56 protein-coding genes (1 of these 56 running past the window's edge) are annotated in these 57,671 nt (G+C 75.6%); 37 read left to right on the top strand and 19 right to left on the bottom strand.

Features of this window, described 5'->3' with window-relative positions; translation table 11 throughout:
* From KDL28_RS00280 to pdxS, 10 genes are all read left to right on the top strand, one after another.
* Positions 1–655: the 3' portion of a hypothetical protein gene (locus KDL28_RS00280; RefSeq protein ID WP_252435068.1), read on the top strand. It extends 86 nt beyond the left edge of the window; 655 of the gene's 741 nt are visible here — the last part of the coding sequence; its start codon lies beyond the left edge, outside the window; it ends in the stop codon at positions 653–655.
* A gap of 176 nt (positions 656–831) precedes the next feature.
* Complete coding sequence (locus KDL28_RS00275; RefSeq protein ID WP_252435067.1) at positions 832–1,275, top strand: P-loop NTPase family protein; 444 nt, start codon at positions 832–834, stop codon at positions 1,273–1,275.
* Between the two features lie 64 nt (positions 1,276–1,339).
* Positions 1,340–2,338: a hypothetical protein gene (locus tag KDL28_RS00270; protein WP_252435066.1), complete on the top strand. Its 999-nt coding sequence runs from the start codon at positions 1,340–1,342 to the stop codon at positions 2,336–2,338.
* 142 nt (positions 2,339–2,480) lie between these two features.
* Entirely contained in the window at positions 2,481–4,556 is a 2,076-nt protein-coding gene (gene thrS, locus KDL28_RS00265; RefSeq protein ID WP_252435065.1) for a threonine--tRNA ligase, read from the top strand.
* Between the two features lie 92 nt (positions 4,557–4,648).
* A complete protein-coding gene (locus tag KDL28_RS00260) occupies positions 4,649–5,218 on the top strand; it encodes an HIT family protein (RefSeq protein WP_252435064.1) in 570 nt (189 codons plus the stop codon).
* 66 nt (positions 5,219–5,284) lie between these two features.
* Positions 5,285–5,938 (top strand): phosphatidylinositol phosphate synthase, encoded by a 654-nt coding sequence (gene pgsA / locus KDL28_RS00255; RefSeq protein ID WP_252435063.1) that lies wholly within the window; start codon positions 5,285–5,287, stop codon positions 5,936–5,938.
* Positions 5,935–6,888: a phosphatidylinositol mannoside acyltransferase gene (locus KDL28_RS00250; RefSeq protein WP_252435062.1), complete on the top strand. Its 954-nt coding sequence runs from the start codon at positions 5,935–5,937 to the stop codon at positions 6,886–6,888. The genes pgsA and KDL28_RS00250 overlap by 4 nt, the downstream gene beginning before the upstream one ends.
* An 8-nt stretch (positions 6,889–6,896) precedes the next feature.
* The gene (locus tag KDL28_RS00245; protein WP_252435089.1) at positions 6,897–8,021 is read left to right on the top strand and encodes a glycosyltransferase family 4 protein; all 1,125 of its coding nucleotides are present in this window, start codon (positions 6,897–6,899) and stop codon (positions 8,019–8,021) included.
* Positions 8,022–8,039: 18 nt separating this feature from the next.
* Positions 8,040–8,579: an NUDIX hydrolase gene (locus KDL28_RS00240; RefSeq protein WP_252435061.1), complete on the top strand. Its 540-nt coding sequence runs from the start codon at positions 8,040–8,042 to the stop codon at positions 8,577–8,579.
* Between the two features lie 106 nt (positions 8,580–8,685).
* Entirely contained in the window at positions 8,686–9,603 is a 918-nt protein-coding gene (pdxS, locus tag KDL28_RS00235) for a pyridoxal 5'-phosphate synthase lyase subunit PdxS (RefSeq protein ID WP_308215899.1), read from the top strand.
* 7 nt (positions 9,604–9,610) lie between these two features.
* Here pdxS and KDL28_RS00230 read toward each other — a convergent pair whose 3' ends face one another.
* On the bottom strand, positions 9,611–10,165 hold the full coding sequence (locus KDL28_RS00230) for a helix-turn-helix domain-containing protein (protein WP_252435060.1): 555 nt from the start codon (positions 10,163–10,165) through the stop codon (positions 9,611–9,613).
* Positions 10,166–10,219: 54 nt separating this feature from the next.
* Here KDL28_RS00230 and KDL28_RS00225 point away from each other — a divergent pair, with 54 nt between their 5' ends.
* The 3 genes from KDL28_RS00225 to KDL28_RS00215 are packed head-to-tail and all read left to right on the top strand — an operon-like array spanning position 10,220 to position 12,666.
* A complete protein-coding gene (locus KDL28_RS00225) occupies positions 10,220–10,900 on the top strand; it encodes an AzlC family ABC transporter permease (RefSeq protein ID WP_252435059.1) in 681 nt (226 codons plus the stop codon).
* Entirely contained in the window at positions 10,897–11,205 is a 309-nt protein-coding gene (locus KDL28_RS00220; RefSeq protein WP_252435058.1) for an AzlD domain-containing protein, read from the top strand. The genes KDL28_RS00225 and KDL28_RS00220 overlap by 4 nt, the downstream gene beginning before the upstream one ends.
* Positions 11,206–11,259: 54 nt before the next feature.
* Positions 11,260–12,666 carry an SDR family oxidoreductase gene (locus KDL28_RS00215; RefSeq protein WP_252435057.1) on the top strand — a complete coding sequence of 469 codons (1,407 nt, stop codon included), beginning with the start codon at positions 11,260–11,262 and terminating at the stop codon, positions 12,664–12,666.
* On the opposite strand, the gene KDL28_RS00210 is transcribed toward KDL28_RS00215, so the two are convergent.
* Positions 12,635–13,897: an MFS transporter gene (locus KDL28_RS00210; protein ID WP_252435056.1), complete on the bottom strand. Its 1,263-nt coding sequence runs from the start codon at positions 13,895–13,897 to the stop codon at positions 12,635–12,637. The two genes, KDL28_RS00215 and KDL28_RS00210, sit on opposite strands and share 32 nt — an antisense overlap.
* 46 nt (positions 13,898–13,943) lie before the next feature.
* The gene (locus KDL28_RS00205) at positions 13,944–16,082 is read right to left on the bottom strand and encodes an elongation factor G-like protein EF-G2 (protein ID WP_252435055.1); all 2,139 of its coding nucleotides are present in this window, start codon (positions 16,080–16,082) and stop codon (positions 13,944–13,946) included.
* Positions 16,083–16,354: 272 nt separating this feature from the next.
* Here KDL28_RS00205 and KDL28_RS00200 point away from each other — a divergent pair, with 272 nt between their 5' ends.
* From KDL28_RS00200 to KDL28_RS00190, 3 genes are read left to right on the top strand one after another with little or no spacing between them, the layout of a single operon-like run.
* Positions 16,355–17,749 carry an NAD-dependent malic enzyme gene (locus KDL28_RS00200; RefSeq protein WP_252435054.1) on the top strand — a complete coding sequence of 465 codons (1,395 nt, stop codon included), beginning with the start codon at positions 16,355–16,357 and terminating at the stop codon, positions 17,747–17,749.
* Between the two features lie 39 nt (positions 17,750–17,788).
* Complete coding sequence (gene pdxT, locus KDL28_RS00195; RefSeq protein WP_308215898.1) at positions 17,789–18,460, top strand: pyridoxal 5'-phosphate synthase glutaminase subunit PdxT; 672 nt, start codon at positions 17,789–17,791, stop codon at positions 18,458–18,460.
* A 35-nt stretch (positions 18,461–18,495) separates the two neighbouring features.
* Positions 18,496–19,251, top strand: a complete 756-nt coding sequence (locus KDL28_RS00190) for a YebC/PmpR family DNA-binding transcriptional regulator (protein ID WP_252435053.1) — start codon at positions 18,496–18,498, stop codon at positions 19,249–19,251.
* Positions 19,252–19,317: 66 nt separating this feature from the next.
* Here the strand turns inward: KDL28_RS00190 and KDL28_RS00185 are convergent, their stop codons facing one another.
* The gene (locus KDL28_RS00185; protein ID WP_443698365.1) at positions 19,318–19,941 is read right to left on the bottom strand and encodes an Rv1733c family protein; all 624 of its coding nucleotides are present in this window, start codon (positions 19,939–19,941) and stop codon (positions 19,318–19,320) included.
* Positions 19,942–20,061: 120 nt separating this feature from the next.
* A complete protein-coding gene (grpE, locus tag KDL28_RS00180; RefSeq protein WP_252435051.1) occupies positions 20,062–20,508 on the bottom strand; it encodes a nucleotide exchange factor GrpE in 447 nt (148 codons plus the stop codon).
* A gap of 241 nt (positions 20,509–20,749) precedes the next feature.
* Between grpE and KDL28_RS41215 the strand changes: the two genes are divergently transcribed.
* From KDL28_RS41215 to KDL28_RS00160, 4 genes are all read left to right on the top strand, one after another.
* The gene (locus KDL28_RS41215; protein WP_252435050.1) at positions 20,750–22,438 is read left to right on the top strand and encodes an Hsp70 family protein; all 1,689 of its coding nucleotides are present in this window, start codon (positions 20,750–20,752) and stop codon (positions 22,436–22,438) included.
* Complete coding sequence (locus KDL28_RS00170; RefSeq protein ID WP_252435049.1) at positions 22,431–24,584, top strand: hypothetical protein; 2,154 nt, start codon at positions 22,431–22,433, stop codon at positions 24,582–24,584. Before KDL28_RS41215 ends, KDL28_RS00170 begins: the two co-directional genes overlap by 8 nt.
* A 170-nt stretch (positions 24,585–24,754) precedes the next feature.
* Positions 24,755–25,963 (top strand): DUF475 domain-containing protein, encoded by a 1,209-nt coding sequence (locus KDL28_RS00165; RefSeq protein WP_252435048.1) that lies wholly within the window; start codon positions 24,755–24,757, stop codon positions 25,961–25,963.
* Positions 25,964–26,003: 40 nt separating this feature from the next.
* Complete coding sequence (locus KDL28_RS00160; RefSeq protein ID WP_252435047.1) at positions 26,004–26,582, top strand: TerD family protein; 579 nt, start codon at positions 26,004–26,006, stop codon at positions 26,580–26,582.
* Between the two features lie 92 nt (positions 26,583–26,674).
* Here the strand turns inward: KDL28_RS00160 and KDL28_RS00155 are convergent, their stop codons facing one another.
* The 7 genes from KDL28_RS00155 to KDL28_RS00125 form a co-directional block, all read right to left on the bottom strand.
* Complete coding sequence (locus tag KDL28_RS00155) at positions 26,675–27,091, bottom strand: tellurite resistance TerB family protein (RefSeq protein ID WP_252435046.1); 417 nt, start codon at positions 27,089–27,091, stop codon at positions 26,675–26,677.
* 64 nt (positions 27,092–27,155) lie between these two features.
* Positions 27,156–28,079: an HAD family hydrolase gene (locus KDL28_RS00150; protein ID WP_252435045.1), complete on the bottom strand. Its 924-nt coding sequence runs from the start codon at positions 28,077–28,079 to the stop codon at positions 27,156–27,158.
* Positions 28,076–29,242, bottom strand: coding sequence for a cysteine protease StiP family protein (locus tag KDL28_RS00145; protein ID WP_252435044.1), 1,167 nt, complete (start codon positions 29,240–29,242; stop codon positions 28,076–28,078). Before KDL28_RS00145 ends, KDL28_RS00150 begins: the two co-directional genes overlap by 4 nt.
* The gene (locus KDL28_RS00140) at positions 29,239–30,624 is read right to left on the bottom strand and encodes a phosphoribosyltransferase domain-containing protein (RefSeq protein WP_252435043.1); all 1,386 of its coding nucleotides are present in this window, start codon (positions 30,622–30,624) and stop codon (positions 29,239–29,241) included. Before KDL28_RS00140 ends, KDL28_RS00145 begins: the two co-directional genes overlap by 4 nt.
* Positions 30,621–31,784, bottom strand: coding sequence for an HpcH/HpaI aldolase/citrate lyase family protein (locus KDL28_RS00135; RefSeq protein ID WP_252435042.1), 1,164 nt, complete (start codon positions 31,782–31,784; stop codon positions 30,621–30,623). Before KDL28_RS00135 ends, KDL28_RS00140 begins: the two co-directional genes overlap by 4 nt.
* A 59-nt stretch (positions 31,785–31,843) precedes the next feature.
* Entirely contained in the window at positions 31,844–32,545 is a 702-nt protein-coding gene (locus tag KDL28_RS00130; protein ID WP_252435041.1) for a TerD family protein, read from the bottom strand.
* A 10-nt stretch (positions 32,546–32,555) separates the two neighbouring features.
* Positions 32,556–33,131, bottom strand: coding sequence for a TerD family protein (locus tag KDL28_RS00125; RefSeq protein WP_252435040.1), 576 nt, complete (start codon positions 33,129–33,131; stop codon positions 32,556–32,558).
* A 310-nt stretch (positions 33,132–33,441) separates the two neighbouring features.
* Between KDL28_RS00125 and polA the strand changes: the two genes are divergently transcribed.
* On the top strand, positions 33,442–36,183 hold the full coding sequence (gene polA, locus KDL28_RS00120) for a DNA polymerase I (protein ID WP_252435087.1): 2,742 nt from the start codon (positions 33,442–33,444) through the stop codon (positions 36,181–36,183).
* A 28-nt stretch (positions 36,184–36,211) separates the two neighbouring features.
* Here polA and KDL28_RS00115 read toward each other — a convergent pair whose 3' ends face one another.
* Positions 36,212–36,772 carry an MOSC domain-containing protein gene (locus KDL28_RS00115; protein ID WP_252435039.1) on the bottom strand — a complete coding sequence of 187 codons (561 nt, stop codon included), beginning with the start codon at positions 36,770–36,772 and terminating at the stop codon, positions 36,212–36,214.
* Positions 36,773–36,828: 56 nt separating this feature from the next.
* Between KDL28_RS00115 and KDL28_RS00110 the strand changes: the two genes are divergently transcribed.
* The 14 genes from KDL28_RS00110 to KDL28_RS00045 all read left to right on the top strand — a co-directional run bounded on the left by KDL28_RS00110 (position 36,829) and on the right by KDL28_RS00045 (position 49,455).
* Complete coding sequence (locus tag KDL28_RS00110; RefSeq protein WP_252435038.1) at positions 36,829–37,290, top strand: helix-turn-helix domain-containing protein; 462 nt, start codon at positions 36,829–36,831, stop codon at positions 37,288–37,290.
* A 21-nt stretch (positions 37,291–37,311) separates the two neighbouring features.
* Positions 37,312–37,965 carry an RNA polymerase sigma factor gene (locus tag KDL28_RS00105; RefSeq protein WP_252435037.1) on the top strand — a complete coding sequence of 218 codons (654 nt, stop codon included), beginning with the start codon at positions 37,312–37,314 and terminating at the stop codon, positions 37,963–37,965.
* Positions 37,958–38,743, top strand: a complete 786-nt coding sequence (locus tag KDL28_RS00100) for a hypothetical protein (RefSeq protein WP_252435036.1) — start codon at positions 37,958–37,960, stop codon at positions 38,741–38,743. Before KDL28_RS00105 ends, KDL28_RS00100 begins: the two co-directional genes overlap by 8 nt.
* Positions 38,744–38,810: 67 nt before the next feature.
* Positions 38,811–39,560 (top strand): hypothetical protein, encoded by a 750-nt coding sequence (locus KDL28_RS00095; protein WP_252435035.1) that lies wholly within the window; start codon positions 38,811–38,813, stop codon positions 39,558–39,560.
* An 87-nt stretch (positions 39,561–39,647) separates the two neighbouring features.
* Positions 39,648–40,076 (top strand): VOC family protein, encoded by a 429-nt coding sequence (locus KDL28_RS00090; RefSeq protein WP_308215897.1) that lies wholly within the window; start codon positions 39,648–39,650, stop codon positions 40,074–40,076.
* Positions 40,073–40,438, top strand: a complete 366-nt coding sequence (locus KDL28_RS00085; protein WP_252435033.1) for a VOC family protein — start codon at positions 40,073–40,075, stop codon at positions 40,436–40,438. Before KDL28_RS00090 ends, KDL28_RS00085 begins: the two co-directional genes overlap by 4 nt.
* An 89-nt stretch (positions 40,439–40,527) precedes the next feature.
* Positions 40,528–41,148, top strand: coding sequence for a crossover junction endodeoxyribonuclease RuvC (gene ruvC, locus KDL28_RS00080; protein ID WP_252435032.1), 621 nt, complete (start codon positions 40,528–40,530; stop codon positions 41,146–41,148).
* Positions 41,145–41,741: a Holliday junction branch migration protein RuvA gene (ruvA, locus tag KDL28_RS00075; RefSeq protein WP_252435031.1), complete on the top strand. Its 597-nt coding sequence runs from the start codon at positions 41,145–41,147 to the stop codon at positions 41,739–41,741. The genes ruvC and ruvA overlap by 4 nt, the downstream gene beginning before the upstream one ends.
* Positions 41,742–41,769: 28 nt before the next feature.
* Positions 41,770–42,798 carry a Holliday junction branch migration DNA helicase RuvB gene (gene ruvB, locus KDL28_RS00070; protein WP_252435030.1) on the top strand — a complete coding sequence of 343 codons (1,029 nt, stop codon included), beginning with the start codon at positions 41,770–41,772 and terminating at the stop codon, positions 42,796–42,798.
* A 51-nt stretch (positions 42,799–42,849) separates the two neighbouring features.
* Positions 42,850–43,284 (top strand): preprotein translocase subunit YajC, encoded by a 435-nt coding sequence (gene yajC / locus KDL28_RS00065; RefSeq protein WP_252435029.1) that lies wholly within the window; start codon positions 42,850–42,852, stop codon positions 43,282–43,284.
* Between the two features lie 99 nt (positions 43,285–43,383).
* Positions 43,384–45,219, top strand: a complete 1,836-nt coding sequence (secD, locus tag KDL28_RS00060; protein WP_252435028.1) for a protein translocase subunit SecD — start codon at positions 43,384–43,386, stop codon at positions 45,217–45,219.
* A gap of 1 nt (position 45,220) precedes the next feature.
* Positions 45,221–46,495, top strand: coding sequence for a protein translocase subunit SecF (gene secF / locus KDL28_RS00055; protein ID WP_252435027.1), 1,275 nt, complete (start codon positions 45,221–45,223; stop codon positions 46,493–46,495).
* The gene (locus KDL28_RS00050) at positions 46,492–47,049 is read left to right on the top strand and encodes an adenine phosphoribosyltransferase (protein WP_372496824.1); all 558 of its coding nucleotides are present in this window, start codon (positions 46,492–46,494) and stop codon (positions 47,047–47,049) included. Before secF ends, KDL28_RS00050 begins: the two co-directional genes overlap by 4 nt.
* Positions 47,050–47,136: 87 nt before the next feature.
* Entirely contained in the window at positions 47,137–49,455 is a 2,319-nt protein-coding gene (locus KDL28_RS00045; protein ID WP_252435026.1) for a RelA/SpoT family protein, read from the top strand.
* Positions 49,456–49,467: 12 nt separating this feature from the next.
* Here KDL28_RS00045 and KDL28_RS00040 read toward each other — a convergent pair whose 3' ends face one another.
* From KDL28_RS00040 to KDL28_RS00030, 3 genes are all read right to left on the bottom strand, one after another.
* Positions 49,468–50,415, bottom strand: coding sequence for a VWA domain-containing protein (locus tag KDL28_RS00040; protein WP_252435025.1), 948 nt, complete (start codon positions 50,413–50,415; stop codon positions 49,468–49,470).
* 174 nt (positions 50,416–50,589) lie between these two features.
* Positions 50,590–52,194 (bottom strand): carboxylesterase/lipase family protein, encoded by a 1,605-nt coding sequence (locus KDL28_RS00035; RefSeq protein ID WP_252435024.1) that lies wholly within the window; start codon positions 52,192–52,194, stop codon positions 50,590–50,592.
* Positions 52,195–52,204: 10 nt separating this feature from the next.
* Complete coding sequence (locus KDL28_RS00030; protein ID WP_252435023.1) at positions 52,205–53,047, bottom strand: peptidylprolyl isomerase; 843 nt, start codon at positions 53,045–53,047, stop codon at positions 52,205–52,207.
* Between the two features lie 152 nt (positions 53,048–53,199).
* On the opposite strand from KDL28_RS00030, the gene KDL28_RS00025 reads away from it, so the two are divergent.
* The gene (locus KDL28_RS00025; protein WP_252435022.1) at positions 53,200–53,907 is read left to right on the top strand and encodes an MBL fold metallo-hydrolase; all 708 of its coding nucleotides are present in this window, start codon (positions 53,200–53,202) and stop codon (positions 53,905–53,907) included.
* A gap of 44 nt (positions 53,908–53,951) precedes the next feature.
* Entirely contained in the window at positions 53,952–55,235 is a 1,284-nt protein-coding gene (gene hisS, locus KDL28_RS00020; RefSeq protein ID WP_372496830.1) for a histidine--tRNA ligase, read from the top strand.
* Positions 55,236–55,255: 20 nt separating this feature from the next.
* On the opposite strand, the gene KDL28_RS00015 is transcribed toward hisS, so the two are convergent.
* The 3 genes from KDL28_RS00015 to KDL28_RS00005 form a co-directional block, all read right to left on the bottom strand.
* Positions 55,256–56,602, bottom strand: coding sequence for an MFS transporter (locus KDL28_RS00015; protein WP_252435021.1), 1,347 nt, complete (start codon positions 56,600–56,602; stop codon positions 55,256–55,258).
* Positions 56,599–57,183, bottom strand: a complete 585-nt coding sequence (locus KDL28_RS00010) for an NADPH-dependent FMN reductase (protein ID WP_252435020.1) — start codon at positions 57,181–57,183, stop codon at positions 56,599–56,601. Before KDL28_RS00010 ends, KDL28_RS00015 begins: the two co-directional genes overlap by 4 nt.
* 85 nt (positions 57,184–57,268) lie before the next feature.
* The coding region (locus tag KDL28_RS00005; protein WP_252435019.1) for a helix-turn-helix domain-containing protein at positions 57,269–57,671 on the bottom strand (403 nt) is incomplete at its 5' end.

Below are 57,671 nucleotides of genomic sequence, written 5' to 3'. Positions count from 1 at the left end.
CACGAGTGCCGTGCCGCCCGGCGTCGTCATGGAATGGGGTGGTAACGCCGCGGGATTCCTCGCCGCCGCCGACGGCGACGGCCTGGACGACCTCATGATCAGTTCGCACCGCTTCTACCACGTGGTGCGACTGGTCGAGGTCGAGTCCGGCGAGCTGCTGATCTACCTGTGCCTCGACCGCGGCCGGTCCAACCTGGCGGTGGCCCGGCGCGAGCTGGGGGCCTCCTGGTTGCGCAACCGCCTCGCGGTGGCCTCGGTCGGGCCGCCGCCGCGACCGCCTGCCGGGCCACCGGAGGAAAGGGTCCGGCGGTCGGCCCCGGCCGCGCTGCCGACCCCCCGGAACGGCTCCTCACCAGCGGTAGCGTCGCTCGCGCCACGTCCGGTGGACCCCGGCCGCGGTGCGGTGCGGGGCCGGCCCACCGGGCCGGTCGCTCCGGCGGCCGGACCACCGGGCGGGATCGCCCGGGGCGCCCGCGAGGTGTCCCGGCCGGGTCCGACGCACGTGCCGCTGCCCCGCCGGTCGGGGCCGTCGCGGGTGCCGCCGCCGCTGCCGACCGACGGGGTCCCGGTCGTGCACCCGATCACCGGGCAGGCCTGGGCAACCGACGTCGGAACCATGCGCAGGCTGCTCGGAGCGTTACGCGCGCTGCGCTGATCAATACAATTCACTCGAACGGCCGCAGAGGCACTACCGACAGTGTCCACAATGGTCCAACCGGCCCTTGTTCATCCCCGTCGGGAACCATTGGGTTACGCTGCGGTCTCCCCGAACGAACGTCCTGACGAGCGCCCTCCCCGCGCTCGGGCGTAACTCCGCTGAAGGGCACGGAAATGACGAACATCGACAACTCGCTCGACATGGCGGCGAACATCAAGGGGGCATTCGCGGTCGCGCTGGTCGACTACGACAGCGGCATGACCCTCGGCTCCCGGGGCGGCAGCCCCGAGTTCGACCTCGAGGTCGCCGCCCCGGGCAACAGCGACGTCGTGCGCACCAAGCTCGACCTCATGCAGAAGCTGGGCCTGCGCGAGGCGATCGACGACATCCTGATCACCCTCGACACCCAGTACCACCTCATCCGGCCCATCCGCGGCCTCCCGGACGAGAAGCTCTTCTTCTACCTGGTGCTCAACCGCAGCCAGGCCAACCTGGCGATGGCCCGCCGCGACCTGCGCGTCATCGAGAAGGAGTTCTACCTGGCCAACCCCGGCCCCGGCCGGCCCGGCGGCATGCCCGACGGGCAGGCCTTCTTCCCGGCCAACGCCGGCCGCTGACCGAGCCGCCGACCGGAGCACGTAGCGGGTCCCTGGAGTGGGTCGACATCGCCATGCGGTCACCGTGCGCGCGGACGGGCTCGCGGCCGTCCTCGGTCCGCTGCTGAACGATCCGCGCGTCCTGGGCGCCGTGCTGGTGGACGTGGACAGCGGGATGGTGCTCGACGCGTGCGCGGCGCGGGCCGGTGGCGAGCAGCCGGTCGGTCCGGCCGGGGCCGGGATCGGCGGTGTCGACCCGGAAGTGGTCGGCGCCGGTCACGCCGAGCTCGGCCGGGTGGCCTTCGGGCTGCCCGGCCGAACCGGACCGGAGCCCTCGGGCGACGAACTCGTGGTCAGCTTCGGCCCCACCCGCCACCACCTGCTGCGCTCGGTGCCCGACCCGCACGGCGACCGGCTCGTCCTCTCGGTCGTCGTGGACGGCTCGCGCCGGTTCGCCGAGCGCGTGCGCCGCAAGTTGCGCGGCGTCCCCACCGACGCGCTCACCGCCGGACCGACCGTCGTCCGCCGCCCGGGCACCGGCGGATGGGCCGCTCCGCTGCTCGGGGGCACCCCGGCGGCGGTCCGCAGGTCCGGGGCGCGCGAGCCCGCCGTGCCGCCGATCGCGGGCGTCCGACCCGATCGCGCCGCCTTCCGCGGTCCGACCCCCGCCCGGTCGGCGCCGCCGCCCGGCGGCCTGTTCGACCCGCCCCCGCCCGGGCCGGTCGCCCCCGCCGGCCCGGGCGGTCGCACGCCGACCCCGTTGCCGTTCGCGGCCCCGGTCGTCGGCCCGCCCGCGGTACCGGGCCGGGTCCCCGCGCACCGGGGCACCCGGCCGTTCGGCGCCCCGGACGCCGTCCCGACGGAGCACGCGCCGGTCCCGGCGGGCGTGGCGACACCGGCGGTGCCCGCGGCGCACTCCGCGCCCTCGCTGTTCACGCCGGGAGCCGACCTGCGCACCGCCGCCCCGGAGCGCCCGCGCTCCGGGTCCACCCCTGGCGAGCGCCGAGCGCCCGACGACCTCCTACCGGGCGATCCGCGCCCGCCCGCGCCGCCGTCCGCCCTGCCGCCCGGCCGCTCCGGCTAGCCCGATCCCGCCGGTCGGTGCCGGGGCCGGAGGGGTCCGCGCCCGCAACCCGTTCGCGTCGCCCCTCTAGCATCGAAGGGATCGCCGTCGTGTGCGGCGACCGTCCCGACGACCACCGCGAGTCCCCCGCAGGAGGCCCTCCGTGTCCGCGCCCGCATCCCGTCCCGCGTCCGCTCCCGTCCGGGTGCCGGCCGGGACCACGGCGGGCGCCGCGGTCCGCGCGGCCGGCCTGCCGAGCGGCGGGCCGCAGGCGGTCGTCGTCGTCCGCGACGCCGACGGCCGGCTGCGCGACCTGGCCTGGGCGCCCGAGGTCGATGTCGAGGTGGAGCCGGTCGCCGCCGACACCGAGGACGGCCGCGCGGTGATCCGGCACTCCGCCGCGCACGTGCTGGCCCAGGCCGTGCAGCAGTTGCGGCCCGAGGCGAAGCTGGGCATCGGCCCGCCGGTCACCGACGGCTTCTACTACGACTTCGACGTCGACACCCCGTTCACCCCCGAGGACCTCAAGGCCCTCGAGTCGGCCATGCGGAAGATCGTCAAGGCCGGGCAGCGGTTCTCCCGGCGCCGCTACGACTCCCTCGACGCGGCCCGCAAGGAGCTCGCCGACGAGCCGTACAAGCTGGAGCTGATCGAGCTCAAGGGCGGTACCGGCGACGAGGGGGTGGACACCTCCGAGGTCATGGAGGTCGCCCCCGACGCCGAGCTGACCGCCTACGACAACGTGCACGCCCACACCGGCGAGGTCGTCTGGTCCGACCTGTGCCGGGGCCCGCACCTGCCGACCACCAAGCACATCCCGGCCTTCACCCTCACCCGCTCGGCGGCCGCCTACTGGCGGGGCAGTGAGAAGAACAAGCAGCTGCAGCGCATCTACGGCACCGCGTGGGAGAGCAACGACGCCCTGCAGGCGCACCTGGACCGGGTCGCCGAGGCCGAGCGGCGCGACCACCGCCGCCTGGGCGCGGAGCTGGACCTGTTCTCCTTCCCCGACGAGATCGGCTCGGGCCTGGCGGTGTTCCACCCCAAGGGCGGGATCATCCGCCGGGAGATGGAGGACTACGCCCGGCGCCGCCACGAGGCCGCGGGCTACGAGTTCGTCAACACCCCGCACATCACCAAGGGCCAGCTGTTCGTCACCTCCGGGCACCTGCAGTGGTACGCGGACGGGATGTACCCGCCCATGCAGCTCGACGAGGAGCGCAACGCCGACGGCACCGTGCGCAAGCCCGGCCAGGACTACTACCTCAAGCCGATGAACTGCCCCATGCACAACCTGATCTACCGCTCCCGCGGGCGCAGCTACCGGGAGCTGCCGCTGCGGCTGTTCGAGTTCGGCAGCGTCTACCGCTACGAGAAGTCCGGCGTGGTCCACGGGCTGACCCGGGCGAGGGGCTTCACCCAGGACGACGCGCACATCTACTGCACCCAGGACCAGATGCTGGGTGAGATCGAGTCGCTGCTGACCTTCGTGCTCGACCTGCTGCGCGACTACGGCCTCGACGAGTTCTACCTGGAGCTGTCCACCCGCGACCCGGAGAAGTCCATCGGCTCCGACGAGGACTGGGAGCGCGCCACCGATGCGCTGCGCCAGGCCGCCGAGGCCTCCGGGCTGGAGCTGGTGCTCGATCCGGGCGGCGCGGCGTTCTACGCCCCGAAGATCAGCGTGCAGGCCAAGGACGCCATCGGGCGCACCTGGCAGCTCTCGACCATCCAGGTCGACCTCATGGAGCCCGACCTGTTCGGCCTGGAGTACTCCGCGGCCGACGGGTCCCGGCCGCGGCCGGTGATGATCCACCGCGCGCTGTTCGGGTCGATCGAGCGCTTCTTCGGGGTGCTGCTGGAGCACTACGCCGGGGCGTTCCCGGCGTGGCTCTCGCCGGTGCAGGTGGTCGGCATCCCGGTCACCGAGGAGCAGGTCGGCCACGTCGAGTCGATCGCGGCCGCGCTGCGCGAGCACGGGGTCCGGATCGAGGTCGACTCCGGCGACGACCGGATGCAGAAGAAGATCCGCACCCACACGATGCAGAAGGTGCCGTTCCTGCTGCTCGCCGGGGCACGCGACGCCGAGTCGGGTGCGGTGAGCTTCCGCTTCCGCGACGGCACCCAGGTCAACGGCGTCCCGGTGGCCCAGGCGATCCAGCGGATCGTCGAGTGGATCCGCAGCCGCGACAACACCGCCCCCACCGCCGAGTCGTTCCGGGCCGCCCAGCCCGCCTGACGCGCCGGTACCGGGATCGTCCTGCACGGCGCCGCCGCCCGAGGGCCGGGCAGGGCGGCGGGCGTCCGGCCGGTGCGGCCTAGGATCAGCGCATGAGCGACGCCGCGGCGGACGCGCCCGACGGCGCCGGAGGGGCCGACCTGGAACCGCAGGACGGGGTGGGCACCCCGGACGGGTTCCGCCGGCTGTGGACCCCGCACCGGCTGGCCTACATCAAGGACGCCGGCGCCGAGGGCTGCCCCTTCTGCCGCATCCCGGACATGCCCGACGACGAGGGCCTGGTGGTGGCCCGCGGCGCCAGCGTCTACGCGGTGCTCAACCTGCACCCGTACAACCCCGGCCACCTGATGGTGCTGCCCTACCGGCACGTCGCCGACATCGAGGAGCTCACCGCCGAGGAGGCGGGCGAGCTGATGTCGTTCACCCAGGACGCCGTGCGGGCGATGCGCAGGGTCGCCGCGCCGCACGCGTTCAACGTGGGGCTGAACCTCGGCGCCGTGGCCGGCGGGTCGCTGGCCGAGCACCTGCACCAGCACGTCGTGCCGCGCTGGGGCGGCGACGCGAACTTCATCGCGGTGGTCGGCCAGACCAAGGTCATCCCGCAGCTGCTCTCCGAGACCAGGTCGTTGCTGGCGCAGGCGTGGGGCCGGCCCGGCGGATAGCCGTTCCCGGCTAGGGTGGACGGTGGTCCCGCTCATCCCCCGGACCGGGTCCACAAGCAGGAGACCATGCTCAACGTCCTCGCCCGCGTGCACGTCGACCGCGTCGCCGAACCGCTCGGCCGCTGGCTGGTCGGCAAGGGCGTCGTACCCGACGCGGTCACCGTGGCGGGCACCGTCGGCACGGTCGCGGCCGCGCTGTGGTTCCTGCCCCGCGGCGAGCTCTTCGCCGGTGCCCTGGTCATCACCTTCTTCGTGCTGTTCGACCTGGTCGACGGCGCCATGGCCCGGGCCAGCGGGCGGGTCACGCCGTTCGGAGCCGTGCTCGACTCCACCTGCGACCGCGTCGCCGACAGCGCGCTGTTCGCCGGCCTGACCTGGTGGTGCCTCGGGGTGGGGGAGGAGCGGGTGCTCGGCGTCGCCGCGCTGCTGTGCCTGGTCACCGGCCAGCTCGTGTCCTACGTCAAGGCCCGCGCCGAGGGTGCGGGCCTGCGCGCCGACGGCGGGCTGGTCGAGCGCGCCGAGCGGCTGATCCTCGGGCTGACCGGCACCGGGCTGCACGGCCTCGGCGTGCCCTACGCGCTGCACGTGGCGCTCTGGGCGCTGGCCGCGGCGTCGCTGTGGACCGTCGGCCAGCGGATCGTGGCGGTGTACCGCAGTGCCCGCGAGGTCGAGCGCGACGACCCCGGCGGGCGCCCCGTCGACCCGGCCACGGGGTCGTGAGCGGGGCAGCGGTCCCGGGCCCTCGCGTCGACAGCTGGCGCGAGCGGCTCACCGACGCCGAGTACGCCGCGGCCTGGAAGCTGGTCGGCGCCGTCCCGGCCGGGCTGGGCAGGCGCGCGTTCGAGCGGGGGGCGGATCTGATCGCCCGCCGCGGGGGTGCCGGGCCCGGCAGGCTGCGCGCCAACCTCGCCCGGGTGGTGCCCGAGGCCTCGCCCGCCGAGCTCGACCGGCTCGTCCGCGACGGCCTGCGCAGCTACGCGCGGTACTGGCACGAGGCCTTCCGGCTGCCGGCCACCGATCCCGTCGCGGTGCACGCCGCCACCCGCGCGTGGAACACCGGACCGTTCCACCGGGCGATCGCCGCGGGCCGTGGAGTGATCTTCGCGCTGCCGCACAGCGGCAACTGGGACGCTGCGGGGGTGTGGCTGGTCGAGGAGCTGCGCGGGCTCGGCCACGAGCCTGCGTTCACCACGGTCGCCCAGCGCCTGCGCCCGGAGTCGCTCTACCGGCGCTTCGTCGGCTACCGCGAGTCGCTGGGCTTCGAGGTGGTGGCCGCCGAGGACGGTGCGGCGGCGCACCGGGCGCTGACCCGGCGGCTGCGCGGTGGCGGGGTGGTGTGCCTGCTCGTGGAGCGCGACTTCACCGCCTCCGGCGTGCCGGTCGAGTTCTTCGGCGAGCGCGCCCGGTTCCCGGCCGGCCCGGCCCGCCTCGCCGCGCTCACCGGGGCGCTGCTGCTCCCGGCGTTCCCCGGCTTCACCCCGACCGGCTGGACGGTGGAGATGGCCGAGCCCGTCGCGGTGCCCGACCGCTCCGCCGTGCCCGCCGCGCTGCAGGCCGAGGCCGACGCGCTGGCCGCGATGATCCGCGCCCGGCCGTGGGACTGGCACGCGCTGCAACCGGTCTGGTCGGCCGACCGGCAGGCCGCCCCCGCAGAGCGGGTGGCCGGGTGAGCACCCCGCTGCGGGTGGGGATCGTCTGCCCGTACTCGCTGGACGTCCCCGGCGGCGTCCAGGCCCACGTCATCGGGCTGGCCCGCGCGCTGCAGGGCTTCGGGCACTCGGTCCGGGTGCTCGCGCCCGCCTCCGCCGACACCCCGCTGCCGCCGTTCGTCACCTCGGCGGGCCGGGCGCTGGGAGTGCCCTACAACGGCTCGGTGGCGCGGGTGACGTTCGGCCCCCGCAGCTACGCCCGCGCCCGCCGCTGGCTGGCCCGCAACCGGTTCGACGTCCTGCACCTGCACGAGCCGACGGCGATGAGCCTGTCGGCGCTGGCCCTGATGGCCGCGGACGGCCCGATCGTGGCCACGTTCCACACCGCGACCGAGCGCTCCCGCGTGCTGAGCGCGTTCGGCGGCGTGCTGCGCCCGCTCATGGAGAAGGTCACCGCCCGCATCGCGGTGTCCCCGCTGGCCCGGCGCGTGCAGGTGGAGCACCTCGGCGGCGACGCGGTGGAGATCCCCAACGGAGTCGACGTGGAGGCCTTCGCCCGCGGCCCGCTGCTGCCCGGCCACCCCAAGCCCGACACGGTCGGCTTCCTCGGCCGGTTCGACGAGCCGCGCAAGGGCATGCCCGTGCTGCTGCGCGCCGTCCGCGAGCTCGCCCCGACCCGCCCCGACCTGCGCCTGGTGGTCGCGGGGCAGGGGGATGCGGCGGCGCTGCGCCGGGCGGCCGGCCCGGTCGCCGACCGGCTCGAGGTCCTCGGCCCCGTCGACGACGCCACCAAGGCCGCCGCGCTGCGGTCGGTGCGGGTGTTCTGCGCCCCGAACCTGCGCGGCGAGAGCTTCGGCATGGTCCTCACCGAGGCGATGGCGGCCGGGGCGCCCGTGCTGGCCAGCGACCTCGACGCGTTCAAGGCCGTGCTCGGACCGGGCGGGGCCGGGGAGCTGTTCCCGGTCGGCGACCCGGTCGCACTCGGCCGGGCGCTCGCCGGGCTGCTGGACGACCCCGCGCGGCGGGCCGCGCTCGGGTCCGCGGCCGCCGCCCGCGCCGCCGACTTCGGCTGGCCCGCGGTGGCCGCGGCCGTGGTGCGCGTCTACCGGGCCGCGGTGGCCGCCGACCCGCGGCGGGTCGCCGGCGCCGGATGAGGGGCGGGTGACCCGCCGGTGGCCGTGCTGCTGTGGGTCCTGATCGGCCTGCTCGCCGTCCTGCTCGGCGGGCTGGCGGCGCTCACCGCGAACCGCGTGCGCCGGCTCGACCGGCTGCACGTGCGGATGGACGCGGCCCGGTCGGCGCTGGTCGCGGCCCTGGACCGGCGGGCGCTGGCGGCCGCGCGGGCCGGTGCCCTCCTCGACCCGACATCGGCGGCGCCGCTGGCCGCGGCGGTCGACGCGGCCACGGCCGCGGGCACCCGCTGGCCCGAGCGCGAGGCCGCGGAGAACCGGCTCGGGCGCCTGCTCGCCGGGATGGACCGCTCGGCCCTGCCCCGGGGACCGGCCGCGGAGCTGGTCGAGGCCGAGCAGCTGCTGGCGCTGGCCCGCCGGGTGCACAACGACGCCGTCCGCGACACCCTCGGCCTGCGGTCGCGCTGGCTGGTGCGCCACCTGCACCTGGCCGGCCGGGCCCCGCTGCCGCGCTACTTCGAGATCGCCGACCCCGTGGGCGGTGTGACCACGACCGCTCCGACGGCCGCCGATTGGTCCTGACGGCAGGGGTTGAATCGGCCCGACCTGTCGTACCATCGACCTCGTTCCCGAGCTCCTGAGAGGTAGCGCCGTGTCCTCGTCTGTGCCGTCCGTGCCGTCGTCCGAGGTGTCATCCACTCCGTCCGCCGCCGCGGCGGGCACCGAGCGGTGGGGCACCGCCCGCGTGAAGCGCGGGATGGCCGAGATGCTCAAGGGCGGCGTCATCATGGACGTCGTCACCCCCGACCAGGCCAAGATCGCCGAGGACGCGGGCGCGGTCGCCGTGATGGCCCTCGAGCGCGTCCCGGCCGACATCCGCGCGCAGGGCGGCGTGGCCCGGATGAGCGACCCGGACATGATCGACGGCATCGTCTCCGCGGTCTCGATCCCGGTCATGGCCAAGGCCCGCATCGGGCACTTCGTCGAGGCCAGGGTGCTGCAGTCCCTCGGGGTCGACTACATCGACGAGTCCGAGGTGCTCACCCCGGCCGACGAGGCGCACCACATCGACAAGTGGGCGTTCACCGTGCCGTTCGTGTGCGGCGCGACCAACCTGGGCGAGGCGCTGCGGCGCATCGCCGAGGGCGCCGCGATGATCCGGTCCAAGGGCGAGGCGGGCACCGGCAACGTCGTCGAGGCCACCCGGCACATGCGCTCCATCCGCGGCGAGATCCGCCGCCTCGGCGGGCTCGACGAGACCGAGCTCTACGCCGCGGCCAAGGAGCTGCGCGCCCCGGTCGAGCTGGTCACCGAGGTCGCCAGGGCGGGCAAGCTCCCGGTCGTGCTGTTCACCGCGGGCGGCATCGCCACCCCGGCCGACGCGGCGATGATGATGCAGCTGGGCGCGGAGGGCGTGTTCGTCGGCTCGGGCATCTTCAAGTCCGGCGACCCGGCCCGCCGGGCCGAGGCCATCGTCAAGGCCACCACCTTCCACGACGACCCGGACGTCATCGCGAAGGTCTCGCGCGGGCTCGGTGAGGCCATGGTCGGCATCAACGTCTCCGAGCTGCCCGCCGAGCAGCGCTACGCCGACCGCGGCTGGTAGCGGTCGCTCAGACGTACTCCATCACCAGCACCGCGCTGCTGCCCGGAGCCAGGGCGGTGTAGGTGTGCGGGCGGTCGCCGGGGAAGCGCGCGTAGTCGCCGGGGTCGAGCTCCACCTCGGCCCCGGCCGGTCCCACCCGCCACCGCCCCGCCAGCACGACCAGGTGCTCGGTCGTGCCGCGGATGTGGGCGTGCGCGTCGCGGACCGCGCCGGGCTCGGCCGTGATGACGTGCAGGTCGCGGCGCGCGCCCGGGGGGCACGAGGAGAGCAGGGCGCCGGAGTAGGCGGCGTGCTCGGAGTGCACCACCGGCGCCTCCCCGGCCCGGATCACCTGCACCGGCTCCGACGGCGGGTCGACCAGCCGGCTGAACGGCACGTCCAGGGCGACCGCGAGGGCCCAGAGCGTCTCGATGCTCGGGTTGCCGGTCGCCGCCTCCAGCTGCGACAGGGTCGACTTGGCCACCCCGGCGCGGCGCGCCAGCTCGGTCAGCGACACCCCGAGCCGCTCGCGCTCGCGGCGCAGCGCCGCGGCGATCGTCGCGCGGGGTTCGGTTCGCTCCATCGGTCTCTCCGTTCGGCTTGACGAACGCGGCTCCTGGTGTTCATTCTGGCGTACGTGCGTTCGTCAGATCGAACAATAGGGCGTCGCGACCTGCGCGACGCCGCGGCACTCGGCGCCGCCGTCGCCGTCATCGGGATGTCCTTCGGCGCGCTGGCCGCCGCGGCCGGCGTGCCCGGTCCGATCGCGGTGGCGATGTCGCTGCTGGTGTTCGCGGGCGGCTCGCAGTTCCTCGTCGTCGCCGTCGTGGCCGCGGGCGGCAGCCCGTTCGCCGCCGTGCTGGCGGGCCTGCTGCTCAACGCCCGCCACCTCCCGTTCGGCCTGGCGGTGGGCGACGTCGTCGGCTCGAGCTGGCCCGCCCGCCTGGTCGGCGCCCACCTCATGATCGACGAGTCGGTGGCGTTCGCCAGGGCGCGCGGCGGGGGAGCGGCGGCCCGCCCGGTCTACTGGCTGGTCGGCAGCCTGGCGTTCGTCTGCTGGAACGTCGGCACGGTGCTCGGGATGGTCGCCGGCTCGGCCGTCCCCGACCCGGCCGCGTTCGGTGTCGACGCCGCCTTCCCGGCGGGCCTGCTGGCCCTGCTGCTGCCGACGCTGCGCCGCGCCGACGCCCGCCGGGTGGGCGCGGCGGCGGGTGGTGTCGCCCTGCTGGCCACCCCGCTGCTGCCGGCCGGGCTGCCGGTGCTGGCCGGCCTGGTCGGGCTGTTCGCGGCGGGGCGGGAGCCGGAGGAGCGGTCATGACCCTCACCGCCGTGCTGAGCCTGGCCGCGGGCACCTACCTGCTGCGGTTGGCCGGGCTGCTGCTGCGCGACCGCTTCGCGATGCCCGAACGCGTCCAGCGCTACGTCGACCTGGGCGCCACGGCCCTGCTGGTCGCCCTCGTCGCCACCGCCGCCCTGACCGAGGACGGCGGCCTGGCCGGCTGGGCGCGGCCCCTCGGCGTGGCGGTCGGGGCCGTCGCGGCGTGGCGACGGGCGCCGTTCGTGCTGGTGGTCGTCATCGCCGCGGCCACCACCGCCGGCCTGCGCGCCCTCGGGGTGCCCTGACCGCATCGGTGCGCCCGACGGGCGCCCGGGGGCGGACTGCGGCACGCTCCACCGGTGCGCTGTCTGGTGATCGGGGCGACCGGCTACGTCGGCGCCCGGCTCGTGCCGCGGTTGCTCGCCGAGGGCCGCGCCGTGCGCTGCCTCGTGCGCGACCCGGCGAAGCTCGCCCGGTTGGGCTGGGACGACCGCGTCGACGCGCGGATCGGCGACCTCGCCGACCCCGCGGCCGTCGCCGATGCCTGCTCCGGCGTCGACGCCGTCTTCTACCTGGTGCACTCGATGGACGGCCCGGCCTTCGCCGAGCGCGACCGGGAGGCGGCGTCCGGGCTGGCCCGCGCGGCCCGCACGGCGGGCGTCGCACGGGTGGTCTACCTCGGCGGTCTGCAGCCACCGGGGCCCGCCTCGGCCCACCTGTCCTCGCGCCGCGAGGTCGGTGAGGTGCTCGTGGCCGAAGGACCGCCGACCGCCGTGCTGCAGGCGGGGATCGTGGTCGGCGCCGGCTCGGCCAGCTTCGAGATGATCCGCAACCTGGCCGGTCTCGCCCGGCTCGGGCCGGTGCTGCCGCTGCCCGACCGGGCCTGGAACCGGGTGCAGCCCATCGGCGTCGACGACGTGCTGCACCACCTGCTGGCCGCGCTGGAGCTGCCCTCCGGGGTGAGCGGCACTTTCGACATCGGCGGCCCCGACGTGCTCACCTACCGGGAGCTCGTGGCGGGCTTCGCCGAGGAGGCCGGGTTGGGCAGACCCCTCAGCGTGCCGGTGCCGGTGTCGCTGCCCCGACTGACCGCGCGGGCGGCCCAGGCGCTCACCCCGATCGGCCGGTACCTGGCCGGGCCGCTGCTGGAGTCGATGGCCCACGACCTGGTCTGCCGCGGCGGGCCGCCGGACGGGCCACCGCCGGGTGGCGCGACGCCCTACCGGGAGGCCGTCCGCCGCGCGCTCGACGGGGTCGGCGCGGCCGGGCGGCTGCCCACCGACCCGACGGAGCCCGAGCTGGTCGAGGAGCACGTCGAGCGGGTCGACGCCCCGGTCGACGCGCTGTGGGCGGTGATCGAGGACCTCGGCGGCGACACCGGGTGGCACACCCTGCCGGGTGTCTGGCCGCTGCGCGGGGCCCTCGACCGCCTGGTCGGCGGGATCGGCGCCCGGCGCACCCGGCCGGAGCGCCTGCGCCCGGGCGCGGCGCTGGACTGGTGGCGCATCGAGGACGTGCAGCCGGGGCGGCTGCTGCGCCTGCGCGCCGAGATGCGCCTGCCCGGCACCGCGCGCCTGGAGCTGCGCGTCGAGCCCGACGGCACGGGCAGCCGGTACGTGCAGCGCACGACGTTCCGCCCGGACGGCCTGCCCGGCCGGGCGTACTGGGCGGCGCAGCTGCCCGCCCACCGGCTCGTCTTCGCGGCGATGGCGCGGGGTGTGCCCGCCGCGGCGGTCAGACGGGCGGCGGCGGCTCGACGCGGGTGACCTCCCCGGTCGGGTCGGGCGCCGCGGGCCGGGGCGTGACCAGCGCGCGGGCCGCCGGCAGCGCCAGCGCCAGCCCGATCACCGCGATCAGCACCGCGAGCCAGGTCAGCGGGGTGGCGAAGCCGGCGACCCCGCGCTCGGCGGTCCCGCCCAGCACCGACAGCACCAGCGGCACCCCGAACCCCAGGTAGGCGCAGGCGTAGAAGGTGCCGGTCAGCGCGCCGCGGGCGGTCGGGCTGGCCAGCTGGGCCACCACGACCAGCCCGGCGGCCAGGCAGAGCCCGTAGGCCACGCCGAGCAGCAGCGCCACCGGCACCAGCAGCGGCCAGGCCTCGTTGCCCGCGCCGAGCAGGCTCAGCCCGATCCCCACCGCCCCGACCAGCAGCCCCGCCGGTCCCGACCGGACCGCGCCCAGCCTGCGCCCGATCGGCTGGGCGAACACCCCGGTCAGCAGGGTCACGCCGGCGACCAGGCCGGTGATCGCCACGGCCAGCTCGGGCAGGGTCGGGGTGAGCAGCAGCGGCAGTACCGTCACCGCCGTGGAGGGGAAGGTGAAGACGCCGAGCGCGATGGGCAGCACCACCAGCACGAACGCCCGCCCGGCCCCGGTCGGTACACCCAGCGCGACCAGCGGTCCGATCCGGCGCTCGTGCGGGGCCAGCGTCTCGGGGACGCCGGGCAGCAGCGCGAGACCCACCACCATCAGCGCCACGTGCAGCAGGTACGGCAGCACGGTCGGCGCCGGCGCCCACTGCCCGAGCAGCCCGGACACCAGCGGCCCGATCGCCCAGCCGCCGCCGAGGGCCGCGGTGGTGAGCCGGGCCGCGCGGCCGGGCTCGCCGACCAGCTCGCCCAGCCACGCCGTGCCCACGCTGAACACCACCCCGGACACGGCGCCCTGCAGGAACCGGCACACGAACAGCAGCCAGGTCGCCGAGCCAGCTCCGAGGAACAGCAGGGAGGTGGCCGCCGACAGCAGCACGAACGGCACCACCACCGGGCGGCGGCCGAACCGGTCCGACGCCGGGCCGGCCAGCAGCAGCGCAGGCACCAGCCCGGCGGCGTAGACGCCGAATGCCCCGGTCAGCTGGTCCGGGCTCAGGTCGAGCGAGTCGCGGTAGACGAGCAGCAGCGGCGTCGGGACGTTGGTCCCGTAGGCGACGACGAAGACGGCCGTCCAGAGCGCGGCGACCGGGCCGATGCGGCGGGTCGAGGAGCGGCGCGTTGGCACCGGCCGAACGTACCTCCGCCACCGTTCGGCCGAACCCGAATCGACCTCAGCCCGGGGCCGTGTCGTAGCGGGCGAAGCGGCGGGTGAAGGTGGCCGCGCCCGCCGTCATCGCCCGCAGGTCGATCGCGTAGCGCACCAGCTCGGTGCACGGCACCTCGGCGCGCACCGTCGAGCGCCCCGGCCCGGCGACCTCGGTGCCCAGCACCCGGCCCCGCCGCCCGGACAGGTCGCCCAGCACCGCGCCCAGGAAGTCGTCGGGGATGCGGACGACCACCTCGTCGTAGGGCTCCAGCCGCACCGTGCCGCAGGCCGCGGCCGCCTCGCGCAGCGCGAGCGCGCCCGCCGTCTGGAAGGCCGCGTCGGAGGAGTCGACGCTGTGCGCCTTGCCGTCGACGAGGGTGGCGCGCAGGTCGACCACCGGGTGGTGCTCGTCGGTCAGGCCGCGCTCGAGTTGGGCCCGGATGCCCTTCTCCACGCTCGGGATGAACTGGGTGGGCACCGACCCGCCGACGACCTTGGACACGAACTCGAACCCGGAGCCGCGGGGCAGCGGCTCGAACTCCACGTGGCACACCGCGTACTGGCCGTGCCCGCCGGACTGCTTGACGTGGCGGCCGGTGACCCGGGCCGGGCGGGCGATCGTCTCCCGCAGCGGGACCCGCACCTCCTCGGTGTCGACCTCGGCTCCGCCGGCGCGCAGCCGCGAGAGCACGACGTCGGCGTGCGCCTCGCCCATGCACCACAGCACGGTCTGGTGGGTCTCCCGGTTGCGCTCCAGGCGCAGTGTGGGGTCGGCGGCCACGATCCGGGCCAGGGTCTTGACCAGCGCGTCCTCGTCGCCGCGGGTGCGGGCGCGCACCGCGACGGGCAGCAGCGGGTCGGGCAGGTCCCAGCAGGACAGCAGCAGGGGGTCCGCGGCGGCCGAGACGGTGTCGCCGGTCTCGGCGGTGCCCAGCTTGGTCAGCGCGCAGATGTCGCCGGCCACGCAGGCGTCGATCTCGCGCAGCGCCGAGCCCAGCGGGCTGTAGAGGTGGGCCAGGCGCTCGTCCTCGTCGTGCCCGTCGTCGGTGGCGACCGGGGCGTCGTCGGCGGGCCCGCGGGGGGCGGGGACGGCGACGTGGTGGCCGCTGATGTGCACGGTCGACTCGGCGCGCAGGGTCCCGGAGAACACGCGCACCAGCGACACCCGGCCGACGTAGGCGTCGGCGGTGGTCCGCACGACCTCGGCGGCCAGCGGGCCGTCGGGGTCGGCGGTGAGCTCCGGGCGGGGGGAGCCGTCGACCCCCGACACCCGCGGCAGCGGGTGCTCCAGCGGCGACGGGAACCCGCCGACCAGCAGCTCCAGCAGCGCGTCCAGGCCGGTGCCGCTGCTCGCGCAGACCGGAACGACCGGGTGGAAGGCGCCGCGGGCGACCGCGGTCTCCAGGTCGTCGATCAGCGTGGGCACGTCGAGTTCCTCGCCGCCGAGGTAGCGCTCCATCAGCGACTCGTCCTCGGACTGCTCGATGATGCCCTCGATGAGCGCGTCGCGGGCCTCGTCGGCGCCATCGGGCGCCTGGTCGGCGGGGGTGCGGGTGAGCAGGCCGTAGAGGCCGGTCAGCGCGCCGTCGGCGGCGCGGATCGGAAGGTAGAGCGGGGCGACGCCGGCGCCGAACGCCTCCTGGCAGGCGGCCGTGGTCGCGTCCAGGTCGGCGCGGGCGTGGTCGCAGCGGGCGATGACCACCGCGCGCGGCGTGCCCACAGCGGCGCACTCCTCCCACTGCGCGACGGTCGCGGGGTCGATCTCGCCCTCCCGGCCGGCGTCGGCGGGCAGCACGAACAGGGCGGCGTCGGCGGCGCGCAGTCCGGCGCGCAGCTCGCCGACGAAGTCCCCGTAGCCGGGGGTGTCGATGAGGTTGATCTTGACGTCGTCGTGGACCAGGGGAGCGACCGCCAGCGCGACCGAGCGCTGCTGGCGCACGGCGGCGGGGTCGTGGTCGCACACGGTGCTGCCCTCGGTCACGGCGCCGGCCCGCGGGATGGTCGAGGTGTGCGCGAGCAGCGCCTCCACCAGCGACGTCTTGCCCGCGCCCGACGGCCCGACCAGGGCGACGTTGCGCACCCGGGCCGGATCGGTGGCCGTGGTGGCGCCGTTGTCCGCCCTGGCCGAACCCGACCTGACCGATCCCGCTGCTCTGCCCGACATGGTGGACCACCTCCGCGACGCTGCGTCGACGCGCCCGTCCGCGGCAGACCGCCGCCGTCGCGCGCTGTCCGTTCCCGCGTCGCCCGGCCCCCGTCCCGGGGACGCCGTGTGCGCCATCTCACACCCGCCCCGGGCAAGGTCACAACCCCGACCGACCCGCCCCGACCCCGACGAGAACGAAGTCGTCGTCGGTGAGAGCGCTCACAGACGGCGACAACGTCGTTCTCGACGGGCCTCCGACGGGGGGCGGGGGACGTCGGTAGGGTCGTGCGGTGCCTGTTCCCGGACCCGGATACGCCATCACCGCGCGGCTCGAGGTGCCGGCGTCGGCCGGCGCCGCGGGCGACCTGACCGTGGCCGTCGGCAGCGTCGGCGGTGTGGTCACCGCGTTCGACGTCGTCGAGGCCCAGACCGCGACGCTCGTGATCGACATGAGCTGCAACGCCCGCGACGAGGCGCACGCGGGGGAGATCACCCGCGCGCTCGAGGCGCTGCCCGGCGTGCACGTGCGCAAGGTGTCCGACCGGACGTTCCTGATGCACCTGGGCGGCAAGCTCGAGGTGCAGTCGAAGGTCAGCCTGCGCAACCGCGACGACCTCTCCCGCGCCTACACGCCGGGCGTCGCGCGCGTGTGCCAGGCCATCGCGGCCAACCCCGCCGACGCCCGCCGGCTGACGATCAAGCGCAACACCGTCGCCGTGGTGACCGACGGCTCGGCCGTGCTCGGGCTGGGCAACCTCGGCGCCGCCGCGGCGATGCCGGTGATGGAGGGCAAGGCCGCGCTGTTCAAGCGGTTCGCCGGGGTCGACGCCTGGCCGGTCTGCCTGGACACCCAGGACACCGAGGAGATCATCCGGACGGTGCAGATCCTGGCCCCGGCCTACGGCGGCATCAACCTGGAGGACATCGCCGCTCCGCGCTGCTTCGAGATCGAGGCCCGGCTGCGCGAGATGCTGGACATCCCCGTCTTCCACGACGACCAGCACGGGACCGCCGTCGTCGTGCTCGGCGCGCTGCGCAACGCCCTGCGGGTGGTCGGCAAGTCGCTGACCGACTGCAAGATCGTGGTGTGCGGGGTCGGCGCGGCCGGCTCGGCGATCATCCGGCTGCTGGGCTCGCAGGGGCCGGGCGAGCTGCTGGCCGTCGACATCGACGGGATCGTGCACCGCGACCGCGCCGGCATGCACGCGAACCTGTGCTCGATCGCGGAGATGACCAACCCGTCGGGGCAGAGCGGTCAGCTCGCCGACGCGATGGTCGGCGCCGACGTGTTCATCGGGGTCTCGGCGCCCAACCTGATCGGCGCGGCCGAGCTGGAGACCATGGCCGGCGACGCCGTCGTCTTCGCGCTGGCCAACCCGGACCCGGAGGTCGACCCGGCCATCGCGCTCCAGCACGCCGCGGTCGTGGCCACCGGGCGCTCGGACTACCCGAACCAGATCAACAACGTGCTGGCCTTCCCCGGGGTGTTCCGCGGCCTGCTCGACGCCCACGCCCGCGACATCACCGACGCCATGCTGCTGGCCGCCTCCGCGGCCATCGCCGACGTCGTCCCGGAGCCGAACCCGTCGTTCGTCGTGCCCAGCGTCTTCGACGCCGCGGTCGCCCCGGCGGTGGCCGAGGCCGTGCGCGAGGCCACCCGGACCAAGGACGTCGCGGCCGTCTGAGCCGGACCGACCCCCGAGCACGGCGACTACCCTGGGGCCGTGGCTGAGGCGGACGAGGTGGCGGGGACGGGCTCCGCGGTGATCGGTGTGCTGGCCCTGCAGGGCGACGTGCGCGAGCACCTCGCCGCCCTGGGCGGCTTCCCCGGCGTGCGGGCCGTGCCGGTGCGGCGCCCGGCCGAGCTGGCCGCGGTGGACGCGATCGTGCTGCCCGGCGGCGAGTCGACCACGATGAGCCGGCTGCTGGTCACGTTCGACCTGCTGGAGCCGCTGCGCGCGCGGATCGCCGACGGCATGCCCGCCTACGGCTCGTGCGCCGGGATGATCCTGCTGGCCGACGAGGTGCTCGACGGCCGACCCGACCAGCAGCAGCTCGGCGGGCTCGACGTGGTCGTGCGGCGCAACGCGTTCGGCCGCCAGGTCGACTCCTTCGAGACCGACCTGGCCGTCGACGGCGTCGAGGGCGGGCCGGTCCGGGCGGTCTTCATCCGCGCCCCGTGGGTGGAGAAGGCCGGCGCCGACGTCGAGGTGCTGGCCACCGTCCCGGCGCTGACCGCGGCCGGGCGCGACGCCGGGGAGGCCGCGGGCCGGGTCGTCGCCGTGCGCCAGGGCGGTGTCCTGGCCACCGCGTTCCACCCCGAGCTGACCGGCGACCTGCGCGTGCACGGGCTGTTCTGCCGGATGGCGCGCGAGGCGGTCGCGGGGCGCCGCTAGGATCGGTCGGCGGTTCGGCAGGGGAAGAGGGAGACATGAGCGGGCATTCCAAGTGGGCGACGACCAAGCACAAGAAGGCCGTCATCGACGCCCGCCGCGGCAAGATGTTCGCGAAGCTCATCAAGAACATCGAGGTGGCCGCGCGGACCGGTGGCGGCGACCCGGACGGCAACCCGACGCTCTACGACGCCATCCAGAAGGCGAAGAAGAGTTCGGTGCCCAACGACAACATCGACCGCGCGGTCAAGCGCGGCTCGGGCGCCGACGCGGGCGGGGCCGACTACCAGACCATCACCTACGAGGGCTACGCCGCGGGCGGGGTGGCCGTGCTCGTCGAGTGCCTCACCGACAACCGCAACCGGGCTGCCACCGAGGTCCGCCTGGCGATGTCCCGCAACGGCGGTGCGATGGCCGACCCGGGCTCGGTGGCCTACCTGTTCACCCGCAAGGGCGTGGTGATCGTGCCCAAGTCCGGTGAGCTCACCGAGGACGACGTGCTGATGGCGGTCCTCGACGCCGGCGCCGAGGAGGTCAACGACCTCGGCGACAACTTCGAGGTGATCACCGAGGCCACGGACCTGGTGCCCGTGCGCACCGCACTGGTCGACGCCGGCATCGACTACGACTCGGCCGACCCGACGTTCCTGCCCTCGATGTCGGTGCCGCTCGACGCCGAGACGGCCAAGAAGGTCTTCCGGCTGATCGAGGCCCTCGAGGACAGCGACGAGGTGCAGAACGTGTACGCGAACTTCGAGGTCAGCGACGAGACGCTGGCGCTGCTCGACGCCTGACGGACACCCGCACCGCCCCGGGTCCGGCCGACCGCGGTCGACCGGACCCCGGGGCGTTCTCGCGTGTCAGTGCACGCGCCCGCTCCACCGCGGCCCGACCCGGGCCCACTCCCGCTCCCAGTGGCGGCCGTTGCTGCGCGCGACGACGGCGCGCACGCCGAGCCAGCCGCCGCCGAGCGCGACCAGCCCCAGCAGGACCAGCGTCACCGCCGCCACCACCCCGGCCTGGACGGCCTGCGCCGCCGTGGCCGGCGGCGGGCCCGGGTGACCCCGGTCGTCGACCCAGATCATCACCTGCCGGCCGGGTGCCGTGGACGCGGCCCGCGCCGGTGCGCCCGCCCGCCCGGCGGGCGCGGCCCGCTCGAGCGCGATCCGCCCGGTGATCGGCACCCCGTCCGGGCCGGCCCAGCGCGCCGAGACGGTGCGGAAGCGGGCGGTGACCGCGCGGTCGTCGGCCAGGACCTCCGCCGGCACCTGCTTGCGCTGCGCCGAATCGGCCGCGGACCGGGCCAGCCCGTCGCGGTGCACGGAGCCACCGACCCCGGCGGCCACGACGACCAGCAGCAGGGCCGTGACGATGAACAACCAGGCGGCGAAGTCCTCGACCCGATCGGACAGCCGCCGCGGCATGCGGTCGGCCTGCCACCGACGCCGCCGCGCCCGCCCCGAACGCCACGCCCTCGAGCCCACGGACTCCGAACCCACGCTGACACCTCCGAACCCGACGACGGTCCTGGATCAGCTCGCTACCCAAGGTAGCCGCGTTACTGCTCTCCGGAGTCGAATTGGGCGAAGCGGCGCAACGGCGGATTAGGCAGGACGGTGGCGGTGCACGGCGACCCGAGCCGGGCGCACCGAGCGCCCACCGACCAGCAACCCCGGCTCGAGCAGCTCGGCGACTGTCCGGTCGAGCCCGGCGTCCCCGGTCGCCACGACCTCCACCGCCTCCATCGACGAGCCGCTGAACGGCTCACCCACCAGCGGCGCCACCACCGCCCCGCCCCGCCCGGCCAGCAACCGCTCCAGCCCCGCAGCCACCGCCTCGAACCCCGCGCGCTCCCGCCGCGAGCGCGCCGTGGCCGCGTAGCGCAGGGCGTCGACCCGAAGGGCGTGCAACTCCACGAGGAGGGGCACATCGGGACCGGCGCCGTCAGCCCGAGCATCGGCGATGGCCCCGAGGGTGCTCGCCTGCCGGGCGAGCAACCGGGCCACGTCGTCGACCTTGTCCGCGATGTCGCCGAGGGTGGGTTCCGCCACGGCGGGAGCCTAGTGGCCCCCCACCGCGGCCTCGACGGGCGCGCCGTTGCGCGGGAACGAGAGCCACTCTCGTCCACCACACCCCGAGCGAGCGGCGCGGTCGCCCGACCTGATTGGTCGAGAGCGCCGTTCGCCCAGTTCAGCCGACGTCGAGCGGTCGGACGGGAGGCGCTCGTTCGTGCGCCGCCACCCCGCACCATCTGGGTGACCACCGCCACGGGCCACTGGTTAGGCTCCGATCGTGGCCGTCCACGGTATCGATCTCGGGACAACCAACTCCGCCATCGCGCGCACCGGCACGGACGGTCGTCCGCAGGTCCTCGCCGGCATGTCGGGGCAGGTGACGACGCCGTCGGTGGTGCTGTTCGCCTCGCCCGGCGAGCACGTCGTGGGGGAGGGGGCGCGGCGGGAGGCGCGCCTCGACCCCGAGCACGTCTGCACGCTGGTCAAGCGGCGCATGGGTGACGCGGAGTGGCGGTTCGTCGCGCACGGGAAGGCGTGGTCGGCGCCCGCGGTGTCGGCGCTGATCCTCAAGAGCCTGGTCGCCGACGCCGGTTTCAGCGGTGGGGAGACGCCGACCTCGGCGGTCATCACCGTGCCCGCGTACTTCGGCGACGAGGAGCGCCGGGCCACCGTGCTGGCCGGCACCTACGCCGGTCTCGACGTCGTCGACGTGCTGTCCGAGCCGATCGCCGCGGCGCTCGCCTACGGCTTCGGGCGCCTCGACGGCGGGCCCGACCTGGCCAAGCAGCCCGGAACGGGGCACGAGACGGTGCTCGTCTACGACCTGGGCGGGGGCACCTTCGACGCCACGGTGATCGAGCTGGCCGACCGGCGCATCTCGGTGCTGGCCGTCGAGGGCGACCACCAGCTCGGCGGAGCCGACTGGGACGAGCGGATCGCGCTGCACCTGTCGCGCAAGTTCTGCGCCGACAACCCCGACGCCGAGGACCCGCTGGACGACTCGGCGGGCGCGCAGGCGCTCGTGCTGGCCGCGGAGCGGGCCAAGCACCAGCTCAGCGACTCCGACGAGGCCGACGTCCTGGTCTCCCACGACGGGGCCCGCTCCACGGTGACGCTCAGCCGCGCCGAGCTGGAGTCGATGTCCGCGCCGCTGCTGCGCCGCACCCTCGACCTCACCAAGGCCTGCCTGGCCGAGGCGGCCCGCCGCGGGGTGGCCGAGGTCGACCGCGTGCTGCTGGTCGGCGGCTCCTCGCGGATGCCCGCGGTCGCCCGGGCGCTGCGCGACGAGCTCGGGCTCGACCCCCGGCTGCACGACCCGGACCTCGCCGTGGCCCGCGGCGCGGCGCTGTTCGGGGAGAAGAAGGAGCTCGAGCGCATGGTCGCCGCCGACCTGCGCACCCGCGGTCGCCTGCGCGACGGGGCCAAGCTGGAGGACGCCGCCGCCCCCGACCTCGACGACGCCTGCCGCCGCGTCGCCGACGCCTACGGGGTGCCGTTGACCCAGGTCCGCCGGGCCGTGGAGATCCAGGTCGACACGGTGGTCTCCCGCGGGTTCGGGGTGCTGGCGGTCAACTCGGCGGCCGGTCGCCTTGAGCCGTCCTGGCTGGTGCACCGCAACGACCGGCTGCCCATCCGCACCAGCCGCTCCTACGGCACCATCCGCTCCGACCAGACCGAGATCCAGCTGACCGTCGTCGAGCAGCAGGGCCAGGCCGAGTCGACCCGGCCGGAGGACGCGAAGGTGTTGATCGTCGGGGAGATCTCCGGGATCCCGCCGGGCTTCGGCGAGGGCAGTGAGGTCCGGGTGACCTTCGAGATGGGCTTCGACGGCGTGCTGCACGTGACCGCGTTCCACGTCGACGCCGCCATCCCGCTGACCCTCACCGCCACCACCGGGGCCACGCTCTCGCAGGCCGAGGTGGCCCGCGAGCGCGAGCAGTTGGGCAGGATGCGCCGCCGTGACTGACACCGGTGGGGTGCTGGCGCCGTTCGACCCGAACGGCTACCGCAAGAGCGTGCTGGCCACGGTCGAGAAGCGGGGCGGGCCGGACGCCTCGGACCCCTTCGAGCTCTACGACCTGCCCGTCGCCGACGACCTCGACGACGCCCAGGTGCTCAGCCGCCTCGACGAGGTCTGGGCGTTCTGGCAGCGCCAGCGCGACCACCCCAAGTACCGGGTGCTGGTGGCGCTGCTGGTCGCCTCGCACGAGCAGCGCAGCGCGGAGCTGCGCGACCCGCACCGGCGCCGGATGGCCGCGATGCGCGTGCGCCACCAGCGCGAGCAGCGCGAGACCGAGCGGTTCGCGCTGCTCGACGCGGCCATCTCGCGGCTGGTCGGCCGGCACGGCGGGGTGCCGCGCGACAAGGTCGAAGGGCTCTACGACGTCGGGAAGCTGGCCGGGCTGGAGCGCCAGGAGGTGGAGGTGCGGCTGCGCCGCCACCGCCTGCTCGCCCCCGTCGGCGCGCCGCCGCCCCCGGCGCGGGACCGGATCAGCCCGGACCGCCGCCGCCAGATCCGGGCCCTGCTCGACGAGCTGGGCCGGCTGACCGACGGCGCCCCGCCGCCCACCCTGCTGGCGATGCTCGGGGTGGGCCCGGATGCGCACGCGGCCGAGGTGCGCACCCTGGCCGCGGCCTGGCGGGCCCGGGCCCGCGAGCTGCCCCCCGACCGGCTCCGCGCGGTCGTGGACGAGCTGATGGTGCACGTCGCGGAGCTGATCGAGCCCGGCGACGAGGCCGTCGCGGCGTACCTGGACGCGGTGACGTCCGACGTCACCGAGCACCTGCGCCCGCGCGTGCGGGCCGCGGTCCTCGTGGAGGACCGGCTGGTCACCGAGGACCACGCGCACCTGCTCGACGAGGCCGTCGAGCTCGGTCTCGACCGCGAGCGCGCCTCCGCGGTGCTGGCCGCGCTGGCCGCCGAGTTGGGCGCGCCGATCGGCGACGATCCGGCGACCGCCACGCCCGGCGGGGGATCCGCGGGTCCCCGGGCCGAACCGCAGCGCCCGCCGGAGCGCCCGCGCCGACCGCCGTGGGAGGAGCGGCTCAAGGCGGCCCGCAAGGCCCTGCGCGCCGGGCGGGCCGCGGAGGCCCAGCGGCTGGTGCGGGAGGCCGAGCAGTTGGCGGGCGCCGGTGGCGCGCCGCCGATCCGGGCCGTCGCCGACGAGGTCGCCGACGTGCTGGCCGACGCCGAGGTGCGCTGGCGGGCCGCGGTGGGGGCCTGCGAGGGCCGCCGGTTCGTCGACGCCGTGGAGCACCTGGAGCACCTCGCCCGGGTGGCCGCGGACGTGCACGACCCGAGCGAGCTGCTGGCCACCGCGCGGGCCGAGATCGAGCGCGCCGACCGCGAGGTCGCGGCGGCGCTGGCCGGCCGGGAGGCCGACCGGGCCGCCGCGTTGCTGGCGGTGCTGGAGCGCTGCCCCGGCCATCCGGGGGCCGCGGCGGCGCTGGCCGACCTGCCGGTGGCCCCGCCGGCGTGGGTCAGCGCGGCCCGCGACCGGCGTGGCGACGTGCTCGTGCTCTGGGGGCCCTCGCCGACGGAGGGCGTGACGTACAAGGTCAGCCGCCAGCGCCCGGACGGGTCCTGGCAGGTGCTCGGCCGGGTCACCGGCACCTCGCTGGACGACGGCGGCGCGCCCGCCGGGGTGGAGGCGCCGATCTACGCGGTGGCCGCCCTGCAGGGCGGCCGCTCCTCGCCGCTGACCCGCTCGGACGGCCCGGTGCTCTCGTCGACGGCGCAGGCCGGCCCACCCGCGCCCTCTCCGACCCCGGCGCCTTCTCCGACCCCGGCGCCTTCTCCGGCGCCGGCGGCCCCTCCGGCGCCGCCACGCCCGCCCGACGACGCGGGCACCTCGCCGACGGCGGCGTCCCGGCCCGCGAGCGTGCGGGCTGTGCGGTTGCCCGACGGCGCGGTGGAGGTGAGCTGGACCGGCCCCCGCGACGCGGAGTTCCGGGTGCGGGCGCAGACCGGCCCGCAGAGCTGGCGCGTCGTGGGGCGCACCACCGCCACCAGCATCGAGGACGGCGGCGCTCCGGCCGGTGCGGTGCCGGTGTACGCGGTCAGCGCCACCGTCGGCGGTGTTCGCTCGACGGAGGGCCGCTCAGACGAGTAGCAGTAGTGAGCCGTTCGGCAGATGACGTGCTGCCGTTCGGCGGTAGCGTGACCGTCGGCTTGGGGTCGACGTCGGATTGGGGCACGAGGGAAGCGTCGAATCCGTTCACCGCTACGGTGGCGGGGTAAACGGCGGATCTACGCAGCGCGCGGGGGACGGGACCTGACTTCATGAACCTACGGATATTCGGCTTCTCCTACGGCGTGACGGTCGTGTCACTGATCGTGGCGTTCCTGTACGGAGGTGTCGAGGCTCTCATCCTCTGCGCCATCCTGGGCATCCTGGAGATCTCGCTGTCCTTCGACAACGCGGTGGTCAACGCCACCGTGCTGGAGCGGATGGACGCCTTCTGGCAGAGGATCTTCCTGACCATCGGCATCCTCATCGCCGTGTTCGGCATGCGGCTGGTGTTCCCGCTGGTCATCGTGGCCGTGACGGCCGGGCTGAACCCGGTCGAAGCGCTGACCCTCGCGCTGGAGCAGCGCCCGCCGGAGGATCCGACCAGCTACGCCTACCTGCTCAACGAGGCGTACCCGCAGATCGCCGCGTTCGGCGGCATGTTCCTGTTCATGCTGTACCTCGACTGGATCTTCGAGGACCGCGACGTCAAGTGGCTGACCTGGCTGGAGCGCCCGCTGGCCCGCGTCGGCCAGCTCAACCGGCTGGCCATCGTGCTCGCGCTGGTCGTGCTGGTCGTGCTGGCCCAGACGCTCGCCGAGGACCCGGCCGTGGTGCTGGTCGCCGGTTCGCTCGGCCTGGTCACCTACCTGGCCGTCAACGGCCTGGGTGAGCTGTTCGAAGGCGCCGTCGAGGACGGTGACGACGACGAGGACGGGTCCGACCCCCAGGAGGGCCCCGCGACCGCCACCGTGACCGGTGCCGAGCCCAAGGTCGCCGACCGCGCCGCGGGCAACAGCAACGGCGGGCCCTCGGAGCTGGCCAAGGCCAGCGGCAAGGCCGGGTTCTTCCTGTTCCTCTACCTCGAGGTGCTCGACGCCGCGTTCTCCTTCGACGGCGTCATCGGCGCGTTCGCCATCACCACCGACCCGATCCTCATCGCGCTGGGCCTGGGCCTGATCGGCGCGATGTTCGTCCGGTCGCTGACCGTCTTCCTGGTCCGCAAGGGCACCCTGCAGGACTACGTCTACCTCGAGCACGGTGCGCACTGGGCGATCGGCGCCCTGGCCACGATCCTGCTGTTGGGCATCGGCTTCCACGTCAACGAGATCGTCACCGGTCTGATCGGGGTGGCGTTCATCGGCGCGGCCTTCCTGTCGAGCATCCTGCGCAACCGCAAGCTCGCGGCCCAGGGCATCGACACCCACCGGACCGCCGACCAGATGGCCGCCGAGAAGGCCGAGCACCACCACAGCGTGTGACCGACGGCGCCCGACGAGGGCGCCGGATGAGGGGGTACGGATGAGCGTGAACCTGAGCAAGGGCCAGCAGGTCTCGTTGACCAAGCGCGGCGGCGGCGGGCTGACCGTCGTGCGGATGGGCCTGGGCTGGGACGCGGTCAAGAAGCGCGGCCTGTTCGGCGGCATGAAGTCCCAGACGATCGACCTCGACGCCTCGGCGCTGCTGTTCGACGGCGGCGGGAGCCTCGTCGACGCCGTCTGGTTCCGCCAGCTGCGCAGCAAGGACGGGTCGGTGCAGCACACCGGCGACAACCTGACCGGAGCCGGCGAGGGCGACGACGAGTCGATCATCGTCGACCTGACCCGGGTGCCGCCCGCGGTCACCCAGATCGTGTTCACCGTGAACTCGTTCACCGGCCAGGACTTCTCGCAGATCGAGAACGCGTTCTGCCGGCTGATCGACGAGACCAGCAACGACGAGCTGGCCCGCTACGAGCTCAGCGGATCCGGGCAGCACAACGCCCAGATCATGGCGAAGGTGAGTCGGGGCGGCGCGGGCTGGACGATGACCGCGATCGGGGCCACCGCAAGCGGTCGGACCGTGCAGGACCTGGTGCCCGCGGTCGGACCGCACCTGTAGGGACCCGGCACACGCACGAGGGCCCCGGCAGTGCACGCACTGCCGGGGCCCTCGACGTGCCCGGCCCGGGTCTCACGGCCCGGGCCGGTGCCTCACAGGTCGAACTCCGACGGCGAGATGCCGACGGCGTTGCAGGCCTCGCGCACGGCCTGCTTCTCGTCGGCGTCGAAGTTGCCGTCCGCGCCGCCGATGATGATCCCGACCTGGATCACCGCACGGGCGGCGTCCGGCTTGGACTTGAGCTTGCCGATGGTGGCGATCGCCTCGACCTTGCCGAACGCGTAGTCCGACTCCAGCTTGCCGGCGTACCAGTTGAACTTCTCCTGGAGCTCGCTGACGTTGAACACCGACAGCGCGTCGTTGCTGGCGATGAAGCCGGCGGTCTTGGCGCGCTCATCGGGGTCGATCTTGCCGTCGGCGGCCGCGATCAGCGCGCACATCGCCATGCTGGCGTTGGCGAACTCCTTGGTCTTGAACTTGCCGACCTGCGTCTTGACGTTGCTCGACATGTCGGTGATGCGAGACCTGAGCGTGTCCCACAGAGCCATTGAGGTCCTTCCTCGCGCGGGTGGTTCACAGCCTGCCAGAACCCGAGGTGGCGGCGTCGGGGGCCATGCCGTCGACCGCGCCGTCGACCGCGCCGTCGGTCGTGCTGGCGGTCGTGCCGGCGGCTGCGCGGTCGGCGAGCCAACCGAGCAGCTCGGTGCCGGCGGCGGCGCCGCGGGCCGCGGTCACGTGCAGGTGCGGCAGGCCGAAGCCGGCGTCGTGCAGCTCGCCGTGCGCGGGGCGCACGGCGATATCGGCCGCGCGCAGGAGGTCGGCGTCGAGCAGCGAGTCGCCCGCGGCCAGCAGCGGGCCCCCGCCGGTGCGGGCGAGCACCTCGGCGGCCGCGGCCGACTTGGTCAGCGGTGTGGGCACCGCGTAGACCTTGCGCCCCTGCAGCGAGACCGCCCACCCGCGCGGGGCGCACCAGGCCGCCAGCTCCGGCACCCACTGCGCGGGCAGCGCGGCCCGGTCGACGACGGCGTAGACGAACAACCCCGACGCCGTGCGCCGGTTGAGCACGAACTCCCCGGACACCGACCCGACGTGCGCGGCCACCTCGTCCAGCGGTGCGCAACCGACCAGCCGCTCGCGCACCGCGGCGGCCCAGGCGGGATCGGGCACGCCGTCGACGAGCAGGTCGCCGCCGTTGCCGGCCACCGCGTAGCGGGCCGGTGGACCGGGCAGGTGCACCCGGGCCAGCTGCTCGACCGTGCGGGTGGTGGTCGGGACCACGGTCGCGGCGCCCAGCAGCCGCTCGAACGCGGCCACCGCGGCCTCGGTCATGAACGACAGCGGCGCCCCGCGGTAGACCTCGACGCACAGCAGGCGCGGAGCGGCGTGGTCGGGCACGTCGATGGCGAGCGCGGCCGCGGAGTAGATCGTGGTGCGGTCCAGGTCGAGGAAGACGACGGGACCGCCGCGCGCCGCCGACCCGTTCGCGAGCTCGCTCACCGGGGCGACCCGCCCACCGCGGCGGCGCGGCCGTCGGCGCCGGTGGCGCCGCGGGTGTAGCGGGGGTGGATGAGGCCCACGCAGCTGTAGGGCAGCCCCTCGACCTCCTCGACGGGGACGCCGCGGCGCTGCGCAAGCAGCCGCACGTGGGCGAGGTCGGCGGCCGGTGCGTCCGGCGCCACCAGCACCCGCCAGGGCACCCGGCGCAGCAGCACCCGGGTGGTCTCCCCGACGCCGGGCTTGACCAGGTTGGCCTCGCCCAGGTCGTAGGCCTCGACCAGGCGCAGCGCGGCGGCCATGCCGGCGTGGTCGGGCTCGCGGTCGGGCGGCTCGGCGGTGTCGGCCGCGGTGACGTCGGCGAAGTGGCCGGCCACGGTGTCCAGGAACTCGTTCGAGACGTCCGCGCCGGCCAGCTCGGCGTAGAACTTGGCGCCGTGGTACTGGTCGGGCCCCAGGATCGCGGGGTTGAGCACGGTGCGCGACACCAGGCCGGAGACCGTCGAGTTCAGGCAGGCCGAGGGGATCAGCCAGTCCTGGCGGGTACCGAAGGTGCGCACGCAGCGGCCGGGGTCGGCCAGCACGGCCAGGTCGGGGTCGAACGCGCCGTCGTGCGCGGCCAGGGCGGCCGAGAGCTCCCCGGTGATCGCGCCCTTGCCGGTCCAGCCGTCGACGAACACCACCTTCGCCGGGTCGTGGTGCTCGGCCAGGTACCGCAGCGCCTGCCCGTCGATGCCCCGGCCCCGCACGATCGAGACCGCGTAGTGGGGCAGGTCGAGGCCGTGCCGGGCGGCGGCCCAGCGGCGCAGCAGGACGCCCACCGGGGTACCGGCCCTGGCCAGGGACACCAGCACGACATCGCGGCCGCGCTCGCGCAGCACCAGCTCGGCGACCGTGCCGACCGCGCGGGCCATGCGCGCCGCCGACGCGGCCAGCGCCGTCCGGTAGAGCTCCAGGTACTCCGGGTCGGGCTGGTACTCCTGGGGCAGCGACTCGGCGTAGTGCGCGCCGCCGCTCTGCACGGCCTCCTCGCGCTCCTCGACCGGCGCCTCCAGGGCCACCCCGGACAGGTCGGTCAGCAGCCAGCCGACCTCCTCCGGCCGGTAGCTGCCGAACGCCGGTCCGCGCAGCGGCGCGGGCGGGGACGATCCGCGCGGCGCGGTCACGGGGTGACCAGCAGGGTGGTCCGGCGGGTGTGCGGGGCCAGCGCCCGCAGCAGGCCGGAGCGCAGCGCGGGGGTGTCGCCGGGCGGGTCGACGACCACGACGACGCGGTCCCACGCCGGCCCGCCCCCCCGTGCCGCGTCGGGGTCGCCGGTGGCGAGGTTGTAGGCGTAGCGGCGTCCCGGCCCGTCGGCGGGGCCGTCGTGGGCGGCGAACACCAGGCCGGTGCGCAGCGCGTAGTCGGGCTCGTCGACGACGACGGCGGGGGAGCGGGTGCTCGTGGAGAACCAGACGCCCGCCGCCTCCGGGCCCGCCGCATCGGCCAGCACCTGGGCCAGCCGCAGCGGCAGCTGCATCAGCTCCTCGGTGCCCAGCACGAGCGTGCGCTCGGCGGGGTCGGCCTCCAGGCCGGGCACCGCCACCTCGGCGAGCGCGGTCGCGAAGGCGGCGTGGTCGGCCGCGGCGAACCCGTGCCGCCCGCCCACGGCGAGCCCGGCGGGCCACCCGAGGGCCCGCACCTCCAGCGGCGCCGGGAGCGCGCCGGCGTCGGACCCGACCGACGCCCCGCCGCGGGTGGGCAGGTCGGCGCGGCGGTCGATCTCGCTGCGCAGCGCGGCCGCCCGCGCGATCACGTCGGCGGGCAGCTCCACGCGGGCCGTGGCCAGCGAGACGACGTCGAGCCTCGCGCCGAGCGCGGCCACCGCCTCGACCAGGTCGGAGTCCGGTGGGCGGGCGTCGACCAGCGCGGCCACCACGTAGCGCTCGCGGGGCATCGCGCGGTGCAGCGCGGTGATCGTGTTGAGCGCCGTGCGCCCGGTGCTCAGCTCGTCGTCGACGAGCACGAGCGGTCGCCCGCCGCGCATGAGGTCGGGGTCGGTCGGCAGCAGGGTGTGCGAGGTGGCGTGCGAGTGCTCCTCGGTGAAGCCGCCCGCCGCCGTCACCCCGGGCACCTCGCGCCGGGTGGAGTGCAGGTAGTCGGAGACGAGCGCCTCGGCGACGCAGTGCCCGAGCGCGGTCGCCGTCTCGGCGAACCCGAGCACCAGCGCGTCGGTCGGTCCCTCCGGGGCCAGCGAGGCGTGCAGGGCCGCGGCGGCGGCCCGATCGCCCGCGGCCGCCGCGTGCAGCCGTTCGGTCGGCAGCGCCCGCGGCGGGCGCCCGGCCAGCACGTCCGCGACGAGCAGCCCCAGCAGCAGCCCGGCGGCGCGCACCGCCCGCGGGTCGGACGGGATGTGCTTGCCCAGCACCCGCGAGACCAGCAGGTGCGCGCGCAGCGGGTTGCGGCGCAGGGCCACGCCGAGCAGGGCGGTGGCGTCGGCGCCGGCCACCGGCTCGAGGCGGACCCCGAGCCGGTCGACGATCGACCCGGTACCGGCGACAGCGATCACCGGGGCAGGCTAGCGGCCAACAGGTCCACGAACGAGACGTCTTGGGCTGCGACCCCGAACACCCTCGCGCGCAGCATCGTGCGGCGGGCCCACGCGGTGTGCGGGCGGGCCTCGTTCATCTTGTTGCGCAGCCCGGAGGCGCGCACCCCGCCCGCCTCGGAGATGCTCAGCACGTCGGCGGCGTCGCGGTGGTCCTCGGCCGAGACCACCGACAGGGCGTTGACCACGGCCACGTGGCTGGGGTGGATGCAGGTCTTGCCCTGCAGGCCGTTGGCCGCGTCGAGCTGGACCTCGCGGATGAGGCCGTCGATGGCCCGCGAGACCAGCTGCCCGCGCAGCTCGCGCTCGCCGTGGGCGTCGAAGGGGCTCTGGCGCAGCTGCGGCTTGAGGATGCGTTCGGCGCCGCCGTAGTACTCCCACACCGGCCCGGTGACCGTGAAGCCCGAGCCGTCGGCCCGGCCGAGCACGTTGACGACGTCGGCGATCAGGCTGCTGATCACCTTGACGTCGTAGATCGACAGGTCGGGGGAGCGGCGCAGCCCGAACAGCGCGCACAGGTCGGTGGCGCCCAGCCGGACCGCCAGGATGCGCCTGCGGTCGCGGTGCAGCAGGGCGCGCAGCCGGGTGAGCTCGTCGACGCGGGTCTCGGCGTAGAGCACCGCCCCGGACTCGATCACCGGCATGGCCAGCAGCTCGGCCCCGCTGACCCGGTCGGCCACGTCGAGGGCGTGCAGGTACTCGGTGCCGCTGGCCGCGGTGAACTTGGGCAGCACGAAGCCCGTCAGCGCCGCGACGGCGGCCCCCAGGCGCTCGACGACGTACCCGATCTGGCTCGGCTCGCGCACGCGCACGAACAGCAGCGGCAGCTCGGCGGGCGGGTCGTCGTGCAGGGCGCGCAGCGCCGAGACCAGGTTCTCCACCGCCGCGGGGACCACGTCGTCGGGGATGGAGTCCTCCAGGCACACCGTCACCGAGGTGACCCCGGCGGCGGCCTGCTTGGCCACGTCCTTGGCCAGCTCCGGCCGGTCGGCCGGCATGTAGAGCGTGGCCCCGAGGGCCACCGAGAGCAGATCCGTACCGCCGGAGCGGTCGAGCCGCTCGGGTGGCACCTCGAACAGCGAGGCCAGGTCGGACGCGCCGAGGTAGCTGAAGTGCCGCACGATCGAGGCCCCTCCCGGGAGGACACCGCCGCCCCGGCGCGTCCGAGTTCGTCAGCCGGTCACTTTCGGCCGGGCGTCCAGTTCATGCCCCAGCCGTAGGCGCGGTCAACGTCGGCTTGGCCACCTCGGATGTAGCGGACCTCGCGGCGCACGGTGAGCTCGCCGCCCTTGTTCTCCAGCAGCGCGATGACGCACGTCGGCGCGCCGGTGTCGGCCTCGTCGAGGCGGACCTCGATCTCCGGGCCCTGCGCCGGGTAGAGCGTGACCACGCCGTCGGCGCTGGCCCAGTTCGGGACGCCCTCGTAGATGAAGGCGAACACGAGGATCCGGCGGATCTCGTCGACCCGCGACAGGTCGATGAACATGTTCTCGCCCGCCGCGGCCGACCCGGACCGGTCGTCGCCGTCCAGCCGGATGATCGGCGCGCCGCTGTAGGGCGCCTGGAAGGCGTTGCCGAGCGCCTGGACGACGCCCTTGCTGCCGTCGCTGAACTCCCACAGGCACGCCAGGTCGAGGTCGATGCCCCCGCCGCCGCCGGTCAGCCGGCCGAACAGGCCCTTCTTCTGCGGCGCCGCACCGGTGCTCCACTGCAGGTTGACCCGCAGCTGACCGCCCGCGGCGCCGCGCTTGGTCAGCGAGACCGACGGCGAGGCCTTGGTCAGGGTGACCTTCGACAGGGACACCCCACCCCCGTCCCCGGCCGCCGGGCCGCCGCCCGACCCGCCACCCGAGGAGGGCCGCTTGCTGTAGTCGATGGCCACCGCTCCGCCCTCAGACGTTGACGCCGAAGTCGCGGGCGATGCCCGCGAGGCCCGAGGCGTAGCCCTGGCCGACGGCCCGGAACTTCCAGTCGGCCCCGTTGCGGTAGAGCTCGCCGAAGACCATGGCGGTCTCGGTGGAGGCGTCCTCGGACAGGTCGTAGCGGGCGAGCTCGCTGCCGCCGGCCTCGTTGACCACCCGGATGAACGCGTTGCGCACCTGCCCGAAGCTCTGCGAGCGGCCCTCGGCGTCGTAGATGCTGACCGGGAAGACGACCTTGTCGACCTCCGGGGGCAGCCCGGCCAGGTTGACCTTGACCTGCTCGTCGTCGCCCTCGCCCTCACCGGTGAGGTTGTCGCCGGTGTGCTCGATGGTGCCGTCGGGGCTGGTCAGGTTGTTGAAGAAGATGAAGTGCTTGTCGGACAGGACCTTGCCGTCGGCGCCGACGGCGATCGCGGACGCGTCCAGGTCGAAGTCCGTACCGGTGGTCGAACGCACGTCCCAGCCGAGCCCCACGATGACGTTCGTGAGACCCGGGGCCTCCTTCGTGAGGCTGACGTTCCCACCCTTGGTCAGGCTGACGCTCACGTACTGCTCCGCATCTGTAGGTGGGGGGCTCGTTCCCCCCGGTTCGAGCTGATCCGGGGCGAGCATATCGGCACCGCCCGGCTTGTCTGTCAAGTCCGATCAGCGCACGGATCCGCCCCTCCTCGCACAACGTCCGGGCCACCTCCACCGGTTCCGCACGCACCGGACGGCCCCGCACGGGACCGGGGCGGGACTGTCGGGGCCCGGTCCTAGACTCGCCCGGGTGAGCCCCGCCACCCGGACCCGCAAGCCAGCAGCCGGCCAGAAGGCCGCCGCGCCCGCCGCAGCCGCCCCGTCGACGGGGCACCGCCTGCTGCTGCTCGACGGGCACTCGCTGGCCTACCGGGCGTTCTTCGCGCTGCCCGCGGAGAACTTCCGCACCGGGACGGGGCAGACCACCAACGCGGTCTACGGCTTCACCTCGATGCTGATCAACCTGCTGCGCGACGAGCAGCCCACCCACCTCGCGGTGTGCTTCGACGTCTCGCGCAAGACCTTCCGCTCCGAGCGCTTCGCCGAGTACAAGGCCAACCGCACCACCACCCCGGACGACTTCCGCGGCCAGGTCGACCTGATCAAGGAGGTGCTGCGCGCGCTGGCCATCCCGGAGTTCTCGGTCGAGAACTACGAGGCCGACGACCTCATCGCCACCCTCACCACCCAGGCCGAGGCCGACGGCTACCAGGTCCTCATCACCACCGGGGACCGCGACGCGTTCCAGCTGGTCAGCGACAACGTCACGGTGCTGTACCCGAAGCGCGGCGTGTCCGACCTCGGCCGCATCGACCCGGCGGAGGTGATGGCCCGCTACGGCCTCACCCCCGCCCAGTACCCCGACTTCGCGGCCCTGCGCGGCGACCCCAGCGACAACCTGCCCAGCATCCCCGGCGTGGGGGAGAAGACCGCGGCCAAGTGGGTGCGCGAGTTCGGCTCCCTCGGCGACCTCACCGACCGGGTCGACGAGGTCAAGGGCAAGGCGGGCGACGCGCTGCGCGCCAACCTGGCCAACGTCCTGCTCAACCGCCAGCTCACCGAGCTCGTGCGCGACGTCCCGCTCGACGCGCACCCCGCCGACCTGGCCGTGCGCCCGTGGGACCGCGAGGCGGTGCACCGGCTGTTCGACGAGCTGGAGTTCCGCGTGCTGCGCGAGCGGCTGTTCGCGACGCTGCAGAGCGCCGAGCCGGAGGCCGAGGGCGGCATCGAGGTCCAGGGCGGCGCGCTGGGCGCGGGCGAGGTCCGGGCCTGGCTCGACGACAACGCCCGCGACGGGCGCCGGGTGGGCCTGGCCTTCGACGGCGTCACCGGCGGGGCCGCCGGGGGCGACCTGGCCGGCCTGGCGATCGCCGCGGGCGAGCCCTCGCTGGAGGCCCGCGCGGCGGGCGCCACCGCGGGCGTGCCCCAGGCGGCGTACCTCGACCTGGCCGTGCTCACCCCGGAGGACGAGGCGGCGCTGGGCGAGTGGCTGGCCGACGCGCGGTTCCCCAAGGCCGCCCACGACGCCAAGGCGGGCCTGCACGCGCTGCGCGGGCGCGGCTGGACGCTGGCCGGGCTCACCAGCGACACCGCACTGGCCGCCTACCTGTCCCGGCCGGGGCAGCGCAGCTTCGACCTGGCCGACCTCGCGCTGCGCCACCTGCGCCGCGAGCTGCGCGTCGACGAGGGGCCCGAGAGCGGCCAGCTCTCGCTGATCGGCGGCGACCTCACCGAGGAGGGGCCCAGCGGCGAGGCCGAGGCCGACGCGGCCCGCGCCCGGGCGGGCATGGTCGCCGCGTCGGCGGTGGCCGAGCTGGCCGAGGTGCTCGACGCCGAGCTGGCCGAGAAGGGCGGCCGCGAGCTGCTGGCCGGACTCGAGCTGCCGCTGGAGTACGTGCTGGCCGACCTGGAGGCCGCGGGCATCGCGGTCGACCACGAGGCGCTCGCGGCGCTGGAGTCGGAGTTCGCCGCGCAGGTCAAGCAGGCCGCCCAGGACGCCTACCGGGTGATCGGCAAGGAGATCAACCTCGGGTCGCCGAAGCAGCTGCAGGTCGTGCTGTTCGACGAGCTGCAGATGCCGAAGACCAAGCGCACGAAGACGGGCTACACCACCGACGCCGACGCGCTGCAGACGCTCTTCGAGCAGACCGGTCACGAGTTCCTCTCGCACCTGCTGGTCCACCGCGACGCCACCCGGCTCAAGGTCACCGTCGAGGGCCTGCTGAAGTCGATCGCCGACGACGGGCGCATCCACACCACCTACAGCCAGACGATCGCCGCCACCGGGCGGCTCAGCTCGACCGAGCCCAACCTGCAGAACGTGCCGATCCGCACGGCCGCGGGCCGGCGCATCCGCGAGACGTTCGTGGTCGGCGCGGGCTACGCGGAGCTGATGACCGCCGACTACAGCCAGATCGAGATGCGGATCATGGCCGACCTGTCCGGCGACGAGGCCCTCATCGAGGCGTTCCGCTCCCAGCACGACTTCCACGCCGAGACCGCCGCCCGGGTGTTCGGGGTGGCGGCCACCGAGGTCAGCCAGGAGCAGCGGGCCAAGATCAAGGCGATGAACTACGGGCTGGCCTACGGGCTGTCCGCCTTCGGCCTGTCCAACCAGCTGCGGATCTCCACCGACGAGGCCCGCGCGCTGATGGAGGACTACTTCGAGGGCTTCGGCGGCGTGCGCGACTACCTGCGCAGCGTGGTCGACGTCGCCCGCAAGGACGGCTACACCGCCACCATCATGGGCAGGCGCCGCTACCTCCCCGACCTGACCAGCGACAACCGCCAGCGCCGCGAGATGGCCGAGCGGATGGCGCTCAACGCGCCCATCCAGGGCAGCGCGGCCGACATCATCAAGGTCGCGATGCTCAACGTGCACCGCGCGCTGGTCGCCGAGGGCCTGCGCAGCCGGATGCTGCTGCAGGTGCACGACGAGCTGGTGCTCGAGGTGGCCGACGGCGAGCGCGAGGCGGTCGAGGCGCTGGTGCGCCGGGAGATGGCGGGCGCCGCGGAGCTGAGCGTGGCGCTGGAGGTGTCGGTCGGGTACGGGCGCAGCTGGGACGACGCGGCCCACTGAGCGTCCGGTCCCGCGCTCTGCGGGAGCGCTAGACCCGGACGGGCGGCGCCACCCGCAGCACGGCCCGCCCGAGGCGCAGGGTGCCGTCGTCGAGCGGCTCGCAGCGCACGCCGCCGCGCCCGCGCATCGCCTTCCACGCCCCCGGCCCGAGCCGCACGTCCATCCAGCGGCACGGGCTGGCCGGTCGGTGGGCGCGCAGGCGCACCGGGCCGTCGCCGGAGTCGAGGCTGAACACGGCGCCCGCGACCGTCGCGCCGCCGGTCGCGCGGCGGGTGGCGAGGGTGTCGACCGGGAAGCCGCGCAGCACGATGTTGCGGCGGGCGAGCAGCGGGTCGAGCGGGCCGGGGGCGCGGATCTCGGCGGCCACGTCGTCGAGGGCGTCGGCGTCGAGGACCGTCACCGCGGCGCGGCGGTGCGCGGCGTGGCCGAAGAAGCGGTCGCCCACCAGGCCCAGCCCGGCCCGCACGGTGACGGACCGGTGGCTCACCGGGCCGGGGTCGGGGCGCGGGCCGTCCTGCGGGCGGCCCTCGTAGGCGTGCACGGGCGAGACCAGCAGCGCGACGATCTCGACGGCGATCCCCGGTTCCACGGGCCGACCGTACGGGCCCGTCGACCGCGCGGCGGTGCACGGGCCAGGATGGGGCCATGACCGGACCGGTCGTGCCCGCGGTGTTCCACGTGCGGCGGGCGCGCGACCTCATCGACCGGCACTTCGCCGAGCCGCTCGACCTCGACGCCATGGCCGCGGCGGCGGGCTTCTCCCGCTACCACTTCGCCCGCGCGTTCGCCGCGGCCTACGGCGAGACCCCGGGCCGCTACCTCACCCGCAGGCGCATCGAACGCGCCCAGGACCTGCTGCGCTCGGCCGACCTGTCGGTCACCGAGGTCTGCCACCGGGTCGGTTTCACCAGCCTGGGGTCCTTCTCGGCCCGGTTCTCCGCCCTGGTGGGCACCTCGCCCAGCGGGTACCGCCGGGCCCACGCCGGGCGCCCGGTCCCGCCGGTGCCCGCCTGCTTCGCGATGGCGTGGGGCAGGCCGCGGCCGGCGGCGGGCGCGGGGGAGCCTGCGGGGGAGTCCGTGGGAACCGGCGGGCCGCCCGCGGTGTAGGAAGCGTGTCGCGCGGCGCCGGTGCCGCGCCCGGCGCCCTGCGAGGTGGAGATCCCCGGACCGCACGATCCCGACCCGGAGCCGACCGAGGCTGGTCTGCTCGCCCGGGTCCGCGGCGGCGAGCGCGACGCCTTCGCCGCGCTGGTGCGCAGGCACGCGGCGGGTGCCCGGCGCACCGCCGTGCTGCTCGGCGCCGGTGAGGAGGCCGACGACGTGGTCCAGGAGGCGTTCGTGAAGGCCTACCGGGCCCTGGGTGGCTTCCGCGAGGGCGCCGACTTCCGGCCGTGGCTGCTGCGCATCGTGGCCAACGAGACGCGCAACGCCCAGCGCGCGCGTCGCCGCCGGACCGCGCGGGAGGGCTCGCCGACCGCGCAGCCCGATGGGCTGCTGCCCGGGGCGGGCTCGGCCGCCGACCCCGCGGAGCGGGCGGTCGCCGCCGACCGGATGGCGGCGCTGTGGCAGCGGCTGCACGCGCTCCCCGAGCCGCAGCGCCGGGTGCTGGTCTGCCGCTTCCTGCTCGACCTCGACGAGGCGCAGACGGCCACGGTGCTCGGGGTGGCCCGGGGCACCGTCAAGTCCCGCACCGCGCGGGGCCTGGGCCGGCTGCGGGCCCTGCTGGCCGAGGCGGCGCCGCGCAGCGGCCCCGCGGCGACGGAGGGGGCCGGTCATGGCTGACCCGCACCGTCCCGACCCCGTGGACGGCGACCCGCTGGCCGCCGAGCTGCGCAGGCTCGGCCGGGCCGTCGACGTGCCGCCGCCGCCGCCCGACCTGGCCGCGGCGATCCTCACCCGGATCCCGCCGCGACCGCCGCCGCCCTCGGCGGCCCGCCGGTTCGCCGCGGCGGCGAGCGGGTGGGCGACCCGCGGCCGCCGGATCGCGGTCGCGGTGCTGCTCGCGGTGGTGCTGGCGGTGGCCGCGGGCACCCCGGCGGCGGCCCGGATCGCCCAGTGGCTCGGCCTCGGCGGGGTGGTGGTCGTCCAGACGCCGGGCGGGGCGGCGCCGGCACCCGGACCCGCTCCGGGCGCGGCGCCGGCGCTCACGCTCGACGAGGCGGCCGAGCGGGCCGGGTTCGCGCCCGCCGTGCCGTCCGCGCTCGGCGCGCCCGACCGCGTGTCGGTCTCCGACGACGGCGTGGTGGTGAGCATGCAGTGGGCGCCGACCGCCCCGGGTGCGCCCGCGCTGCGCCTCGACCAGTTCGTCGGCGGCCCCGCGCCGACCTTCGCCAAGCGCTACCACGACATCGTCGAGTTCGTGGCGGTGGACGGCGCCGAGGCGCTGTGGCTGGCCCACCCGCACACGCTGGAGTACCTGGACGCGACCGGGCGGCAGCGCATCCAGCCCTCCCGCACCTCCGGGCCCGGCCTGATCTGGCAGCGCGGCGAGGTGACGCTGCGGCTGGAGGGCGAGCCCGACCGGGACCGGGCGCTGGCGATCGCCGGTTCGGTGCGCTGAGCGGGCGGGGGGAACCGGCCCGGCGCCCGGCGGTGTAGAGCAGGCGCAGACCGACCGAGGAGGCGCCGTGCCCGAGCCGTCCCCCGCCGCAGCGAGCCGGACCCGACGACGGGTCCCCCGAGGGGCGCGGCGGGGGGTGGCGCTGGTCGCGACCGCGCTCGCCCTGCTGCTGGCCGTCCCGGGCACGGCGTGGGCCGGCGGCCCGACCAGCGTGCTGCTGGTCTCGCCGACGACCGGGCGCGCCGCGGGCGTCCACACCGCCGACCCGGTCTACGCCGAGCTGGAGGCCCTGCTCGCCGACCCCGGCGGGCCGATCAGCCATCCGCCGGAGAACGGGCCCGGGCAGTACGTGACGGCGACCTGGCTCGTGCACGACGTGAGCATCTGGCGCATCGACCGGATCTTCCTGGACCGCACCGACGGCATCCGGGTGGTCACCCGGATCGCCGGGACGTCGGAGCCCGCCGACATGTCGGAGGGCATGTGGCCGGGGGAGTCGGGCGGCCCCGACGCGATCTGGCACCGACCGACCGACCAGGCCGCGCTGGTCGCGCTGCTCGACCGGCTCGGCCTGCTCGACCCCGCGGTGCCGGACCCCTCGGGTGACCGGGCGACCGTGACCGCGGCGGAGCTCCGGGCGGCGGCCGCGGCCACCACGCCGACCGCCCCGGCCCCCGAGCCGCCGCCGGCGGCGGGCGACGGGCCGTGGTGGTGGGCGGGCGCCGGCGCGCTGCTCGGCGCCGCCGCGGCGGTGCTCGGGCTGCGGGCCTGGCCCGGTCTGCGCCGGCGGGTCCTGCCGGCCCCGGTCGAGCGGTAGCGCAATCCGGGAGAAGCACGCCGCGGGCGGGGCGTCCTACGGTCGGGACCACTGATCCCCCGACCGGAGGCCGCCATGATCCGACGCATGTCCCACACCTGCTTCTACGTGCTCGACCAGGAGCGGGCCAAGCGGTTCTACGCCGACAAGCTGGGCTTCGAGGTGCGCGCCGACGTGCGCATGGGCGACGCGTTCGAGGGCGCGGGCGAGGGGTTCCGCTGGCTCACCGTCAGCCCGCCCGACCAGCCCGACGTGGAGATCATCCTGGCCGACGCGGCCATGGGCAACGACGAGGCGACGGCCGCGCAGATCCGCGCGCTGGTGGCCAAGGGCGCGATGGGCACGGGTGTGCTGGAGACCGACGACGTGCAGAAGTCCTACGAGGAGCTCTCCGCACGCGGGGTGGTGTTCATCCAGGAGCCCGAGCAGCGGCCCTACGGCGTGGAGGCGCTGCTGCGCGACGACTCGGGCAACTGGTTCAGCCTGGTGCAGCGCACGGCGGGTGGCCCGGCATGAGCGCGCGGGTGTCCGCCGCGGTCGTGGCGGTCGCCGACCAGGACGTGATGATCGAGTTCTTCGTGTCGGCGCTGGGCTTCGAGGTCGGCACGGACGCCGAGATGTGGCCCGGCGCCCGCTGGGTCGACCTCACGCCGGCGGGCGGCGGGACCAGGGTGGTGCTCAGCGCGGCGGCGGACTTCGACCGCGAGCCCGACCGCCGGTACCCGATGATCCTGGAGGCGCCCGACGTCGCCGCCGAGGCGGCCCGGCTGCGCGCGGCCGGACTGCCGGTCAGCGACCCCACCACCGAGGCGTGGGGCACCTACGTCAGGGTGACCGACCCGGAGGGCCGCGAGCTCATGATCACCGAGCGGGGCTGAGCCCCGCCGCCCGGCGCGCCCCCGCCGCCCGTGCCGGGGACCCCGGTAGCCTCCCTGCTCGAACGGCTGTTCGTGGGAGGGGAGCGCGGGTGCGGGTGCTCGGCGTCGACCCGGGGCTGACCCGGTGCGGGCTCGGCGTCGTCGACGGCGGTGGCGGGCGCACCGTCCGCTGCGTCGACGTCGACGTGGCGCGGACCGCGCCCGACCTGCCGATCGAGCGGCGGCTGCTGGCCGTCGGCGCGGTGGTCGAGGAGTGGATCGAGCGCCACCGGCCCGACGTGGTGGCCATCGAGCGGGTGTTCAGCCAGCACAACGTGCGCACCGTGATGGGCACCGCCCAGGCCAGCGGCGTGGTGGCGCTGCTGGCGGCCCGGGCCGGCCTGCCGGTCGCCTTCCACACCCCGAGCGAGGTCAAGGCCGCGGTCACCGGCGAGGGTCGGGCGGGCAAGGAGCAGGTCACCGCCATGGTCAGCCGGCTGCTCGGGCTGGCGGAGGCCCCGCGGCCCGCCGACGCCGCCGATGCGCTGGCGCTGGCCATCTGCCACTGCTGGCGCGCCCCGATGCTCGACCGCATGGCCCAGGCCGAGGCCCGGGCCGCGGAGCTGGCCCGGGCGCACCGGGCCCGGCTGGCCGAGGCCGCCCGCGCGGCCGCCGGGGCCACCCCCGCCCGTCGGGTCGGTGGGCGCGCTGCGGGAGGATCGACCCGGTGATCAGCTCGGTGCGCGGCGAAGTGCTCTCCATCGGGCTCGACCACGCCGTCGTGGAGGTCGGTGGGGTCGGGCTCGCGGTCAACGCCACCCCGGCCACGCTGGCCACGCTGCGCCGCGGCGAGCAGGGCAGGCTGGCCACGGCGCTGGTCGTCCGGGAGGACTCGCTGACCCTGTTCGGGTTCGCCGACGACGAGCAGCGCGAGCTGTTCCACCTGCTGCTCACCGTGGCCGGCATCGGCCCGCGGATGGCGCTGGCCACGCTGGCCGTGCTCGACCCGGCCGCGCTGCGCCGGGCACTGGTGGAGCGCGAGATCAAGACCCTGACCCGGGTGCCCGGCATCGGCCCGAAGCTCGCCGAGCGGATGGCCCTCGAGCTGCGCGACAAGGTCGACGCACCGGGCCCGGGCCCGGTCGCCCCGGCCGGCGCGGCCGTCGGCGGCCCGCGCCGCGCCCAGGTGGTCGAGGCGCTGGTCGGGCTGGGCTTCCCGGTCAAGCCGGCCGAGCAGGCGGTGGACAGCGCGCTGGCCGCGCAGGCCGACGCCGACGCCAGCACGCTGCTGCGCACCGCGCTCGGCGGCCTGGGGCGCAGGTGATCGGCCCGAGCGACCGGCCGGTCCTGCGGTGAGCGACGAGCTGTCACCGCTGCCCGAGGTCGGCGACCTGGAGGTCGACGCCACGCTGCGCCCGCGCAACCTGGCCGAGTTCGTCGGCCAGCCGCGGGTGCGCGAGCAGCTGGAGCTGGTGCTGGAGGGCGCCCGCCGGCGCGGCGACCCGCCCGACCACATCCTGCTGTCCGGCCCGCCCGGGCTGGGCAAGACCAGCCTCGCGCTGATCGTGGCCGCGGAGATGGGCGCGGCCGTCCGGCTCACCTCGGGCCCGGCCCTGGAACGCGCGGGCGACCTCGCCGCGATGCTGTCCAACCTGGCCCCCGGCGACGTGCTGTTCATCGACGAGATCCACCGCATCGCCCGGCCCGCCGAGGAGATGCTCTACCTGGCGATGGAGGACTTCCGCGTCGACGTCGTGGTCGGCAAGGGCCCGGGTGCGACCTCCATCCCGCTCGACATCGCCCCGTTCACCCTGGTCGGCGCGACCACCCGGTCGGGGGCGCTGACCGGGCCGCTGCGCGACCGGTTCGGGTTCACCGCGCACATGGAGTTCTACGAGCCCGCCGACCTGGAACGGGTGCTGCGCCGCGCGGCCACCATCCTCGCCGTCGACCTGCGCCCCGACGGCGCCGCGGAGATCGCCCGCCGCTCGCGGGGCACCCCGCGCATCGCCAACCGGCTGCTGCGCCGGGTCCGCGACTTCGCCGAGGTCCGCGCCGACGGCGCGGTCACCCGGACCGTGGCCCGCGACGCGCTCGCCGTCTACGACGTCGACGAGCTGGGCCTGGACCGGCTCGACCGCGCCGTGCTGAGCGCGCTCGTGCGCTCGTTCGGCGGCGGACCGGTCGGTGTGTCGACGCTGGCTGTGGCCGTCGGTGAGGAACCCGGTACCGTCGAGGAGGTTTGCGAGCCGTACCTCGTGCGGGCCGGCATGCTCGCCCGCACCCCCCGCGGCCGGGTGGCCACACCCGCTGCGTGGGGCCACCTGGGGCTCGTCCCGCCGCCCGACGGGGCGGCGAGCGGCCCGGCCGCACTGTTCTGAACCGGGGCTGGCAGACTCGACAAGCCCACGACGTGCGGAGATACGGAGATCATGGACCTCACCTCGCTGCTGTTCCCCCTGCTCATCCTCGTGCTGTTCATCCCGATCTTCCTGTCCGGGCGCCGGCAGAAGCGGCAGATGCAGGAGAGGCAGAGCCTGCAGAGCTCGCTGGAGCCCGGTGACGTCGTGATGACGACGTCGGGCCTGCGCGGCACCGTCGTCGACGCCTCCTACGAGGAGACGATCGACATCGAGATCGCCGACGGCATCGTCACCACCTGGATCCGGGCCGCGATCCTGGAGCGGGTCACGCCGCCTGCCGACGACGCCACCGCCGACGCCGACGAGGAGCCGGTGGTCGTCGACGCCGAGCCCGTCGTCGGCACCGGCACCGGCAAGGTCGACACGACCAAGTCCTCGACAGCTGAGGTCGAGAGCCCGTCGCTGCAGAAGGACGACTCGACCAACGGCAGCACGCGCGGCTGATCCGGGCGGCCACCCGGCCGCGCACCCCAGCAGGACCACCCACGACCACCTCGGCTGGTACGGCAGGGCCCGTACCTCGGCAGGGAAAGAAGCTCAGCAGTGGCAACCACCCCGGGGCGGATCCGCCCCTGGCGCTACCTGACGGCGTTCGTCGGTATCGTCGCGGCGCTCTACGCGCTGGTGTTCTTCACCGGTGACCGGAGCGTGACCCCCAAGCTCGGCATCGACCTGCAGGGCGGTACCAGGGTCACGCTCGAGGCCCGCACCGAGTCCGGTGCGGAGGCGCCCCGCGAGCAGCTGCTGCAGGCCCAGTCGATCATCCAGGAGCGGGTGGACGGCCTCGGCGTCGGCGGCGCCGAGGTCGTGCTCGACGGCAGCAACCTGACCATCACGGTGCCCGGTCAGGAAGGCGAGCAGGCCCGGTCGCTGGGCCAGACCGCGCAGCTGCGCTTCCGCGAGGTGGTCGGGGGACCGGTCGCGGCCACCCCGCCCGCCCCGGCGCCGGGGGCCACCGACCCGGCCGCCCCGCCCGCGGGCACCGACCCGGCCGCGCCGTCGGGCCAGGCGCCCGTTCCCCCGGTGGAGCCCTCGGTGGCCCCGCCGGCCCCGGCCGAGCAGCCCCCCGCGGGGCAGCCGCAGGGTGCCGGCGACCCGGCCGCGCCCGTCGTGGAGTCCCCGGTCGCGCCGATCTCCTACTCGACGCCACTGGCCGGCGGCGACCCGGCGGGCCAGCCGACCCCGGAGCCGACCCCACCCGCGCCCACGCCCACCCCGGGTGCCGGCACCCCGCCGGCCGCCGGCACGCCGGCCGGACCGGCCGACCCCGAGCTGGCCGCGGCGATCTCCGCCGCCCGCGAGTCCCGCCAGAGCCTCGACCCCGCCGTCCAGGCGCAGGCGCTGGCTCAGCTGGACTGCCAGGCCCAGGACCCGCTTCGGGGCTACGACGACCCGCAGCGCCCGCTGGTGGCCTGCAACCAGGACGGCACCGAGAAGTACGTGCTCGGCCCGGTGTTCCTGGAGGGAACCCAGATCGACACCGCCCAGGCCCAGCAGAACATGCAGGGCGTGGGCTGGGTCATCAGCCTGACCTTCAAGAGCGAGGGCGCGGCGATCTGGGGCGAGTACACCACCCAGAACGTCGGCAAGAGCGCCGCGTTCGTGCTCGACGGCGAGGTCGTCTCGGCCCCCCGGATCAACGGGCCGATCTTCGGCACCACCGAGATCTCCGGGCAGTTCAACCAGGAGAGCGCCCAGCAGCTGGCCGGTGTGCTGCGCTACGGGTCGCTGCCGCTGTCGTTCTCCTCGTCGGAGGCGCAGACCGTCTCGGCGACGCTGGGCCTGGCCTCGCTGGAGGCCGGGCTGATCGCCGGGGGCATCGGGCTGCTGCTGGTGTTCGTCTACTGCCTGATCTACTACCGCGTCCTGGGCGTGCTGACGATCCTGTCGCTGGTGCTGTCCGGCCTGGTCGTCTACGCCGTGCTGGTGCTGCTCGGGCGCTGGATCGGGTTCACCCTCGACCTGGCCGGCGTGGCCGGGTTCATCGTCGCCATCGGCATCACGGCCGACTCGTTCGTCATCTTCTTCGAACGGCTCAAGGACGAGGTCCGCGACGGCCGCACCTTCCGCTCGGCGGTGCCGCGCGGATGGGTGCGCGCCCGGCGCACGATCCTGTCCGCCGACGCGGTCAGCTTCCTGGCCTCGGCCGTGCTCTACCTGCTGGCCGTCGGGCAGGTGAAGGGCTTCGCCTTCACCCTCGGCCTGTCCACCGTGCTCGACCTGCTCGTGGTGTTCCTGGTGACCCACCCGCTGGTCGCCCTCGCCTCGAACTCCCGCGTCTTCGGCAGCCCGGTCATGTCCGGCCTGGGCTCCATGGCCAGGATCGGGGCCGAACGCAAGCGCGCCGCCGCCACCGCCGGCGCCTCGAAGGGAGCCTGAGATGGCGGCCGAGAAGGCAGCCGGGACGGTGGCGGCCGAGCCGGCGCCCCGCGACCGTCGCAGCGTGTTCAGCCGGCTCTACACCGGCACCGGCGCGTTCGACGTCGTCGGCAGGCGCAAGCTCTGGTACGTCGTGTTCGGCGTGCTCGTGCTCCTGTGCGTCGGGTCGATCGTGCTGCGCGGGTTCAACCTGGGCATCGACTTCAGCGGCGGCACCCAGATCCAGTTCCCGAGCGCGGGCACCTCCAGCCCGGCCGAGATCGAGTCCGTGCGCGCCGTGTACGAGGACGTCACCGGCAACGAGCAGGCCGTCGTGCAGGCCGTGGGCACCGGACCGTCGGCCTCGGTCGTCATCCGCTCCGAGCCGCTCGACCCGGCCCAGCTGATCGCGCTCAAGCAGGCGCTGTTCGACGCGTTCCAGCCGCTCGGCGCCGACGGCGCGCCCAACCTGTCGGCCATCAGCGACAGCGCCGTCAGCGGCAGCTGGGGCGAGCAGATCACCACCCAGGCGCTCATCGCGCTGGTGGTGTTCCTGGTGCTGGTGACGATCTTCCTGGCGTTCTACTTCGAGCGGTCCATGGCGGTCGCCGCGCTGGTCGCGCTGGTGCACGACGTCGTGGTGACGGCGGGCGTGTACTCGCTGGTGGGCTTCGAGGTCACCCCGGGGACGGTGATCGGCCTGCTGACCATCCTCGGGTTCTCCCTCTACGACACCGTGGTGGTCTTCGACAAGGTCAAGGAGAACACCGCGGGGCTGCTGCAGCTCACCCGCCGCACCTACGCCGAGGCGGCCAACCTCGCGCTGAACCAGACCCTGATGCGCTCGATCAACACCTCGTTGATCGCGGTGCTGCCGGTGGCCGGCCTGCTGGTCGTCGGCGTCGGCATCCTCGGCGTGGGCACCCTGGCCGACCTGGCGCTCGTGCAGATGGTCGGGATCCTGGCCGGGGTCGTGTCCTCGCTGCTGCTGGCCACGCCGCTGCTGGTCGACCTGAAGATGCGCGACCGCCGCTACGTCGACCAGGCCGCCCGGGTCGCGGCCCGGCGCAAGCGCGCCTCCTCCGCGCGCGAGGGCGCGGGCGAGCGCGCCGACGGCGAGGCCGACGGCCCCGGCGACGAGCCGTCGGTCGAGATGCGCAAGGAGCGGGCCATGGCGGCGGCGTCGGGAGTGCCGGCGCGGCACGCCCGGTCGACCCCGCGCGGCGGCGGCCGGACGGGGGCCACCGCGCGCCCGTCGGGCAAGTCCGCCCGGCCCAGCGGCAAGCGCGGCCGGTGACCGCGACCCCGCGGCTGGGCGTCGAGTGGGACGCCGAGGACGTCGCGGGCCGGGTGCTCGACCTGATCGTCGACGTACCCGACCACCCGCTGCCGGGCGTGCTCTTCCGGGACGTCAGCCCGGTGCTGGCCGACGGGGAGGCGTTCACCGCGATCGCCACCGAGCTGGCCGCGCTGACCGGCGAGGCCGAGCTGGTGGCCGGCATCGAGGCGCGCGGCTTCCTGCTGGCGGCGGCGGTGGCCGTGGTGGCCGGCGTCGGCGTGGTGCCCGTGCGCAAGGCGGGCAAGCTTCCCCGGGTGGCGGGTTCGCGGACCTACGAGCTGGAGTACGGCACGGCCACCCTGGAGCTCCCGGCCGACACGGTCGCCCCGGGCGCGCGGGTCTTCGTGGTGGACGACGTCCTGGCCACCGGGGGCACCGCCGCCGCGACGATCGACCTGCTGGCCGACGCCGGGGCCGACGTGGTCGGCGTCGGCGTGCTGCTGGAGCTCTCCGCGCTCGGCGGGCGCGACCGGCTCGGCGCCGTCCCGCTGCACGCCCTGCTGCGGGCCTGAGCGCGCCCGAACGGTGGTCACGGGGTGTGCGGGGCCCGCGGGCCGCGGGGGGCGGGACTATCCTGATCCGTGTGAGGCTCCCCGCGGATGACTGACCTGCAGCAGTCCACCGCCGCGCCCGTCGCCCAGCCCGACGGCGCGGCCAGGCCGTCGGCGACCCGTCGGGTCCGCGCCCGCATCGCCCGCAAGATGACCCCGCAGCGCGTGGCCGTCGTCGCACCGGTGCTGGAGCCGCTGGCCAGCGTGCACCGGGGCATGCACCCCAAGGCCGACCTCGGGCTCCTGCAGCGCGCCTACGACGTGGCCGCGGCGAAGCACGACGGCCAGAAGCGCAAGTCCGGCGACCCGTACATCACCCACCCGCTCGCCGTGGCCACCATCCTCGCCGAGCTGGGCATGGACACCACGACACTGGTCGCGGCCCTGCTGCACGACACCGTCGAGGACACCGACTACTCCCTCGACCGCCTGCGCGCCGACTTCGGCGAGGAGGTCACCGTCCTGGTCGACGGCGTGACCAAGCTGGACAAGGTCGAGCTGGGCAGCGCCGCGGAGGCCGAGACCATCCGCAAGATGGTCGTGGCCATGGCCCGCGACCCGCGGGTCCTGGTGATCAAGCTGTCCGACCGGCTGCACAACATGCGCACGATGCGGTTCCTGTCGCCGGAGAAGCAGGCCAAGAAGGCCCGCGAGACCCTGGAGGTGCTGGCCCCGCTGGCGCACCGCCTCGGCATGGCCACGGTCAAGTGGGAGCTGGAGGACCTGTCCTTCGCGATCCTGCACCCCAAGAAGTACTCCGAGATCGTCCGCCTGGTCGCCACCCGCGCCCCCTCGCGCGACACCTACCTCAAGCAGGTCATCGACGAGGTCGACCAGCAGCTCGACGCGGCCCGGATCACCGCCACCGTCGAGGGCAGGCCAAAGCACTACTACTCGATCTACCGCAAGATGATCGTCAAGGGCCGCGACTTCGACGACATCCACGACCTGGTCGGCGTGCGGGTGCTGGTCGAGGAGGTGCGCGACTGCTACGCGGCCATGGGCATGGTGCACGCGCTGTGGCAGCCGATGCCCGGGCGGTTCAAGGACTACATCGCCCAGCCCCGGTTCGGCGTCTACCAGTCGCTGCACACCACGGTGATCGGCCCGGACGGCAAGCCGCTGGAAGTGCAGATCCGCACGCACGACATGCACCGCACGGCCGAGTACGGCATCGCCGCGCACTGGCGCTACAAGGAGACCAAGGGCTCCCACAGCGGCAGCTCGGTCGAGGTCGACGACATGTCGTGGATGCGCCAGCTGCTCGACTGGCAGCGCGAGGCGGCCGACCCCGGCGACTTCCTCGAGGCCCTGCGCTACGACCTGGCCAGCGAGGAGATCTTCGTCTTCACCCCCAAGGGCGACGTGATCACCCTGCCCACCGGCTCGACCCCGGTCGACCTGGCCTACGCGGTGCACACCGAGGTCGGCAACCGGTGCATCGGCTCCCGGGTCAACGGCAGGCTGGTGGCGCTGGAGCGCAAGCTGGAGTCCGGCGACGTGGTGGAGATCTTCACCTCGAAGGCCGAGGGCACCGGCCCCACCCGCGACTGGCTGTCGTTCGTGGCCTCCCCGCGGGCCAAGACCAAGATCAAGCAGTGGTTCGCGAAGGAGCGCCGCGAGGAGGCCATCGAGGCGGGCAAGGAGGCCATCACCCGCGAGGCTCGGCGCACGTCGATGCCGCTGCAGCGGCTGGTCTCCGCCGACGCGATGGCCGCGCTGTCGCGCGAGCTGCACTTCCCCGACCTGTCCGGCCTCTACGCCGCCGTCGGCGAGGGCCACATCAGCGCCCGGCACGTGGTGCAGCGGCTGGTCGCGCTGCTGGGCGGGGTGGAGCAGGCCGAGGAGGAGCTCGCCGAGCGGGCCACGCCCTCCACCGTGCGCCAGCGCCGCACCCAGGGCGACTCCGGCGTCGTCGTGCGCGGCGAGTCCACCGACCTGGCCGACCTCTACACGAAGCTGGCCCGCTGCTGCACCCCCGTCCCCGGCGACGACATCCTCGGCTTCGTCACCCGCGGCGGCGGCATCTCGGTGCACCGCACCGACTGCACCAACGCCGGCGACCTGCAGGCCCGCTCCGAGCGCCTGGTCGACGTGGCCTGGTCGGTCTCGCCCGCCTCGGTGTTCCTGGTCGCGATCCAGGTCGAGGCCCTCGACCGGCACCGCCTGCTCTCCGACGTGACCAAGGTGCTGGCCGACGAGCGGGTCAACATCCTCTCCGCCTCGGTGACGACCTCGCGCGACCGGGTCGCGGTGTCGCGGTTCAGCTTCGAGATGGGCGACCCCAAGCACCTCGGGCACGTGCTGCGGGCGGTGCGCAACGTCGAAGGCGTCTACGACGTGTACCGGGTGACCAGCGCCAGCTGAGCGCCGCGGCGCTCAGGCGGGGCGGGGCGCGGCGGTGAGCGACCCCGCCGCGTTCAGCAGCGCCGCGCCGAGCGCGACCAGCAGGACGGCGGTGATCAGGGGCCGTTCGCCGTCGTCGCCGATGGCCTGCCCGATGTCGGCGTAGGCCGCGCGCAGCTGGTCGGCGGTCTCGGCGAGGTAGGGCTGCCCACCGGTGGCGGCGGCCAGCTCGGCCAGCGCGTCGGTGTCGACCGGGACCGGGGTCCCGGTGCTGGTCACGCCCTTCTGGGTGCCGTAGGCGATGGTGGAGACCGGGATGTCGGCGGCGGTGGCCGCCGCGGCGGCCTCGGCCAGCGGGGCGCCGTTGGTGCTGTCGCCGTCGGAGAGCAGCACGATGCGGGCCGGGGCGCGGTCGGCCGCCGGGTCGAGCAGGGTGCCGCGCACCGCGTCCACCGACCGGAGCACGGCGTCGCCGATCGCGGTACCCGACCTCAGCCGCGGCTCGGTCAGCTCGGCCAGCAGCGCGGCGCGGTCGCGCGAGGGCCGCACGGCGATGTCCGCGCTGCCGGCGAACAGCACCAACCCGACCTGGAAGTCCGCCGGCACCGCGGACACGAACGTGCGAGCGGCCTCGGTCGCCGCGGCGAGCCGCGAGGGGGCCACGTCGGTGGCCTCCATCGAGTTCGAGACGTCCAGGGCGACCACGACGGTGCCCTCGCGGGTGGTGAGCCCGGGGACGACGCCGACCGGTTGGGCCAGCGCGAGGACCACGGCGACGACCGCGAGCAGGAACGCCGCCGCCCGCAGGTGGCGCGGCCACGTGCGGGCCCGGCGCCGGGCGGGTCCACCCGGCCCGACGATGCGCACCGGCACGGTGCGGTCGTCGCGGCCGCGGCGGCGCGACTCGAGCAGGTAGCCCGTGACCAGGACGGGGGCGAGCAGCAGCAGCCACAGCCAGCCCGGTTCGAGGAACCTCAGCACGGCGCACCGCCCGGATGGATGTGCGGAGCGCCCAGGCGGACCAACCGGACTTGGGTCGAGCAGCGGATCACGCCGGGCACGGTACGCGCGGCCGCTGCCCCGTGGCCGGGTTCGACCTGGCGAGAAACTGCCAGGTCAGTGACGGTGTGGGTGGTGGCGCGGCGGGCTGAGCGGTCAGCCCGTCCACAGCCGGCAGCGGTGGGCGTCGGCGAACTCGGGGCCGGTGCGCGGGGCCGGCGCACCCGGTCCCAGGGTGGTGATCTGCCCCTCGCCGGTCCAGCGCGGCCACGCCGGCCCACCGGGCGGGCTCGGGTCGCCGGTGGTGGCGAACCGGGCCCACGCGGCGACCATCCGGTCGGCCAGCTCCCGCTGCGCCGGGTCGAGCGCGGGCTGGCCCGGGACGAGGTCGAGCAGGTAGGCCACCTCGGCGCCGTGGGTGGCCGCGCCGGACAGGTCGGGCGGCAGCGCGGTGAACGTCGCGGGCGCGCTCGGGTCGGTGAACTCGTAGGCGAACAGCGGAGCGCGCCGGCCCATCGCCCGGTAGGCGTCCAGGGCGGGGCAGGCGTAGCCCCGGTCGGTGATCACGTCCGACCAGGCCCGGCCGGGGGAGCGGCCCTCGGTCGGGTACGCCGTACGGGCCCGGGCGGCGCGCCGGCCCGCCGCGTCGTCGAGGAGCTCGGCGAACCGGTCCCCGGTGATCGGGCCCTCACCGCGGACGAAGAACAGGTCGGTGAACAGCGTCCCCTCGGCCGCCGTCGTCCCGGCCAGCACCGGGGTGGGACGCAGCTCGCCGTCGGCGACCAGGTCCGAGGGACGGCGCGGCAGCGTCGGCGTGCCGACCGCCGGGCTCCAGTAGGTGTCGCCGGTGCCGAGCAGCCGCTCGACCGGCGCCGCGCGCAGGCACTGCGCGGCCGACCCCGGGTCCGGGCAGCCGAGCTCCTCGGCCACCTCGACGCCGGTCGACTCCACGAGCTCCAGCGGTTTCCAGGTGTCGCCGCCGGGGCCGGTCCCGGGCCGGATGACGTCGGTCAGGTTGGCCGAGCCGCAGCCCCCGCTCTGCAGGACGGCCCGCCGGAACAGGCCCTCCGCGGCGGGTGCGGCGATCTGCGCGCAGGCACCGTCCGCGCCCGCCGACTCCCCGGCCAGCGTGACGTTGTCGGGGTCGCCGCCGAACGCAGCGGCGTTGCGCTGCACCCAGCGCAGCGCCTGCTGCTGGTCGAGCAGCCCGAACGAGCCCGAGTCGGCCAGGCCGGGCAGGCCGAGGAAGCCCAGCGCGCCCAGCCGGTAGTTCAGCGTGACCGCGACCAGCGGCCCGGCCCGCACCAGGCGCCGCGGGTCGACGTCGCCGCCCGACCCCGCGCTGAACCCGCCGCCGTGCAGCCACACCAGCACCGGCAACCGGGCGTCGCCGGGCGTGCCAGCGGGCACGGTGACGTCCAGGGTCAGGCAGTCCTCCTCGAGGCTGCCCGCGGTGGCGTGCGGGGCGCCCGCCGGGGCCGGGCCCTGCGGGCACCGCGGCCCGGGCTCGGTGGCCTCGCGGACCCCGGTCCAGGGCTCGGGTGGGCCGGGGGCGAGCCAGCGGCGCTCGCCGACCGGCGGGGCGGCGAACGGGATGCCGCGGAAGCGCAGCACGTCGCCGTCGGTGCGGCCGTGCAGCTCGCCCTGCTCGACGACGACGCGCTCGCCGAGACCCGGCGGGCCGGCCTCGGGCGGGGCGCAGGACGCCAGCAGGGTCGCCGCCGCGAGCGCGGCGGCGACCCCGAGGCGTCGGGCGGTCACCGGCTGCGGGTCAGCCGATCGAGGCGGTCTGGATCGTCACCGGCGACAGCGGCGCACCATCGGTCGGGCTGCCGCTGGAGCCGTCCGACCCCGCGGCGGCGATCGCGTCGAGCGTGGCCAGGCCGGGCTCGCCGATGGTGCCGAAGACCGTGTACTCCGGCGGGAGCACCGAGTCGGCGTAGACCAGGAAGAACTGGCTGCCACCCGAGTCGGGGGCGGAGGTCTTGGCCATCGCCACGGTGCCGCGCGGGTAGACCGAGGCCCCGGACTGCGGGTCGGTGGCCAGCGCGGTGGGCGGCTCGTCGTTCAGGGTGTAGCCGGGGCCGCCGGTGCCCAGCCCGGTCGGGTCGCCGCACTGCAGCACCTTGAGGCTCTCGCTGGTGGTCAGCCGGTGGCAGGGCGTTCCGTCGAAGTACCCGGCGCCGGCCAGGCTGACGAAGCTCTCCACGGCGCACGGCCCGGTGGCGCGGTCCAGGGTGAGCGGGATGGGGCCGCGGTCGGTCTGCAGCGTCGCGGCCACCGTGCCCGAGGTGCCGACCGCGCCCGACGGCGGCACCGGGGCCGGCTTGGCCGCGGGCTCGTCGGGCGTCGGGGTGAAGGCGCAGTCGCCCAGTGCGCGGGCCGGGGCGGCCTCGGTGGTGGTCGGGGCCGCGGCCGGGTCGGCTGCGGTGGGCTCGCCCTCCCCGCCGGTCAGGGTGCTGAGCAGCACGAGGCCGACCACGACGACCACGACGACGGCGACCGAGCTGATGATCGCGACCTGCTGGCGGCGCTTGGCCTGGGCGGCCCTGCGCTCCTGCTGGCGCTCGAGCTTGCGCTTGGCCGCCTCCCGCCGCATCTGATTGGTCGCCACCCGCACGCTCCTCACACCCGTCACGCCGTCGGTCGACGTTCGACCGGGCCGCAGGATATCCAGCTCACCTGAGCGGTCCCTGTGAGGGGACGCGGTCCGACCAGCCCTTCACCGCCCGAATACCGGTGGGGGCGACGGCCTAGGCTGGTCGGGTGCTTGTCGCAGGATTTCCGGCCGGGTCGTTCCAGACCAACTGCTACGTGGTGGCGCCGGCGGCCGGCGGGGCGTGCATCGTGGTCGACCCCGGCCAGGACGCCGTCGAGCCGCTCGAGGAGCTGCTGGTCGAGCACCGGCTGACCCCGGTGGCCGTGCTGCTCACCCACGGCCACTTCGACCACACCTTCAGCGTGGCGCCGGTCTGCGACGGCCACGACGTGCCGGCGTGGATCCACCCGGGCGACCGGGAGATGCTGGCCGACCCGATGAAGGGGCTGTCCGCGCAGGCCACCGCGATGTTCGGCGGGCGGCTGGAGCTGCGCGAGCCGCGCGAGGTCCGCCACCTCGACGACGGCGCCGCGCTGGAGCTCGCCGGGCTGAGCTTCACCGTCGACCACACCCCGGGCCACACGCCCGGCTCGGCGGTCTTCCGCACCCCGACCGAGGAGGGCGTCGAGGTGCTGCTGGCCGGCGACACCCTGTTCGCCGGCTCGATCGGGCGCACCGACCTGCCCGGCGGCGACTTCGCGCAGATGCAGGCCAGCCTGCGCGACAAGCTGCTGGTGCTGGACGACTCCACGCTCGTGCTGCCCGGCCACGGGCCGACCACCACCGTCGGGCGCGAGCGGGCGTCCAACCCGTTCCTGCAGGACCTGGGCCCCGGGTCGGGCCCCGCGGAGCCGGCGCGGAGGCGCGGGCTGTGACCACCACCCCCACCACCCGCGACCCCCACACCCCGGAGACCGCCGTGCCCACCCCGCCGGAGCCCCGCCCCGCCGCGCTGTCGGCGCCCAAGGGCGTGCCCGACTACGTGCCCCCCGCCTCGGCCGGTTTCGAGCACGTCCGCGACACCCTGCAGGCCGCGGCGGCCCGGGCCGGCTACGGCCTGGTCGAGCTGCCGGTCTTCGAGGACACCGCGCTGTTCGCGCGCGGCGTGGGCGAGTCGACCGACGTCGTGTCCAAGGAGATGTACACCTTCGCCGACCGCGGCGACCGCTCGGTGACGCTGCGCCCCGAGGGCACCGCGGGCGTCGTCCGCGCGGTGATCGAGCACGGGCTCGACCGCGCGGGCCTGCCGGCGAAGCTGCGCTACGCCGGCCCGTTCTTCCGCTACGAGCGCCCGCAGGCCGGGCGCTACCGCCAGCTGCAGCAGGTCGGGATCGAGGCCATCGGCGTCGACGACCCGGCGCTGGACGCCGAGGTCATCGCGGTGGCCGACGAGGGCTTCAGCGCACTCGGCCTCACCGGCTACCGGCTGGAGATCACCTCGCTGGGCGACGCCGAGTGCCGCCCGGCCTACTCCGAGCTGCTGCGGGAGTTCCTGGCCGGGCTGCCGCTCGACGAGCCCACCCGGGCACGCGCCCGGCTCAACCCGCTGCGCGTGCTCGACGACAAGCGCCCCGAGGTGCGGGCCATGGTGGCCGACGCGCCGCTGCTGGTGGACCACCTGTCCGCGGCGGCGGCCGAGCACCACGCCGCGGTGCTGGCCCACCTCGACGCGCTCGGCGTCGCCTACGTGCCGAACCCGCGGATGGTGCGCGGCCTGGACTACTACACCAAGACCACCTTCGAGTTCGTGCACGACGGGCTGGGCGCCCAGTCCGGCATCGGCGGCGGCGGGCACTACGACGGCCTCATGGCCACCCTCGGCGGCCAGCCGCTGCCCGGGGTCGGCTTCGGCCTCGGGGTCGATCGCACGCTGCTGGCCTGCCGGGCAGAGGGCCTGGCGCCGTGGTCGGAGGCGCGCTGCGAGGTGTTCGGCGTGCCGCTCGGGCAGGCGGCGACGGCCGAGCTGGTCACCGTGGCCGCCGCGCTGCGCCGCGGCGGCGTCCGGGTCGACCTGGCCTACGGCGGGCGCGGGCTCAAGGGCGCGATGAAGGCCGCCGACCGGTCCGGGGCCCGGCTGGCGCTGGTGCTCGGCGAGCGCGACCTGGCCGCCGGCACGATCGGGGTCAAGGACATGGCCGGGGGCGAGCAGGAGTCGGTCGCGCTCGCCGACGTCGTCGCCGTGGTGCGCGACCGGCTGGGCTGAGCGCCCGCCGGTCCGCCCCGTCACAGCCGCACGGGCCGCCGCCGTGGGAGCGCGGCCAGCACACCGACCGCGGCCAGCGCCACCAGCAGCACCGCACCCGCGGTCAGGTTGCCGGTACCCGCCGTCCAGGCGGCGGCGGCCAGCGCCGGGCCGAGGGTGAACGCGGTGGTGCGCACCAGCGAGCTGAGCCCGCTGCTCGCGCCGATCTCGCCGGGCGGGGTGGCGTCGAGCACCCGGGTGGCGTTGGGCCCGGCGAACAGCCCGTTGCCCGCGCCGACGAGCGCCATCGGCACCAGCAGCGCGCCGGGCCCGGGCCCGGGTCCGACGGCGAGCAGCCAGCCCGCCCCGCCCAGCACGAGCACCGCGCCCGCGAGCACCACGGGCGCGGTGCCGATCCGGTCGGCCAGCACACCGGCCGGGGGCGAGGTCAGCGCCATCGCCGCGGAGAGCACCAGCAGGACCAGCCCGGTGGTGGCGGCGTCGGTGCCCCCGTCGGCCAGCGCGTAGGGGATGAGGAAGTTGACCGCCCCGACGCCGGCGATGGTGACCAGCAGCGCGAGCAGCGACCAGCCGATGCGGGGGTGGCGCAGCAGCGCGAGGACCGGCCGGGAGTCGGGCCGGCGCGCCCACACCGCGACGGCGATCGCGCCGGCCACCGCGAGCGCCCCGGCCGGGGCCAGTGCCGGGGCCGGACCGCTGAGCAGGTCGAGGGCGAGGACCAGTGCCGTGGTGCCCGCGCCCAGCACCACGGCGTCGGTGACGGCGGCCCGGTCGGGCCGGGGCAGCCCGGTGCGGCCGGGCGGTCCGGCCGGGATGGTTAGGCCTGCGAGGGCCAGCGCCGCGGCGGCCACCGGCAGGTTGACCAGGAAGATCGTCCGCCAGCCGACGGCGTCGGTCAGCAGGCCGCCCACCGCGGGTCCGACCACGCCGCTGAGCGGGATGAGGGTGAGCACGATGCTCATCGCCCTGGCCCGGTGCTCGGGGCGCACGGCCCCGGCCACGATCGGCAGCCCGAGCACGCTGAGCAGGGCGGCGAAGCCGCCCTGCAGCACCCGCGCCGCGACCAGGAGCTCGATGCCCGGCGCGAGGGCGACGAGCGCGCTGGCCGCGCCGAACCCGCCGACCGCCAGCCGGAACGCCGCCCGCGGGCCGGCCCGGTCGAGCCAGCGCCCGGCCGGCAGGCTGAGCGCCACCAGCGGCAGCAGGTAGCCCAGCAGCACCCACTGCGTGCTCGACGGGCCCGCGCCGAGCTCGGCGCCGATCGCGGGCAGCGCGACGGCGACGATCGTCATGTCGAGCGAGCCGAGCACGATGCCCAGCGACACCACGACGACCGTCGACCACCGGCTGGTGGCCGGCCCGCTCACGCCGCGGCCCCGCTGCGGGTGCCGGCGGCGGCGCAGAGGGCACGCAGCAGGTCGGCCAGCGCGGCCCGGCGCTCCGGGTCGAGCAGGCGACCGTCCTCGCCGAAGGCGCGGAAGGCGGCGGGCACCGGCAGCGGGCCCCCGGACGCCACGGCCCCGGCCCGCGCGAGCACGCGCAGCAGGTCGGCCTGGGCGGTGGCCGCCCCGCTGGGACCGGGCCCGGCGCCGACGGCCGCGGCGGGCTTGCCCGCCAGCGCGGCGCTCCCGTGCGGGCGGGAGGCCCAGTCCAGCGCGTTCTTCAGCACGCCGGGCAGCGAGGCGTTGTACTCCGGGGTGGCGACCAGCAGGACGTCGGCCGCGGCGATGGCGGCGCGCAGGCCGGCCACGGCCGGGTGCACGGGCCCGGCCTCGGCGTCCTCGTCGAACGGCGGCAGCGCGGCCAGGTCGTCGTAGACGACGAGGCGGGCGCCGGTGGGCAGTTCGTGGCCGGCCGCGGCGAGCAGGGCCCGGTTGACCGAGGCGCGGCGCAGGCTGCCGGCGACCCCCAGGACGGTCCGGGGTCGGGCGGGGTCGGGCGAGGGCACGGGAGGCTCCGATCCGGGCGGCACGGTCGGCCGCCGCACCACGCACGCTCGGCCTGAGGCGGCGGTGGGGCATCGGGCGCGCGCCCTATCCGGTCGCGCCGGACCGGGTCGGCGGCTGAGGCACCGCCGGGGTGGGCGCGCCGGCCAGGCCAAGGCGGTGCGCCGCCGCGGCGGCCTCCACCCGGTTCGCCACCTGCAGCTTGCCCAGGATGTTGGACACGTGCACGCTCGCCGTCTTCGTCGAGATGAACAGCCGCTCGGCGATGTCGGCGTTGGCCAGGCCGGCCGCGACCAGGGCCAGCACCTCGGTCTCGCGCGGGGTGAGCCCGAGCCGCGCGGGCAGCTCCCCGGCCGGTGCGACCCGCCCGTCTCGCCCGCCCAGCGGCAGCCGGGCGCGCCGGGCCAGGTCGGTGGCCGCCGCGCGCAGCGGCTCGGCCCCCAGCCCGCCGGCCAGCTCGACGGCCCGGGCCAGCGCCGCGGCCGCGCGG

It is taken from the genome of Pseudonocardia humida, assembly GCF_023898865.1.
GTDB lineage: Bacteria > Actinomycetota > Actinomycetes > Mycobacteriales > Pseudonocardiaceae > Pseudonocardia > Pseudonocardia humida.
The sequence above is the reverse complement of the archived record's forward strand: the minus strand, read 5'-3'. Positions and strand labels throughout refer to the sequence as shown.

What these genes read in the sequence shown, in the direction of transcription:
- KDL28_RS00275 (WP_252435067.1), top strand. Translation starts at nt 832, where the DNA reads ATGACGAACATCGACAACTCGCTCGACATGGCGGCGAACATCAAGGGG.
- KDL28_RS00260 (WP_252435064.1), top strand. Translation starts at nt 4,649, where the DNA reads ATGAGCGACGCCGCGGCGGACGCGCCCGACGGCGCCGGAGGGGCCGAC.
- pgsA (WP_252435063.1), top strand. Translation starts at nt 5,285, where the DNA reads ATGCTCAACGTCCTCGCCCGCGTGCACGTCGACCGCGTCGCCGAACCG.
- KDL28_RS00230 (WP_252435060.1), bottom strand. Translation starts at nt 10,165, where the DNA reads ATGGAGCGAACCGAACCCCGCGCGACGATCGCCGCGGCGCTGCGCCGC.
- KDL28_RS00220 (WP_252435058.1), top strand. Translation starts at nt 10,897, where the DNA reads ATGACCCTCACCGCCGTGCTGAGCCTGGCCGCGGGCACCTACCTGCTG.
- KDL28_RS00205 (WP_252435055.1), bottom strand. Translation starts at nt 16,082, where the DNA reads ATGTCGGGCAGAGCAGCGGGATCGGTCAGGTCGGGTTCGGCCAGGGCG.
- KDL28_RS00190 (WP_252435053.1), top strand. Translation starts at nt 18,496, where the DNA reads ATGAGCGGGCATTCCAAGTGGGCGACGACCAAGCACAAGAAGGCCGTC.
- KDL28_RS00165 (WP_252435048.1), top strand. Translation starts at nt 24,755, where the DNA reads ATGAACCTACGGATATTCGGCTTCTCCTACGGCGTGACGGTCGTGTCA.
- KDL28_RS00160 (WP_252435047.1), top strand. Translation starts at nt 26,004, where the DNA reads ATGAGCGTGAACCTGAGCAAGGGCCAGCAGGTCTCGTTGACCAAGCGC.
- KDL28_RS00155 (WP_252435046.1), bottom strand. Translation starts at nt 27,091, where the DNA reads ATGTCGAGCAACGTCAAGACGCAGGTCGGCAAGTTCAAGACCAAGGAG.
- KDL28_RS00110 (WP_252435038.1), top strand. Translation starts at nt 36,829, where the DNA reads ATGACCGGACCGGTCGTGCCCGCGGTGTTCCACGTGCGGCGGGCGCGC.
- KDL28_RS00100 (WP_252435036.1), top strand. Translation starts at nt 37,958, where the DNA reads ATGGCTGACCCGCACCGTCCCGACCCCGTGGACGGCGACCCGCTGGCC.
- KDL28_RS00090 (WP_308215897.1), top strand. Translation starts at nt 39,648, where the DNA reads ATGTCCCACACCTGCTTCTACGTGCTCGACCAGGAGCGGGCCAAGCGG.
- KDL28_RS00085 (WP_252435033.1), top strand. Translation starts at nt 40,073, where the DNA reads ATGAGCGCGCGGGTGTCCGCCGCGGTCGTGGCGGTCGCCGACCAGGAC.
- yajC (WP_252435029.1), top strand. Translation starts at nt 42,850, where the DNA reads ATGGACCTCACCTCGCTGCTGTTCCCCCTGCTCATCCTCGTGCTGTTC.
- secF (WP_252435027.1), top strand. Translation starts at nt 45,221, where the DNA reads ATGGCGGCCGAGAAGGCAGCCGGGACGGTGGCGGCCGAGCCGGCGCCC.
- KDL28_RS00045 (WP_252435026.1), top strand. Translation starts at nt 47,137, where the DNA reads ATGACTGACCTGCAGCAGTCCACCGCCGCGCCCGTCGCCCAGCCCGAC.